This is a genomic window from Carnobacterium alterfunditum DSM 5972, from assembly GCF_000744115.1.
In the GTDB taxonomy this organism is placed as follows: Bacteria; Bacillota; Bacilli; order Lactobacillales; family Carnobacteriaceae; genus Carnobacterium_B; species Carnobacterium_B alterfunditum.
Window position 1 is genome coordinate 2,172,403 of the sequence record NZ_JQLG01000004.1, and the last position, 57,671, is coordinate 2,230,073.

Sequence of the window (57,671 nt, forward strand, 5' to 3'; positions counted from 1 at the left end):
TTGTATTTAACTAATATTAACCAACTAAAATCGAGCAATAACTAAATAAATAAAGGAATAGAAAAAATGGTGAATTTTCTATTCCTTTATTTATTTATCAGATTGTTAAAAAAATCACAAATCATAAACTTAATTATTTACATTCATTTATTTTATGGTAAAATGAATTTATCGAAAGAATCACAAACTTTTCGTTTAAGAAAAGTAAAAGGGGAGAATGTAAATGAAGAAAGAAGTTATGGCATTAAAAATAATGTTTAAAAATGGTGAAACTTGGACAATCAATAAAGGTTTTATAGGCGATTTATGGATCAAACAAATCTCAAAAAGTTTTGGACGAATTGGCGATAGTGATTTCCAAGAAATCTTCCCGTGTGAGTCTCTAAAAGTAGAAATTTTTCCAGAAGCAGATAAAACAAATTCAAGTGACATCAATCTTGGTGGTTTAGAAACAGGCATGTTTGAACGTGCAGTAAAAAATCCAGATATTGAAAAAATGGATATTTTATATAAAGACAGTGAAAAAACAAATTCTACAGATGTTATTGCTAAAGAGACTGTTTATTTCCCTTATGAAGCAATAGATTCTGATCGAATCGATAATGCTTATCAAAGTTCTTTTATTTCTAAAGAAAATAAATTATACATTGTGATTGATAAAAATAAAACAGCAGAAGAGATTTATAAAGAAAAACTTTAAGATTTTCTAATAGATATCAAACTCAAGAAAAATTGGAATCTATCTAATTTTTCTTGAGTTTTTTTGTTTTTTTTTAAGCTTCATAGTATGATGGTAAAGAGAATATTATGTCTAAAGAATTAGGTGAAGAGAGTGAAACATAAAGATACATACGCTGTGGTCGATATTGAAACGACGGGCGGTAACGTGGCCAGCGGAGATCGTATGATCCAATTTGGGTGCGTGTTGATAGAAGACGATCAAATCGTTCATCGTTTTGCTACAGATATAAACCCTTTGATCAGTATCCCAAAGCAAATAGAGCATTTAACGGGTCTTTCAAATAAATCTGTTGCACTTGCGCCGTATTTTGAAGATATTGCAGCAACAATTTATAATTTATTAGATGGGTGCATTATAATTGCACACAACATCCAGTTTGACTATGTATTTCTTTCAGGTGAACTGCAAAGATGCGGGATGCCGCCATTGAAAAACAAAGGCATAGATACGGTTGAACTAGCACAAGTTCTATTGCCTACTGAATCCAGTTACCGACTAAATGATTTAGTCAGCAAATTTAATATTGAGCACACAAATCCACATCAAGCAGATAGTGATGCAGCTGTTACAGCTGAACTTTTTCTTGTATTAAAACAGAAGTTAAAAGAATTGCCGTTAGTTACTGTAGAAAAAATGGTTGAACTATCAGAAAATCTTACAATGGAAACGGCTTATTTTTTCAAAACGACTTTAACTGAAATGAAAAATAGACCTATACCGCTTTCTAAATTGCTCATGATAAAAAATGGGTTAGCTATAAAAGTAAAACAACCAATTTTTGAGCAAAAAAATTACCGTGAGGATGCTCGTTATCCAGCGAATTTAGATCATAAAGAACAATTGTTTCAAACAAAACTGACAATCCGAAATCAACAAATCAAAATGATGGATGCTGTCTATGATTATTTTAGCAGCAATGAGCCGAATCATTTTGCGATCGAAGCAGCAACAGGAGTTGGGAAAACATTAGGGTATTTACTGCCCTTAGCTTATATCGCAACAGTAGAAGATCCAGTAGTCATCAGCACATATACTACATTGCTGCAAAAACAATTATTAGATAAAGACATGGTTCAATTAAACACGATTTTGCCTTTCACAGTACAGGCTGCTATTTTGAAAAGTAAAAACCATTACATCCACTTAACTAAGTTTGAAGAAGCATTAAAAGATCCTGCAGACCAAAAAGTAGAAGTGGTCTATAAAATGAAACTTTTAACTTGGTTGACTGAAACTGAAACAGGAGATTTAGATGAATTAAATTTAACTAATTATAACCATTTATTTTGGAATAAAATCAGGCATCGCGGTTGGTTGACTAAACCTGAAGAAGATCAATGGTATGACGAAGATTTTTATTTACATGCGCAACATAAAATCAAACATGCTAGTGTAATCATTACCAATCATTCTTTTTTATGTCATGATTTAAACCGTAAAGAAAAAGAATTACCAAGGATCGGAAAATTGATCGTTGATGAGGCACAACATTTGCCGGATGTAGCAATGGAAGCCTCAAGTGAAGTTTTTGGGTATTACCGGATGCAGCAGGTAATCAAACTGATTGGTCATGCTTCGGATGAAAAAAGCTTTTTAGGAAGAATCACTCAGTTAAGTCAGCAGCTTTCTAAAATAGAACCTTCTCATATTGAAAATATGGAAATGAATCTTTTTTCTTTAGAAGATGAATTGACGGATTTCATTTATCAATTGCTGGTCTATTGCAAAAATACAGCTGGTAGTGAGCTTTATCAACAAGAGCAGTTGGATATTCAATTTAATAGGGAAACGCAGTGGAACTTAACATTAAGGAAGTCTTCAAAAAAAGTTCTCGCATTGATGAATGAGATCAGCTATCTAGGATTTGAGTTGGTTAACCAAGGATTAGATGAAAGCCATCAGATAACGCAACGAGAGCGTTATCTATTAGAAGATTTTTTTGATATGATCAAAATCTTTGAAGGCCAGAAAGATATTTTTTATGCTGTTTTTCAAGAAAATGAAGATAATGAAGTAACTTGGTTTTCATATAAAGAAAAAAGTCCTAAAAATAGTTTTATGATCAAACGCTCAAAAGTAAATAGCAGTAAGTTTATAAAAGAAAATCTATTAGATAAAATAGCGTTGATTTTATATACAGGGGCTACATTAGAAATTAACGGTTCGTTTAGCTATTTTGAGACACAATTAGGAGAAGAAAATTTAAAGCAATTAATCATTGAATCGCCTTATGATTATAAAAAACAAGCAAGACTTTGGATTCCTAAAGAACTGAGGCCAATCAAAGACCTATCAAGGAAAGACTATGTTCATATGATTGTTGAACAAGTAGAAAATATTATTAAAAATTCAGTTGAAAATACGATGGTTTTGTTTAATTCTTATGAGATACTTCAAGAAGTGTATTTTGCATTGCAAAAAAAACCTTCAGCTTCTGGCCGAGAATTGTTGGCACAAGGATTTTCAGGAAGCCGTGAGCGGATCCTAAAACGCTTTTTCAGATCTACAGGAGGCATTCTGCTAGGAGCAGACAGTTTTTGGGAGGGTGTCGACCTACCGGGAAAATCACTGAGTATTATTGTCATAACTCGTTTGCCATTTGAATCTCCAGATAGGCCATTTGTAAAAGTAAAACACCGTTACTTGGAACAAAAGCATTTAAATCCTTTTACAATCGACTCATTGCCAAAAGCTACCTTACGCTTAAAGCAAGGTTTCGGAAGGCTCATTCGTTCTGAGAATGATAAAGGTATAATGATCGTATTAGACAATCGACTGATCCAAACGAGTTACGGAAAACAAATTATAAGGTCACTTCCAAAAGGGTTGCCAATCGAAGAAGTAACTACAGAAAATATAGGTAAAAAATTGAAAAATTTTCTAAATGCAGCAGAGAAATAATACAACTGAAAAAAAATTTATAATGAAAATTTTAGAAAAAAGAATGATTTTCTGTTATAATTAGCTATTGAAAGTAACAATAAAAAGGTCGCTAAAACAATAAATTATAAGTAGGGATACTCATGAAAAAAGGAATACTTATCACTTTAGCAGTTGTCATGTCTTTTGTGCTTGTATGTTCAATCACCCTTTTAACAATTAGCCAAGAGCCAATAAAAAAAGCCGAAAAAGAAACGATCATCATTGCGAAAGAAGCTGCGGGACTAGTAACAGTATCAGATTTTTACTGGTATAATCGTGATAAAACCTATTTTTCAGTTGTCGGATCGAATAAAGACGATGAAGAAATCATGGTAATTGTTACTAAAGACGGCGGAGCTACAACTATTCTGAATCAGGATGAATTCATTACAGAACAACAAGCCAAAGAGTTGACGCGAGAAGCTAAAGGGTCTGTCGATATTCTTGAAGCTCGTATTGGACTTGAAGGAGATATTCCTATCTGGGAGGTATCCTATAAAGAAGAGAATGGACGACTTGGTTATTATGTTTTGACCGCTAAATCAGGTAAATGGGTGAGTGATATCGAGAATATTTAAAGATTCTTGAAAAAGAACGATATATAGTCCTTTTTTCTTGTATAATAATTAAGGCAGTAAATAATGAGTGAACCATCAAAATTTATTTAAAGGAGTTTTAAACTGTGAATCATATTACAATTGTAGAATCCAAAAATCATGTTGGAGAAGAAGTAGAAATTGGAGCGTGGGTAGCTAATAAACGTTCAAGCGGAAAAATTGCATTTTTACAATTACGAGATGGTTCTGGATTTTTTCAAGGAATCGTTGTAAAAAGCGAAGTTGAGGAAGAAGTATTTCAATTAGCTAAATCATTAAATCAAGAAACGTCTATTCTTTTAACTGGTGTTATTCAAGAAGACAGCCGCTCAAAATTTGGTTATGAAATAGTTGTTAAAGCTATTAAAGTTATTGGAGAAAGTCATGATTATCCGATCACTCCAAAAGAACATGGAACAGAATTTTTAATGGATCATCGTCATTTGTGGTTGCGTTCTTCTAAACAACATGCCATTATGCATATTCGTAATGAACTTATTCTTGCTACTTATAATTTTTTCAATGAAGAAGGCTTCATTAAAATTGATCCACCAATCTTAACAGCTAATGCCGCAGAAGATTCGACAGAATTATTTCACACACAATATTTTGAACAAGAGGCTTTTCTTTCACAAAGTGGTCAATTATATATGGAAGCAGCAGCAATGGCATTTGGAAAAGTCTTTTCTTTTGGTCCTACTTTTAGAGCCGAAAAATCAAAGACCCGTCGTCATTTAATTGAATTTTGGATGATTGAACCAGAAATGGCTTTCATGGATCACGAACAAAGTTTAGAAGTACAAGAAAAGTATGTAGCTTATATCGTTCAAAGTGTCCTTGATAACTGTAGTGATGCTTTAGATGTATTAGAACGCGACAAAGAGGTACTAAAAAAATATACTGAATTACCTTACCCTAGAATCTCATATGATGATGCTGTTAAATTATTGAATGAAAATGGATTTGATGACATCACTTGGGGAGATGACTTCGGTTCACCTCATGAAACCTTTATTGCAACTCAATATGATAAACCAGTCTTTATCTTAAATTACCCTAAAGCTATAAAACCTTTTTATATGAAACCACATCCAGATCGTGATGATGTTGTACTGTGTGCGGATCTAATCGCTCCTGAAGGATACGGAGAAGTTATTGGCGGAAGCGAACGTGAAGTTGATTTTGAGGCTTTAACACAAAGGATTAAAGATTTCGGCTTAAAAGAAGAAGATTACGCATGGTATATGGATCTACGTAAATATGGTAGTGTGCCACATTCAGGTTTTGGCCTAGGATTAGAACGAGCTGTAACTTGGATTTGCGGGACTGAACATATCCGTGAATCGATTCCATTCCCACGTTTATTAAATCGTATTTATCCATAAAAAAAGTAGTGCAGCAACTTGAGCTTTTCTTAAGTTGCTGTTTTTTTAATCGTATCAGCGTCAGAGGGAAAATGCTTTTATTATGGTTGTACGATAGTTGGTGGTTGATTTATTAAAGCAATTTATATTTTTTTTAGAGGAACAGGAGTTGTTTATGACTTGAAAATCTGAAGAATTAAAAACTTCAGACGATCTGTTGGATCTCAATAAGCAGAATCATCGATTCCAAAATGATTTTTAGGTTGCTACACCAGTACGGTTCATCGAATAATCTGTACTTAAAAGCAGGCAGCAAGGAGGATAAAATCTTATGAATAATCATCTTTTACAAAAATGGCTCAAAGCTGGGGATACAACTGTATCAAATGTATTGTTGACTCATTATAGAGAAGTTGGCTTAACCAGTGAACACTTAATACTAGTTTTACAATTGAAATCATTTATTGACGTAGGAAATGATTTCCCAGACACAGAAATCATTTCAAAACGGATGCAAATTTCTTCTGCGGAGGTATTCCAACTGATCCATGATTTGATCAATAAAAAGTTGATCATAATTGAGACAGAAAAGAATGATGATGGAAAAACACGTGATAGTTACCGTCTAGATTTATTATGGGATAAATTGGGTTTAGTCATATCACAACAAGAAAATCAACAGCGTTTTGAAAAACAGCATTTATCGGAGCAAGAATTATTTCAATTGTTTGAAGCTGAGTTTGGCAGACCATTATCACCAATCGAAATGCAAACGATCGGTATGTGGTTGGATGATGATCATTATGCCATTGAATTAATTGAATTAGCTTTAAGAGAAGCTGTGTTGAACCAAGTATATAATTTAAAGTACGTTGACCGCATCTTGCTAAACTGGGAAAGAAAAAATATTCGAACGAAAGATCAAGTTGACAAAGAAGCAAATCGCCGAAGACAGGGGAATGCTAAGCCGACAACTTATTCAGTATCTAAAGAACAGACAACGAAAGTACCCTTGCATAATTGGTTGAATAATAATGATAATCCTTAATAAGGAGGAAAGTTATGCTATCTAAAAAACAAACGATACAGATGGTTGAAGCAATGGGTGAATTATTTCCTCAAGCGACCTGCGAACTGAACCATAAGAACGCTTTTGAATTATTGATCGCCGTTATGCTGAGTGCTCAAACGACAGATATTGCTGTCAATAAGCTCACTCCAACACTCTTTGCAAAATACCCTACACCTGAAGCATTTAGAGATGCACCAGTAGAAGATATTATGGAACAACTTAGGACGATTGGTTTATACCGTAATAAAGCTAAATTCATTAAAGGATGTTGTCAAAAATTAATCGTTGAATTTAATGGGAAAGTTCCTCAGGAGCGTCATGAATTAGAATCTTTACCAGGAGTAGGAAGGAAAACAGCTAATGTAGTCTTAAGTGTGGCTTTTGACGAGCCTGCTATTGCTGTAGACACCCATGTTGAACGCGTAACTAAGCGATTGGGTATCTGTCCACCAAATGCTACTGTTCGTGAGGTAGAAGAGATTTTAATGAAGCAACTGCCTAAAGATATGTGGAGCATCGCTCATCATCGGCTGATATTTTTTGGGCGCTATCAGTGCACAGCAAGAAACCATGATCATAATATATGTCTCCAACTATTAAAAGAAAATAGCCCGATAAAAGTACAGTAAAAAAAGCGGTTCTACATCAAATGGTGTGGATACTTCAAAAAAATTTCTTCTGGAATGGGCGTTATTTGCCCACAGTGCTTCATTTTAGGCTACAAGCAACCCGATTCCTCTATAAATTTTGGGTAAGTAATGCAATTAGATTAAGTCTATCAACACCAAATATTATACAGCCCAAAAAAGCAAGATGAGACGCGTCTAATGACGATATGTCTCATCTTGCTTTTTTGAATTTAAAATCTGAATTTCTAATAGGAGATGTTTTTATTCTGCTGGAGCAGAACTAGAAGCTTTTGATTCAGCAGTTGGAGCGCTGCTGTTTGGAGCAGAACTAGAACTACCGCTTGGGGCAGAGCTAGTACTTGAAGAACTTTCACTGCTTTCCTTTTCAGGTTCTTCCTTCACAGGTTCTTCCTCCACAGGTTCTTCCTCTTCAGGCTTTTCTTCTTTAGGCTTTTCTTCTTTAGGCTCTTCCTCTTCAGGCTCTTCCTCTTCAGGTTCTTCCTCTTCTTTAGGAGGGATGAGAACACTTATTGAAGTAGCGGGTCCAGTATCACCGTCAGCTTGTACAGCGAGAGTGATTGGGATTTCACCTGCAGGAGGACTTTGTATAATATATGAAAGATCATTAGTTGAATAAGACTCAGAGCCTACAGTCAAAAGGTAAGAGATGCCTTTTTGTGAATAAGCATTCCATTTGATTGATAAAGCATCTGTCTCCTCATTGTAGTTAGCTGTTAAGCCTGATGGAGCTTTTAATTCGATTGATTCTTCCTCATCTTTTTTACTTTCTTTTTCGGGAATTTTTGGTGCTACAGTAGTAGGTTCCGTTCCTTTAACAAATAATTCGTTAACAATTTTGTCTGTAGGAGTATCTGGACCTGCAAGTTTTGCAGGCATCGAGCCTTTTTCAACTGCAACTTCCACAACTGAACTTGGTTTTTTCCAGTCACTAGATTCAACAGATTCTGAAACGTACGACATCAATGCTTGATAGATTTGTTGAGGTAACAACCGTTCACTGCCCGAATTGTCGATCGAATCATAATAGTTATCTTTTCCGACCCAAACAGATAAGGCATAGTTCGTTGTATAACCAGTATACCATTTGTCAGGTACGCCATTCTCTGGAATATCATACTCTTGCTTTTTTTCATCCTCATAGTTGGTCGTACCTGTTTTTCCAGCTTGTGGAATTCCGTTTAGTCCCACTCGAGCAGAATTATTTGAAGCGACATCTTTTAACATATCCGTGATCATATATGCTGTTGAATCAGCCATAGCTTTAGTAGATTCAGGTTGAAGATCGATTTCTTCGCCATCTGCTAAAACGATTTTCGAAACGGTGTAGGGTTCAGTATACGTTCCACCGTTTGCAAAAGTAGCATAAGCACCAGATAATTCAACTGGAGTAATATTCCCAGTGAAACCATTTGACTCAACCAGAACATCTGATCCGGGGTTTAAAGTAGACGTGTTTATTCCTAGATTTGTTAAAAATTCATTGACTTGATCTTTTGGTACGTCTTTATAAATTTTTGTTGTAGGAACATTACGTGAATCAACCAATGCTCGACGTAAGCTGATTTGACCTTCGTAGTTATTATCATAGTTATTAATCGGCGTTCCATCATCAAAGGTATAAGGTTCATCTACTACTTGTTCATAAGTCGAGTACTGTAAATATTCAATTGCCGGACCATAAGCAGATAATGGTTTGATATTTGATCCAACACTTCGTTTTAATTCAGTAGCGTAATTTGTCCCTAATTGTACTTCTTGATTCCGTGCGCCGCCTAAAGCTTTTAGTTGGCCAGTATTGACATCTACTAAAGAAACGCCGGTTTGAATATCTTCATCTTCAATTGTGACGTATTCATCAGAATTTACAACATCGTATAGGCGTTGTTGTGCATCCATATCTAAATTAGTGTGGATAGTCAATCCAGATGTATAGGGATCTAAATTTGTTTTTCTTTCGACTTCAGCTAGAACTTCTTTAACGTATGGGTCAAAAACAAGTTGATTCGTTTCTTCACCAGAATGGTTGACCAATCCTTCTGAGACATCGACTGATTTAGCTTCTTCGGCTTCTGAAGCAGTAATAGCTTCAGTCTCCAACATCATATCTAAAACTAGATTGCGACGTTTTGTTGCATCTTTTGGGTTGGTGATGGGGTTGTAGGCATTTGGAGCTTGTGGCATTCCAGCAAGCAATGCAGCTTCTGGTAAAGTTAATTCAGCTATCGGTTTACCAAAATAGTATTCGCTAGCAGTACCCATTCCATATTTATTGTCGGACATATATACTTTATTAATATAAAAAGTTAAAATTTGATCTTTAGAATAGTCTCGTTCTAATTGAAGGGATAACCAAGCTTCTTGAGCCTTCCGTTTTAACGTTTGGTCTTCAGCACCTGTAGAGAAAACAGAAAGTTTAATTAATTGTTGGGTAATGGTACTTCCGCCTTCAGAAGCAAAACCATCTGTTACGTTTGCTACAACTGCTCCGGCGATACGGATAGGGTCGATACCGATGTGAGTGTAAAAACGTTGATCTTCAATGGCGGTAATGGCGTTTTTTAAGACTTTAGGAACGTCATTCTCTGTAACCAATTCACGATCTTCACCAGCAAGAGTTAAAAATTCGTTTCCTTCTGAATCAAGCAATGTTGAAGAGACCGTATCGGTCAATTCAGCTTCGGTTATTTCGGGTGCTGAGGAGACGTAATAAGCAAATAGACCCATACCTCCAATTAAAATTGCTCCAATTAAGATCAGTATTCCAATAAGTGATTTTTTCCAAATTGGAAGAGAGGATTTCTTGTTTTTGCTCCTTTTTTTTGAATGGTTTGCTTTTTGCGTTTGTTTTTTTGACACACGTGACATTTCTTTTTTTTCTGGCATAATTAAATCTACTCCTTATTTCTCTTGTTGGATAAAAATTATAAACTATTTCTTCCATAAATGAACGGAATAATTGTTTTTATGTTGATTTATCCTTATTCTTAATAATTAAACGATCCACAATTTTTAAATAGGGGACACGTGGCGAAAGTTCATAATACATTTCGTACCCTTTTTTTTCAAGCTCTTTTAATGGAATCGATTTTCTCCCATCACCTTGTTGGTTATTCCAATAAACAAGTAACTGTTCTGCTTCTAATAAAAAAAGACGCTCGCTTGTAGCAAAACGCATGATCACAAAACAAATGGCTTGTTGCTGGATACATTGCTGCATATGGACAATTTGGTGTTCATGGAAATTTTTCAATGGGAAGGAAAGTTTGTTCTGTGTTTCCTTTGCCTCAAAATCCAAATAATAACCTTGGTAAACGCCATTATAATCTGTTGTAGATGCATGTCTAAAGTAAGCTTCTTTAATAACGGCTGCACTTCTTTTAGGATAATCTACTTTGACGATCTGAACAGGGGTGGGCTTTTTATGAATAACAGCAATTTCTTTTGCTAAATAATATTGATTGCTTGCATTCAAATCTTCTTCTAAGGACATACCTCGCTTGCTGAATGAAGTCAACTGATTGTTTAGTTGCTTTTTTGGTGAAGATTTGTCATTATGGATATAGGTTTTACCATTAGGATATCGTATAGCCAATTGCAATCACACTCCTGAGTACTAGTATATCAAATAAAGTCCTTTAAAGAAAAGGAGAATCAAATAGTTTATGAGAAATTTATACATTAGCGGTTATCGAACATTTGAACTTGGTGTATTCAAGGAAGATGATCCAAAAGTAGCAGTAATAAAAAAATGTTTAAAACAAGAGATCAGTCAATTTATTGAAGAAGGAATCGAATGGATCCTAACGAGTGCTCAATTTGGTACAGAACAGTGGGCAATCGAAGTTGTCGATGACTTAAAAAAAGAGTATCCAACAATTAAAATAGCTATTATTTTTCCTTTTCTAGAATTTGGTTCAAACTGGAATGAAAAAAATCAAAGTAAGCTTAATTCATTAAAGCAAAAAGTTGATTATGTTGAAGCTACTTCCCATAAGACCTATCAAGATCCATCCCAATTAAAAAATCATCAAGCTTTTTTGTTAGAGCATTGTCAAGCGGCATTGTTAGTGTATGACCCCGAGTTTGAAGGGAAAACAAAGTTTGTTTATCAAGCACTAAAAAAGAAACAGGAAACAATGGGATTTGAGTTGAGATTGATAGATGTAGACCAATTGCAAAACAGCAGTATTGAAGAAGAAAACGATTGATCTTTTCGATTTTTCGACCTATTTATTCTCGGAGCAGCAAGATAATATAGAAATAAGTTTTTTTTTCTTATTATCTTTGGTATAATAAGAATTATTAGCAGAAACGAGAATAATGTTTTGTTAGAAGATGAAGCAAACAAAGAGGTGTGAACATGGCAAATAGATCACTAACAACAAAAGATATTCTTCAAAAAGAATTTAAACAAAGTATGCGCGGATATAATCCAGCTGAAGTAGATGAGTATTTAGATGAAGTGATTCGTGATTACGAATCATATAATAAAGAACTTACTCAAGTAAAAGCTGAAAACAATCGTTTATTGAGTAAAATTGATGAATTAGCAAAACAAGCATCAATTGCTAAACCTAATTATTCTTCTTCTCAACCTAATAGTACGGTAACCAATTTTGATATTTTAAAACGTTTATCGAATTTAGAACGTCATGTATTTGGCTCGAAATTAGATGAAACAGAAGATGAAATGGAAGATGAAATTTAAGCTTCTTTAGTTAAAGAACGATTTAAAATAGATGACCTGTAACAAAAAAAACATTTGTAAATTTCGGGTAATTGCGGTTTAGCTTGACTAAACTGAGGAAAGTCCATGCTCGCACAAGCTGCGATGCTTGTAGTGTTCGTGCCTGGCGAAATCATAAGCCAGGGCCTTCATTTAATTATGAAGAGACGGCAGAAAAAAGAGCTAAGGCTGTAAAGCTATGCTTGAGTATTCTTGAAAGTGCCACAGTGACGAAGCAATACGGGAAACGGTATTGGTGGAACGCGGTAAACCCCTCGAGCGAGCAACCCAAACTTTGGTAGGGGCACTTTTCCTAGGGAATTGAACCGATGGAAGAGGCAGTAATTGCAGACAGATAATTACCTCCGGATAAAACAGACCCTGACTTTTTATCTGAGACAGAACATGGCTTACAGAAATTTACAAATTCAGGTATAGAACCCTCCTTTTAGGAGGGTTTTATATTTATTTAAGATACTAATTAAAAAAGAAAAGAATTGGAGAAAATACATGAAAACTTTTAAACTCGTTGCAACGGCGGCCAGTGGGATAGAGGCCTTAGTAGGAAAAGAAATCAAAGATTTAGGATATGAATGCCAAGTAGAAAATGGAAAAGTCTTCTTTGAAGGAACCGAAAAAGATATTGCTAAGACAAATCTTTGGTTAAGAACGGCTGATCGGGTCAAAATCATTGTTGGTGAATTTGATGCGTATGAATTTGATGAACTATTTGAGAAAACAAAAGCCTTACCATGGGAAGACTTATTACCAATGGATGCTAACTTTCCTGTAGCAGGAAAGTCGATAAAATCAAAATTATACAGTGTATCAGATTGTCAATCAATTGTGAAAAAAGCAATCGTTGATCGATTAAGTGATGTTTATCACCGTAATACACGTTTACCAGAAACGGGCTCTTTGTACCAATTAGAAGTAGCATTATTAAAAGACAAGGTTACATTAACATTAGATACAACAGGACCAAGTTTATTTAAACGGGGATACCGGACTGCTAAAGGTGGAGCACCATTGAAAGAAAATATGGCTGCGGCTCTGGTCCAATTAACCAATTGGCGTAAAGATCGTCCTTTCTATGATCCAGTTTGTGGTTCAGGTACAATCGTTATTGAAGCAGCATTGATTGGACATAATATTGCTCCAGGATCCAATCGTTCATTTAGCTGTGAGGAATGGGAATGGTTTGATCAAAGCGTCTTTGAAGAAGTTCGTGCTGAAGCTGAAGCTGCTGTAGATCACGATATCGAACTTGATATTATGGGAACAGATATTGATGGTACTATGATCGATATTGCTAAGGTAAATGCGGATGAAGCAGGAGTAGGCAGCAGCATTACATTCAAACAAATGCAGTTAGCTGATTTTACGACTGAAAAAGAATATGGTGTTATTTTAGCTAATCCTCCTTATGGGGAAAGATTAGGCGAAGAAGAAGAGGTTCAAAAGTTGTACAAACAGATGGGCCAAGTATATCGTCCGTTAAAAACTTGGAGTAAATATATTATTACAAGTGACTTAGCTTTTGAAACATTTTATGGAGAAAAAGCTACTAAAAAACGTAAACTATATAATGGAGCCTTAAGGACTGATTTATTCCAATTTTGGGGCGAACGTCCTCCTAGAGCACCGCGTAAATAAAAATAAAAAAATAACAGTTCCAAGAAAAAAATTTCTTAGGACTGTTATTTTTTTGAAACTATTTTTTGTAAGGCTTGCTTAGCTAAATGATCTGCACCTTTATTATGTGACTCTGGAATCCATTGAATAAAAAAAAGAGGAAAATAGTTGAGTTTTTCTTGAATAAGAGTTAAATAACCTTTGAAAACATCTTTTTTTACGTAGCTTTTATTAATGGCAGAGGCTAATAGTTTACTATCTGTGTACATCATTAAAGTTTCGTCATTCAACTTGTATTCGATCAAGTAAGTGAGGCCCTTTAAAAGAGCTTCGAATTCAGCTTCGTGATTGCTTATTTTATTCTCAAGCGGAATAGATAATTGATTGTATCTATGGTCAGCGCTGATTACAATTCCTACACCACTAGGACCAGGATCATTTTTTGTTGAAGCATCGGTATACATTTTGATCATACTTGCTTGGCCCCTTTCTTTTAAATGGGTTTTTAATTTAAGGTATGTTAAAATAGCATTACTTTTGTATAGTATAAGGAGCGTAATATATTGGATGATAATTCTCGTGTAAAATTTTCGCTTTCATTAGAACCTGCTTTTCAAATCATTTATTGGTCAGTTTGCTGGCTAGTTTTTTTTTCAGTGCTTATTTTATTTTTGGAAACCCAAACGATTGATCTGATCATAATTGTTTTGCTTATTTTTTTGGGAGTTCTTTTATTTTATGGCTTTGGTTCTACTCTAAGAATGAAAAATGATAATTTGGAAAGTAGTTATTTTAGAGGTATTAAAAAAAAGAGTATCCCTTTAACAGAAATAAAAAAAATAGCATTTTCCGCTAAGAGAAAGATTGTTTTATTTACTGATCAAGGTAAATCAGTTTCTTATATTTATTTAAACACAAAGAATAAAAAGAAATTTCATGAGTATATTAAAAATAAAGCACCGTCGATTCAGTTAGAAGAACCAAATAGTTAGACAGAATTATCCAGATATGAGAACCTAAAAGACGATACCCTTAAATGAAGTGTATCGTTTTTTAAGTGTCTCTGTTAGTAATTAAGTTGAGTGAGTTACACTAGTCAAGGACAATGACGTTAGTCGCTTGAGGGCCATGGTTGCCTTCCAAGATTTCAAATGAAACATGTTGCCCACCATTCAAATATTTAAATCCTTCATCACTAACTATACCCGTGAAGTGAATAAAAATATCTTCGGTTTCGTTATATTCAATAAATCCGTACCCTTTTTCATTACTGAACCATTTGACTGTTCCATTTTCCATTTACGAAACCCTCCTTAGTGAAGTTCTCAATTGAGATCCATTCGCTTTTTTTTAAAGGATTAAAAACAAATGACCTACTTCTATTATAGAAACAATCTAGCAATCCGTCAATTTTGTGCAGCCTAAAAAGTTATTATCCGAATAATTTGTTGGTTCTTAAGGAGATAGACAAATTTTTTGGATGAATTGTTCGAAAGTTAGCTCGTAGTACAACTATTTTCTTATGTTGCCCTTACTATTATAAAGAAAAATAAGTTGTTCAATGGAACGATGATCGCTCATTAATTAAAAAAAGGGAATTAGTTAAACATATGCTTTTATTAGCCTATTAGGTGGAAACAACCTAAATGTATTCTACAAATTAACTATGGGGCTATAGATTTTTAAAAAAATAAGTGGTCCGAATGAAAAAATCAGAGCAATAAAGTCAACCTTATCATGACCTAAAGGTGAAATTTAGTCCTGTTGAATAGATTATATATGTATGAACCGAAAAGCAGCATACTTTTTTGAACTTTTCATTCGGCAGCTATCTTCTATAATTGATAATCAATCGAAACCAGCGATAGGGTATTTAAGGTAATTTAAAAAGTGACGAATAAAACTTAATTGGACCAACTTACAGATATTATCGATAAAAAATGTTAGAATGTTTAAGATGAATTAAAATGTTTGATAGAGGAAAGTGGAGATAAACGATGAAAGAATTAAAAGTACAGAATTTAACAAAAACCTATGGCGAAAAAGTATTATTCGATGAAATCAACTTCTCAATTATGGAAGGCGAAAGAATCGGTCTAATTGGTGTGAATGGTTCTGGAAAAACGAACCTTCTAAATGTGATCACTGGAAAAGATAGTGGTGAAAAAGGCAGTATCCAGAAGCCGAAAGATTACACTATCAGTTATTTGATGCAGGAACCAGATCTAAATCCGGATAAATCAGTTTTTGATGCTGTTTTTGAAGGAGACTCACCTATTTTAGCAGCCGTTAGAAACTACGAGAAAGCATTAGACCTATTGATAGCAGATCCAATGGATGAAAAATACCAAAATAGATATTCTAGAGCTGAACAAGCAATGAATGATGAAAATGCTTGGATCGCTGATACAAACGCAAAAATGATTTTGAGCAAATTGGGAATCATTGATTTAGAGCAATTGGTAGGAACGTTATCTGGTGGACAGAAAAAACGAGTTGGCATAGCACAAGTATTGATACAAGAACCCGATTTGTTGGTTTTAGATGAACCGACCAACCACTTAGACTTTGAGACGATCACTTGGTTAGAAGGCTATTTAAGTTCTTATAGAGGAGCACTATTACTTGTAACTCATGACCGTTATTTCTTGGACCGGATCGTTAACCGTATGGTCGAATTGTCCCATGGTAGTGCGACATTTTATACAGGGAACTATGAACAATACGTTATCGAAAGAGCCGAAAGACAAGAAGCCGCAGTGGTCGCTGACCATAAGAGAAAACAAATGTATACGAAAGAATTAGCATGGATGCGTACAGGTGCAAAGGCACGATCAACAAAACAACAAGCTAGGATCGGACGATTTAAAGATTTAGAAGACAATTTGAATCAATCTAATTTAGACGAATCAGTTGAAATGAATTTAGAAGGTTCTCGCTTAGGAAAAAGAGTATTCGAGTTGAAAGATGCATCGCTTAATTTAGGTGGAAAAGTAATTTTGGATCACTTCAACATGATGATCCAAACGAAGGATCGAATTGGGATCAGTGGTGAAAATGGAGCTGGTAAATCAACTTTCTTAAATACTTTAGCAGGAAGATTCCCATTAGATTCAGGGGAAATAGTTGTAGGTGAAACGGTGAAAGTTGCTTATTTCACGCAAGTCATTGAAGAGATGGATCCTACTAAACGGGTTATTTCCTACCTACAAGAAGTTGGAGAAGAAGTTGAAACATCTAATGGTGAACGAATCAGTGTGACAAACTTACTGGAACAATTCTTATTTGAACGCCAAACGCATGGTACACTTATCGGTAAATTATCTGGTGGAGAAAAAAGACGATTGTATCTATTGAAGTTATTGATGCAACAACCAAATGTATTGCTGCTAGATGAACCGACAAATGATTTAGACATCGCAACGTTGACGGTATTAGAAGATTACATCGAAACTTTCCCTGGAGCGGTGATCTCAGTTTCCCATGACCGTTACTTCTTAGATAAGACAGTGGAAAAATTACTGATATTTGATGGTAATGGAAAAATCAGACCATTTTATGGAAGTATTACAGACTATATAGAGGAAGAAAAAGAAAAAAAACAAGGCCGTTCTGTCCAAAGCAGTGAGCCAAGTGAAAAATCTAACACACAACCGGAATCACCCACTGAGGATGGAAAAGTGAAATTAACATTTGCAGAACAAAAAGAGTGGAGCACAATTGAAGAAGAAATGTTCAATCTTGAAAATAAAATAGAAGCTATAAAAAAAGAAATGTCGAAATCTGGCAGTGATTTCAGCTTACTGCAAGAACAACAAGAACGATTAGCGGCTTTAGAAAAAGAGTTGGAAGAAAAAATGAATCGTTGGGAATATTTAAGTCAATATTCAAATGATTAATTTATAGGAGGTAAAGTCGTGGAATCAGAATATTTAAATTTAGGAAAAAAAGTCTTAGAAGAAGGTCACGAAAAGACCGATCGAACAGGAACAGGAACGAAAAGTCTTTTTGGTTATCAAATGCGCTATGATCTTCAGAAAGGATTTCCTTTGCTAACAACTAAAAGAGTGCCATTTAGTTTGATCAAAAGTGAACTACTATGGTTTATTAAAGGCAATACAAATATTCAATATTTGTTGCAGCATAATAATCATATCTGGGATGAATGGGCTTTTGAACGTTTTGTAAAAAGTGACGATTACTCAGGACCAGACATGACTGATTTTGGTAGAAAAGCTTTAACTGATTCTGACTTTAACGCTGTCTATCAAGGAGAAAAAGAAACTTTTTGTAATCGTATTTTAGAAGATGAAGCATTCGCTGCTAAATACGGCGAACTTGGCAATGTGTATGGAGCTCAGTGGAGAAAATGGAAAACGACCCAAGGGGAAACAATTGATCAATTAAAAGAGGTTATCCAGCAAATCAAAACGACGCCAGACTCAAGGCGTTTGATCGTATCAGCATGGAATCCAGAAGACGTTCCTAATATGGCGTTGCCTCCTTGTCATACGTTATTTCAATTTTATGTTGCTGATGGAAAATTAAGCTGCCAATTGTATCAACGAAGTGCAGATATCTTTTTAGGTGTGCCATTTAATATTGCGAGCTATGCACTATTAACACATTTAGTAGCGCATGAGGTTGGTTTAGAAGTTGGAGAATTTGTTCATACGTTAGGTGATGCACATTTGTATTCAAATCATTTTGAACAAATGAAAAAACAACTAGCAAGAGATGCTAGGGATTTTCCGACGATCGCATTGAATGAATCAAAGACTAGTATTTTTGATTTTGAGATGGATGACATACAAATTAAAGGATATGATCCTCATCCAGGAATAAAAGCTCCAATAGCTGTTTAATCTGAAGAGAAAGTAGGAAACGAAATGATTGCTTTTTTATGGGCTCAAGATAAAAATGGAGCGATTGGATACCAAGGAACTTTGCCTTGGTATCTGCCAAATGACTTGAAGTTTTTCAAGCAAATGACATTAAATAACGCTGTCGTAATGGGCAGAAAAACATTTGAAGGAATGAATAAACGCCCTTTACCTAATCGTATCAATATCATCCTTACAACTGATCGCAGTTATCAAGCCGAAGGGGTCAAAGTCATGCACAGTCGAGAAGAAGTACTCGATTTTGCTAAAGAGTACTCAGGAGATACCTTTATCACTGGCGGAGCAAATGTATTTAGTTTCTTTATGGAAGATGTGGATGTATTACACCGCACCATGATTGAAGGCGAATTTAAAGGAGATACGTTCATTCCTGAAATAGACTGGAAAAAGTGGAAACTAGTTGAAACAGAAGAAGGTATTGTTGATGACCGCAATAAATATCCTCACGTTTTCGAAACGTATAGACTAAATGACAAGTAAGTAAATACGTTAGGCACCTCATATGAAGATATATACGAAAAATGGAGAATCTGGTATACTATTTTCATATATTAACAAGTAAAGGAGTTTTTCTCATGAAAAAAGGACGGTTAATTGTCATTGTCTTCCTTTTTTTAATCATAGGCAGCATTTTTATTGCAACCCTACTAACAAACCCATTTCAAAGTAATTTATCTAATAATGATAAAAATACGGAAATAAAAAAAGAATCACTTCACATTGTTGCAATCGGAGATTCTTTAACAGAGGGTATTGGGGATGCTACTAAGGGTGGAGGGTATGTCCCAATAGTTGCTGACTTGTTAGAAGAAACGGATGTTTATAAAGAAGTAACTACTAGCAACTATGGGAAAAATGGAGATCGAAGCGACCAAGTCTTGAAACGTTTTCATGAAAGTAAGTCCATCCAAGAAGATATCGCATCGGCCAATATAGTCGTTCTCACGGTAGGTGGAAATGATATTATAAAAACCTTTAAGCAAGTTTTTTTAACCGCTACGGAGGAAAGTTTTATCCTCCCTGAAAAAGCATACCAGGTGAATTTAAGAGCTCTTTTGGCTGACTTTAAAAAACTAAATCCTAAACTTGAAGTATATGTTTTTGGTGTTTATAATCCTTATTATGTTTACTTTCCTGAGATAACTGAAATGCAAAATATAGTAGACAAATGGAATAAAACAACTCAAGAAATAGTAAATGAAACGGATAATGCTACCTTCATTTCTACCGTGGACTTATTCAATCCGACAATAAAGCAAGATGAAGTAAAAAATATATTAATGGATGAAGAAAATTCTGATGGATCAGAAATCAATAATCCTTATTTGTATGAAAAAGATTTATTTCATCCTAATAAAGCTGGATATGAATTGATGGGAGAGGTATTGTTTCAAGCTATTGAGGCTGAGTAAAGAGGAATCTGAAGAAATTAGAAGGGCGTTTTTATGGAAATAAAAAGAGACCAAAAAAAGAGCAAATTGAATGGATGGAAGTGGGCTTTTCTTGTGCTGCTTTCGATTGTTGTTGGAATGGGTATATGGTTTTTTACTCAATTGACACCGGTTATGATAGGGGAACCAAACCTAGAAACAAGAGATAATAATGAAGAAGTAATGTTTCAAGTGTCCACAGAAAAAGAGGATATCAATCAATTGGTAGCCTCGTATCTTAAGAATGAAAAAGTAGTAAAAGGCCCGGTCAATTATCAGTTTAGATTAGAAGATCAAGCTCAATTAGTTGGAACATTTCAACTTTTTGGTCAAGATGCACAATTTCAGTTGTTTTTGGAGCCTTATGTAATGGAAAATGGTAATCTCCAATTTAAAGCCACAAGTCTTTCAATCGGGAGATTCAACATACCCATCACCTTTGCGATGAATCAAATTAAGAATCAATTAAATGTTCCAGATTGGGTAGCAATCGATAGTGAACAAGAAACAATCGTATTCAATCTGAATGAATTCACTTTAGAAAGTGGTATGCATTTTTCGGTCGATAAAATCGATCTAGCTGAAAATGATATTCGAATCAACGCCTATATGCCTACTGATTAGTTATGAATAAGAACAGGAAAGGATGAGGTTTGTGAAAGATACTGCGATATTTGCGGGAGGCTGTTTCTGGTGTATGGTTTCGCCATTTGATGAGCAGCCGGGGATAGAAAAAGTTATTTCAGGATACACAGGAGGACATATTGTTGATCCTACTTATGAAGAAGTTTTGACTAAAACAACCGGGCATACTGAAGCTGTTGAAATAACCTTTGATCCATCTGTTATTTCTTATGAAGAATTGGTAGAAATCTATTGGAATCAAACCGATCCAACCGATGCTATGGGTCAATTTCAAGATAGAGGAGATAATTACCGTCCTGTTATTTTTGTGTTAAATGAGAATCAAAGAATCAGCGCGGAGAAATCAAGACAAGAATTAAGCGAAAGCGGAAAATACAAAAATCCTATTGTTACCGTTATCGAAGAGGTCCAACCTTTTTATCCAGCTGAAGAACAGCATCAAGAGTTTTACCAAAAAAATCCAGAAAAGTATGCTCAAGAGCAAGAAGAGCGACTGCATTACCAGCAAAGTAAAGAGAGGAATTAGTTCAATGCAACGTCCATTTTATCATTATTTAATGACTGAAAGAGATCCGCATAAAAGAGATGTTGTTACCTTATTCGCAAATGCTGTTTATCTAGATGATAGTTTTCCTAAACAGTCAGAAGATTACCATGAAATCAGTCACTATTTAGAATTAAATGGCTCATACTTAGAAGAAATGACAACTTTTGACAAAGCTTGGGAAATTTATTTAGATAAAGACAACTAAAAGCAAACAACTTACAAAACAATTAGGAGGAAATAATCATGAGTGTACACATTGAAGCTAAAGAAGGACAAATCGCAGAAACGGTCTTGCTGCCAGGAGATCCATTAAGAGCAAAATACATTGCAGAAACTTTTTTAACAGATGTAGAACAATACAATCGTGTGAGAAATATGTTCGGCTATACAGGAACTTATAAAGGCCGACGTGTTTCTGTTCAAGGAACGGGTATGGGCATTCCTTCTATGATGATTTATGCTGAAGAATTGATCACGGGTTACAATGTGAAAAATTTAATACGCGTAGGGACTGCTGGTGGAATGCAAAAAGACGTCAAAGTGCGTGATGTTATCTTAGCTCAGGGTGCGACAACTGATTCTGCTATTGTAAAAAATACATTTAATAATCAAGTTCAATTCGCTCCAATTGCTGATTTTGATTTACTAAGAACAGCCTATGAAATTGCTGTTGAACAAGGAATGAAAGTTAAAGTAGGAAATATCTTATCGGCTGATCGTTTTTATAATGCTGAACTAGATAAAAAGAAATTAGCTGATTATGGCGTATTAGCTACCGAAATGGAAGCAGCTGGTCTATATACACTAGCAGCTAAATATAATCGTCGAGCTCTAGCAATCCTAACGATAAGCGACCACTTGATTACTGGAGAAGAAACTTCTTCAGATGAGCGCGAAAAAACATTTAATGATATGATGATCGTTGCGTTAGAAACGGCTTTAAAATTTTGATAGAAATCAAAATCTGATTTTTAGTTGGATGGTTGAACAATCACAAACCTTGAGTTAAATTGAAAGCAGAGAGGAACCTTACAATTGGAGAATGAACCAAAAAAAGATGAAAAACAAAAGGGAATCAAACCTTGGGCCTATGGCGCTTCTCTCATAGTAGTTGCTGCACTTTCAATTGGTGGGACCGTTGCTGTTACGAATGCAAATGATGGTAAAGATGAACAAGTTCAAAATCAACTAAATTCCTCAGAAGCTAGTGTAGAAATGAACGCGGAAGATTTTGAAAAAATTCAAGCAGTTTATGACACTTTGATGACGGATTATTATCAAGGTGTTGAAGAAGAAACCTTAATTGAAGGGGCCATCACTGGTATGACCGAAGCTGTCGGAGATCCATACACACAATATCTTGATGTAGAAGAATCCTCTTCCTTAGATGAAAGCATCTCAGCATCGTTTGAAGGAATCGGTGCAGAAGTGATGAAGCAAGGAGATAATGTTATGATTGTTTCTCCTATTGCAGGATCACCAGCCGAAAAAGCAGGCTTACAACCTAACGATATTATTTTAAAAGCTGATGATCAAGAATTAACGGGTATGACTTTAAATGAAGCTGTCTCTTATATTCGTGGTGAAAAAGGTTCCGAAGTTACATTGACTATTAGGCGTGGCGAGTCTACTTTTGAAGTGAAAGTAGTCCGCGATACGATACCAGTTGAAACAATTATTTACCAGTTAGACGAAGAAAATCCGACGATTGGGTATATTGCGATCACTAGTTTTTCTTCACCAACGTACGATGATCTGGTGGCAGCCATAAAAGACTTAAGAGAGCAAGGTGCAGAATCCTTTGTTTTCGATGTCCGACAAAATCCAGGTGGTTTATTGAATGCAGGATTGAATATTTCTAATCTATTTCTAGAAGATGGAGATATTATTTTACAAACTCAAGAAAAAGATCAAGAACCGGTTTCAATTGTCGCTGATGATGCTACAATGGGTGAGTTTAAAGTTACTGAGCCATCCGTTCTATTAGTGAATGAAGGAAGCGCCAGTGCCTCTGAAATTTTAGCAGGTGCGGTCAACGAATCTGGAAATATTAAATTAATCGGAACACAAACGTTTGGTAAAGGAACGGTCCAAAATGTCGCTGCATTTGATGACAGCAGTGAACTGAAGATAACGATTGCCAAATGGTTAACACCAAGTGGTAAATGGATCAATGAAAAAGGAATTACGCCTACTATCGAAGTGGCCTTACCGGAATATACAAATTTATTGATAATCGATGGTTCAAAATCGTATCAATTGGGCGATGTTTCTGAAGAGGTTGAAAATTTAGAGAAAGTACTAGATGCATTAGACTATTCTACAGGCGCCATTGATGGATACTTCGATGAATCGACACAGGATGCTGTCCGACAATTTCAAACTGACAAAAATCTAACTATTGATGGTAAAGTAACAGGTGAGACGGCTACTCAACTGATCGAATCATTAAGAAAGCTGATCGATGAAAATGATACCCAATATGAAGCAGCGATAAAAGAGTTGCAATCAACTAAATCTAGTAAATAAGATAATAGTGATCAATAAACTAGAACTCCTAGAACTTACTAAGGAAGAGAGGTAGGAATTTTCTATCTCTCTTTCTTAGTAAATGCGGCCTTAAATAAATAGTTATTTTTAAAAATTTCTTGTATGATAGAATAAATAGATAGTTTGGAGCGAATAACATGGAAAAAAAGTCTTGGGAGGAGTTTTCTTGGGAATGGTTTAAAGCTCTAATATTAGCCGGATTGATTACTGTTTTATTGCGAAATTTCATCTTTATTCCCATGACTATTGAAGGTTCGTCTATGATACCGACATTTCAACAGAATGATCAAATTATTGTCAATACAATATTTGATGTAGAAAGATTTGATTTAGTTGTATTTTACGATTCATCAAACCGAACTCTTGTAAAAAGGGTCGTTGGTTTGCCGGGTGAAAAAATCCGATATGAAAATGATCAGCTTTATATAAATGATGAAGAAATTGAGGAAGAATTTTTAGATAATGATTTAGTTAACAATGCTGGAGGTATTTGGACATCGGATTTTACTTTAGAAGAGTTGACCGGTACTCAGGTGATATCAGAAGGTGAATATTTTGTGTTAGGCGACAATCGTAGATCAAGTAATGATAGCCGGTACTTTGGGAGTATTCCAGTAGATTCGATTATTGGAGAAACGTCTTTTATTTATTATCCCTTTGATCGCATGAAGACTGTCCAATAAATAAAGAAAGTAGGGAGAAACAATTGAGTAAAATTAATTTTTCTGATGGTCAAAATCAGCCAGAAACATCTTTTGAACCAAGAAAGTCACGTCATACTTCTCCAAGTCAAAAACGCAAAGAAAATAAAAGTCGTGGGAGTGAATTTTTAAGTACATTACTATATTTTGTAGTAGCATTGATTATTTTTCTACTCATTCGATATTTTTTATTTGCTCCAGTAAGTGTGGATGGTGAGTCTATGGTTCCTACTTTAGAAGATCGAGATCGGTTGATTTTAAATAAAATAGACTCTATAGATCGTTTTGATGTTGTTGTTTTCCCTGCTCCTGATGATCCTGAAAAACAATATATTAAACGAATCATAGGACTTCCAGGCGACACTATTCGTTATCAAGATGATGCTTTGTATATCAATGGAGAAAAAGTAGAGGAAGAGTATTTAAAAAGTTCTGTAGAAGAAATGTCTACGGGAGGCAACTTTACAGAAGACTTTTCACTAGCCTCTAAAACAGGTGAAGAAACGGTTCCTGAAGACAGTTATTTCGTGATGGGCGATAACCGTCAAAATTCAAAGGATAGTCGTGTTTTCGGATTTGTAGATGCTACTACCGTCAGCGGAACAGCCATTCTTCGTATTTGGCCGCTTGAAGAATTTGGTACAATAGAAAATGATTAAAAAGGAAATAAGAAAAAGACTATAAGCAAGCTGTTCTTTTTTTGTGTAAATAGAAAGGTGAAAAAATATGAATATTCAATGGTTTCCAGGACATATGGCAAAAGCGAGACGCCAAGTAACAGAAAAAATAAAACTAGTAGATATTGTGTTTGAACTCGTTGATGCAAGAATTCCACTATCAAGCCGCAATCCAATATTAGATGAAATAATTGGAGAAAAACCTAGGGTCATTATTTTAAATAAAAGTGATTTAGCTGATCCTATTCAAACAAAAAAATGGGTAGCTTATTTTAATGAACAAGGAATAGCAGCAGTCCCTATTGTTGCGCAAGAAGGTAAGGGCATGAAACAACTTATGGAAAAAGCAAAAGAAATTTTGCAACCAAAATTTGATCGAAGAGCTGCTAAAGGAATTAAGCCTCGTGCAATTCGAGCAATGAGTATTGGGATCCCTAACGTTGGGAAATCGACCTTAATTAATCGCTTTATAAAGAAAAATGTTGCGATAACAGGTAATAAACCCGGAGTGACAAAAGCACAACAATGGCTAAAACTAGGCAAAGAATTGGAATTACTCGATACTCCAGGTATTCTTTGGCCAAAATTTGAAGACCCAGCAGTCGGAGAAAAATTAGCGTTGACAGGTGCAATCAAAGATACTATTTTGCAGATGGATGAAATTGCGATGTATGGAATAGGCATAATGAAAACTTATTATCCAGAAACATTTGCTAAACGATTCCTTTTAACTAAAGAAGAATTAGAATTAGGAACACCTGAACTGCTAATGCTGATCAGTGAACGAAGAGGTTTTCGAGAGGACTACAGCCGTGCAGCAGAAATGTTGATCTATGAAATTAGAAGTGGTAAAGCAGGACGATTCACGCTAGATATTGCTCCGGTTTCTTTACCTAAAGAATAGGAGAACGAGAGTGGAAAAACCAATAACTATTGCGGCAATAAAAGATCTTTTGACATCAATTACAAACCCAGCTGATGAACGATTGGTCCAGATCAAAAATGATTCACGTAAAGGTGCTATAAATGCTTATAATGCTTGGGAAAATCGGTTGAAAAAGCAGCAATCGATTCTTGAAAAACAACAAGAGATGCTTCAAATCGAGCACTATTTTTGGGGAAAAGGGACCCAGTATATTGCTGGAATCGATGAAGTAGGAAGAGGGCCATTAGCTGGACCTGTTGTGGCAGCTGCTGTTATATTGCCGATTGATTTTGCTGTGTTAGGGATCAATGATTCCAAGCAATTATCTAGTGCAAAACGAGAATCATTATTCGACCAAATCCAAGAATCAGCGATAGCTATTGGTGTTGGGATAAAAGACCATCAAGTGGTTGATGAAGTAAATATATACCAGGCAACTAAATTAGCAATGATCGAGGCTGTACAACAATTACCTAAACAGCCAGAACAACTGTTGATCGATGCCATGCATTTGCCTGTTAGTATACCCCAAGAAAGTTTTATTAAAGGAGACGCCAAAAGTTTGTCTATTGCTGCAGCCAGTATTATTGCTAAAGTAACAAGGGACAGAATGATGGCTGACTATGATGAATTATATCCTGGATACGGTTTTTCTAAAAATGCTGGTTATGGAACTAAAGTTCATTTAGAAGGTTTACAAAAACATGGCGCATGCCCAATTCATAGGAAAACATTCGCCCCTGTAAAAAATATATTGAAGTAAATAAAACTTTTAAAGTTACCAAGAATATAAAAAAAACGAATGAACAGGAGTTTGCTCCTGTCCATTCGTTTTTTATTATTGGATATGGCTACGATATAGGCCAATGACTTTGCCTAAAATAATAACCTCATTAAGTAGGATAGGGCTCATTGTGTCATTTTCAGGTTGTAGTCGATAATGATCTTCTTCTTTGTAAAATCTTTTACAAGTCGCTTCATCGTCAACAGTCATAGCTATGACAATATCGCCATTATTAGCAGTGCCCTGTTTACGAATAATAACCTCATCGCCATCAAAAATACCTGCGTTGATCATGCTTTCTCCTCGAATAGTCAACATAAACAATGATTCATTTTCAAATTGTAAGTTTGGAGGAAGAGGGAAATAATCTGTTGCTTCCTCTACCGCTAATATTGGTTCGCCAGCTGTTACAGTTCCTAATAAAGGAATTTTATCTAACGCAATGCCCAATTTAGTTAAACCTGATGCTGTTAATTCAATTGCTCGCGGTTTACTAGGATCCCGTTGGATATAACCATTTTTTTCTAAGCGGGAAAGATGGCCATGAACTGTTGAGGTAGAAGATAATGAGACAGCCGTTCCGATTTCTCTAACAGTTGGAGGATAACCTTTTAATTTAACTTGATTATATATATATTGCAAGACTTCGACTTGTCTTGATTCCGGATTTTTACCCATGATAGATACAAACACCTCGTTTCTTTTTTTATCATTTTAAGATTACCATATATGGCACAACAAATCAAACAAACGTTCGTAGCTAAAGATGATAAAAGAATGTTTTTTTTAAAGAAGTTTGTTATAGTTGAACAAGAAAATAAAAATAATGTTGGAGTGATTAAATGTTGCCAAAAGAACAAATTGAAAGAATAAATGCTTTAGCTAATAAATCGAAAACAAAAGGCTTAACTATACAAGAACAAGTGGAACAAAAGAAATTGAGAGATGCTTACATTGAAGCCTTTAGGGGTGGAATGAAAAAAACAATTGAGGGTGTAAAAATAGTCGATGAAGAAGGTACTGATGTAACTCCGGAAAAATTGAAAGAAATACAAAAAAATAAAGGCCTACATGGGAGATAAAAAAGTTGTTCGTCAGTGTGGTGAGCAACAAATTATCCCAATTAGTACCATTCGCTCCGTGAAAGCGTTGCACTTGGAGTGAAATAATAGTAAACTAATAGGGTACTATAAGATAGTTCAAATTGAAAGGATGATTTTTTTGTTTGATAACGTAGACCAATTAGCAGTAAATACAATAAGAACACTAAGTATGGATGGCATACAAAAAGCCAACTCCGGACACCCAGGTTTACCTATGGGAGCTGCTCCAATGGCTTACACATTGTGGACAAAACAATTAAAAGTGAATCCAAAAAGCTCAAAATGGTTCGATCGTGACCGTTTTGTATTATCAGCTGGACATGGTTCAATGTTATTATACAGCTTGTTACACTTAGCTGGATATGACGTTAAAATAGATGATTTAAAACAATTTCGTCAATGGAACAGTAAAACACCTGGACATCCAGAAGTTAATCATACTGATGGAGTAGAAGCGACAACTGGCCCCTTAGGACAAGGAATCGCAAATGCTGTAGGTATGGCTATGGCAGAAGCTCATTTAGCTGCTACTTATAATAAAAAGGGACACTCAATTGTTGATCACCATACATATGCTTTGTGTGGAGATGGCGATTTAATGGAAGGCGTTTCAGCTGAAGCTGCTAGTTTAGCTGCTCATTTGGGACTTGGAAAATTGGTTGTTCTGTATGATTCAAATGACATCTCTTTAGATGGACCAACATCTAAATCCTTCACTGAAAATGTAGGAAAACGTTTTGAAGCTTATGGTTGGCAACATATTCTTGTAAAAGATGGCAATGATCTAGATGAGATCAACACAGCCATTGAAGCTGCAAAAACTGAAACAGAAAAACCTACTTTGATCGAAGTTAAAACTATTATTGGATTTGGTGCTCCTAATGCGGGAACACATAAAGTTCATGGTGCACCACTTGGAGCAGAAGGAATTGAAGCTGCTAAAAAAGCATACGGATGGGAAGGCGAAGATTTCTTTGTTCCTACTGAAGTAGCTGACCGTTTTAAAGAAACAATGATCGAAAAAGGCGCTAAAGCTGAAGAAGAATGGAAAGCAGCTTTTGAAGCTTACCGTACTGATTATCCAGCACTAGCAGAACAATTTGAATTAGCTTTAAGCAATGAATTACCAGCTGATTGGGATGCTGAATTACCATCTTATGATGTTGAAGATAATGCATTAGCTTCTCGTGTTACAGGTAGCCAAGCGTTGAATGCTATCGCTAAAAAAGTTCCTTATTTCTGGGGCGGATCTGCCGATTTATCTTCATCTAATAATACAATGATAGCAGACGTTAAAGATTTTAAAGCTGGCCAATATGAGGGAAGAAATATTTGGTATGGCGTTCGCGAATTTGGTATGGCAGCTGCTATGAACGGAATCGTCTTGCATGGTGGTACTAGAACTTATGCTGGGACATTCTTCGTATTTACTGATTACCTGCGTGCTGCCGTTCGTTTAGCAGCTATTTCTAATTTGCCTGTAACCTATGTGTTCACACATGATTCAGTTGCAGTTGGGGAAGATGGTCCTACTCATGAACCAGTTGAACAATTATCTAGTTTACGTGGTATGCCTAACCTATCGATCATCCGTCCAGCAGATGGAAATGAAGTTGTCGCTGCTTGGGAATTAGCCGTAACATCAAATGATCACCCAACAATGTTAGTCTTATCTCGTCAAAACTTACCTGTACTGCCGGGAACTAAAACTGGAGCGCGTACGAATGTTGCTAAGGGAGCCTATGTTATTTCAGCTCAAGCTGGCGAAAAACCAGAAGGTATTTTATTGGCATCTGGTTCAGAAGTTGCTTTAGCTATTGAAGCTCAAAAAGCTTTGAAAGAAAGCGGACAAGATGTTTCAGTTGTTTCGGTCCCAAGTTTTGATCTATTCGAAAAACAAGATCCAGCATACAAAGAAAGTGTTTTACCAAAAGAAATTCGTAAACGTGTGTCTATTGAAATGGGAGCGACATTTGGCTGGGAGCGTTATGTTGGCCTAGATGGAGCTACAATAGGTATCGATAAATATGGTGCAAGTGCACCCGGAGCAACCGTTATTAAAAATTATGGTTTTACAGTCGAAAATGTCGTAGAAACATTTAATAACTTATAAAATAGGGCCCTGTAAGTTGAAATTTTTACTTACAGGGCTTTCTTTTGTTTATATTTGTCATGAATTATGACTTTTTAGTGTAAGAAATAGAATTTTAGTTTATTTTTTTACTATTATTTAGTACAATTAAGTCTTGAGAGGTTTGAAAGGAGTGAATAAAAAATGAATTTAGGTCTTGCTATTTTTTTAATTATTTTAGCTTTGGTTGGTGGAGCTGTCGGTGGATTCTTCATCGCTAGAAGATACATGATGGATTATTTCAAAAAAAATCCACCTGTTGACGAAAATATGTTGCGTATGTTAATGATGCAAATGGGACAAAAACCATCAGAGAAGAAAATTAAACAAATGATGTCGTCAATGAAAACACAAACGACAAAAACGAATAAAAAAAAATAAGCGTACATCAAAGCTTATGATAAAAAATTGTGAGCAGGTGATTATCTGCTCGCAATTTTTTGGTTAAATAGGAGCAATCAAAGAAGTGGGGAAAAGATAAAAAAAGATCAAAAATCAGCTTTTTTAAAACAATAGATGAAAGCGCTTGTTAATGAAGACACAGCTATAAGGACTGCAGATGTAGTGTTAGCTGGAAATTGTCCTTGATTGCTTTAATTCAATTGTTATATCTCTTGTTTTAGATTTTAAGCTGTGCCAACAGTCCAAAAGAAAATAAGTGGCAATTTTAGTATAAATGATCGAGGCCAATGGAGTATCTTAGAGTTAAAGGATTTAGTAATAAAAAAACAATCCGAAAATTGATATCCACTATGACAGGCGTGGATTATAAAATAAACGTCTCAATTAATAAAAAGAAAGCAAAAGTCGCTAACGACTTTTGCTTTCTTTTTATTTCATATTAGGGTAATCGTACTTAAATGAAGGATCTATTTCTAAATCTAATTGATCAAAGGCTTGTTGAATCTGTTTGTCGATCAAAGCTAAATTTTCTTTTGAAAGTTTAATTTTAGGATCTATATTGATTGGATCACCAAAACGAATCGTTACTTTTTTTCGTTTTAAAATTCCGCCTAACTTCGTAGGTCCTTGATAAACGGCTGGAACGATCGGAACACCGCTTAATTTAGCAATCGTGGCTGCTCCACCTTTTATTTCGTTAGAATGTCTTGTTCCAGTTGGAAAAATCATTAAACTTAAATGTCCGTTCTTCAGGATTTTAACAGGTGTTTTAATAGCACTGGGTCCTGGATTAGCACGATCTACCGGAAAGGCGTTTGCATGTCTAATGAACCAACTTAGGATAGGATTTTGGAACAGCTCTTTTTTTGCCATAAATGTAAATTGTTTAGGACTAGCAGCTATAGCTAAATACACAGGGTCGATCCAAGTTCTATGCGGTGCTACTAAGATATAAGATGTATCAGTTGGCAGCTTGTTACGATTTTCGTAATGTGCATTGCCATTTAAAATAGCTAATAAAAAGCGTAAAGTACCACGTAAAATTTTATAAAACAAATTCATTCAACCTCTCATTAGTTCGTTTTTCTGGAGCATTTTTATAATAATAGTATGATTCATATCTGGTATTTTAGCAAGTTATTTCTGATCTATCAAATACAGAAAAGAAATAAGGAGAAAACTTGCAGGAATGAAACGACATAATCGATTAGGTTTAAAAGAAAAATTTTCTTTTTTAGCTATAATGACGTACAATAGAGAGATAGAAAAAAACGTGCTTTTAAAAAAAAAAATTATAAAAAGCAAGAAAGTAGGGGAATGTTGAATGAAATGGAGTATACCAGAACGCGTTATTGAGCAAGGAAGAGAATATGTTGCAGAAAAACGCGTCCTTTCAGTCAACTCATTTTTAGATAAGAAAATATGGTCTGCCGAAGTTATGGGGAGTGATATTTTTCATGTTGAATTAGATGGTTCTACAAAAGAAGATGATTTTTGTGAATGTCTTTATTGGAAAAATCACGGATACTGTAAACATACAGTTGCTGTTGAGTTGGAGTTGAGAGATAGAAAAATTAGTCGGGTCATGACAGCTGAAAATGCTAAACAAGTTGCTGTTGATTCTCCAAATCCAGGCCAGGAACTAACGGAATCATTTACTCGTATATTTTTGAATGAAAACAGAAAAAAAACGACTGTTTCTAAACAAAAACAGTCATTGAAATTAGAATACAGAGTTGAAATCAAACCAATGACTACAGCGCTCATAAGATCTTCATTTGACGTGTTTGCTCTTAGTCTTAAAGCCGGAATAGATAAGATGTATATCGTAAAAGATTTACCTTTATTTTTAGAAAGCTTTATCAAAAAAGAAACTATTGAGTTGAAATCGGGTCAAGAAATCAATTTTAAAGATATTTCTATTGAACAAGAAGACAGTGAGATTCTGGCAGATTTGTATAAGCAACATAGATCTATCCAATTGATTTCTGGAGAGCATAAAGATGCAAAATCTCTGTTAACAAATAACCGCTATTTGGTCCTAATGACTGCTTTAGCAGAAGAAACTATCCAAAAGCTGCAAGATAGTGGAAATTTACAATTTGCTGCAAAAACAATCACTTATAAGTCAATGATGTTTGTAGAAGAAAAAATGCCTTTTTCTTTTGATATCTCACAAAAAAGCGGCACTGTCACTTTATCTATAACCAGTTTAGCAGATAGTCATTTGAAAGAATACGATTGGTTTGTTTCTGACAATATCGTTTTTAAACCTTCTCTAGAACAGATGCGTGCATATCGTCCGCTGCAACAATTTTTGCAACGGTATGATGGTGATAACATCACCATAGAATCTGCTGACATGCCTGATTTCACTGCGTATGTTATGCCATTGCTTGTGAAAATAGGGAACGTCTCTATTGATGATCAATTGAAAGAATCTTTTGTACAAGAACCCTTACTAACATCTGTTTATTTTGAGTACCATGATGAGGCAGTACACGCCACTGTTGAGTTCAATTATAAATATATGATCCTATCTACAGATCCTTCTAAAAATCAGCTGCCAGAAGAAGGCGTTCAAATTATTAGAGACAGTGAAAAAGAAATGAAAATCATTAATCAACTAACTGGATTTGATTACCACCGAACAGAAACTAATTATACTAAACGAATGGTTCGGGATGATGAATTTTATGCATTATTTACGAAAGAAATTCCAACCTTAGAGTTAGATGCTACGGTTTATGTGGATGACTTGTTAGATAGTATGTTCTTAAACCAGATAGATCCAGAAACGATCATTGATGTGCAAAAGGAAGGGTCTTTTTTAGATGTCCGTTTTGATATCAAAGGAATCACTCCTGAAGAAGTAGATGATGTATTAAAAAGCTTAATGGAAAAAAAAGCTTTTCATAAATTTGATAATGGGACTATTCTTTCATTAGAATCAGAAAGTTTTAAACAGGTTAGTGATGTATTAAACGAATTGAGAGTTACTAAAAAATTTCAAAATGGTGGGATTCAATTACCGAGCTATCGAGGACTTGAGCTAAATGAAAAATTTTCAATGGATGAAAAAACAAAAGGTACGGTTTCAAAAAAATTTAAAAATTTGATCCATGATTTGAATTTTCCAGAAGAGTTTGAAGCCGATGTTCCTAAGTCGTTGAATGCAGAGTTGAGACTTTATCAAAAAACTGGATTTCAATGGTTGAAAATGCTATCTAAATATGGATTTGGCGGCATTCTAGCAGATGATATGGGGCTTGGAAAAACGATTCAGGTGATTACTTATATGTTATCTGAAATTGAGGAAAAAGGGCAAAATGATCCTTTCCTTATCGTTGCTCCAGCTTCGTTGATTTATAATTGGCATTATGAAATTGAAAAGTTTGCACCATCTATTGAAAGTATCGTTATTTCAGGTACAGCAGAAGAAAGAATGCAATTAATTGAAAATGTTAAACCAAATCAGGTTTTGATCACATCATATCCTAGTTTTAGACAAGATGTCATCCACTATAAGCGATTTGCTTTTAGTACATTGATTTTAGATGAATCGCAAATGGTTAAAAATCATAATACCAAGACTTCCCAGGCGTTAAGAGACCTAACTATTAAAAAGCGATTTGCTTTGAGCGGAACACCTATAGAAAATAAAATAGAAGAATTATGGGCTATTTTTCAATTGATCATGCCTGGATTTTTCCCTTCAGTCAAAAAATTTAAAACACTGCCAAATGAACAAATCGCTAAAATGATTCGTCCATTTGTATTGAGACGAATCAAGAAAGATGTTTTAAAAGAATTGCCTGATAAAATTGAAACTAACTTGTACAGTCAAATGACTAAAGAACAAAAAACAGTCTATCTTGCTTACTTACAAAGGATTCAAGAAAGTGTAAACAGCATGAATGGAGCAGAATTTAAAAAGAATAGAATCGAAATTTTGGCTGGTTTAACTCGTTTAAGACAAATTTGTTGTGATCCTAAATTATTTATTGATGATTATGAAGGCGACTCTGGAAAACTTGAACAGCTAAAAGAAACGGTCCAGACTGCGAGAGAAAATGGCAGACGTATTTTGATCTTTTCTCAGTTTACTTCGATGCTTGCAATCATCGAGAAAGAATTAGCTGAACAAAAAGTTGAAACATTCTATTTGAGCGGTCAAACAAAACCAAAAGAACGCATTGAAATGGTCAATCGATTCAATGCAGGAGAAAAAGATGTCTTTCTTATCTCACTTAAGGCTGGTGGCACAGGTTTAAATCTTACAGGTGCGGATATGGTCATTCTTTACGATCTATGGTGGAATCCGGCAGTTGAAGAACAAGCAGCAGGAAGAGCTCATAGGATCGGACAGAAAAAAGTTGTCCAAGTTTTACGGTTAATTGCTGAAGGAACAATTGAAGAGAAAATCGATCAATTACAGCAAGAGAAAAAAGCATTGTTTGATCAGATCATTACTGAAGATGGCTCTATTCAAAAAGAGGCAAGTCAATTATCAGAAGATGATATTCGTGAAATATTGAATATTGGAATGTAATAAGAAATAAAAAACGAAGGTTAGGCTTGATATTTTTAAATATATGGTATACAATTATTCACAGTGCTAATAGCACTAAAAATTATTTCACACTTCAAAGGATGTAAAGGACGGTGCTTGATCAATCAAGTCTCCTTACAGTTGAATTTGAAGGAGGAAAATAAAAAACCAATGGAGGAAATATATCATGGCAGTAATTTCAATGAAACAATTGCTTGAAGCAGGAGTACATTTTGGTCACCAAACACGTCGTTGGAACCCAAAAATGAAACGTTATATCTTTACAGAAAGAAATGGTATCTATATCATCGACTTACAAAAAACAGTTAAGTTAGCTGATACAGCATACAACTACATGAAAGAAGTATCTGAAAATGGCGGAATCGCTTTATTCGTTGGTACTAAAAAACAAGCACAAGAAGCTATCAAAGATGAAGCAACTCGTGCTGGACAATACTTTGTAAACCACCGTTGGTTAGGTGGAACATTGACAAACTGGGATACTATCCAAAAACGTATCAAACGTTTGAAAGCAATCAATAAAATGGAAGAAGACGGAACTTTTGATGTCCTTCCTAAAAAAGAAGTAGGGATCTTGATCAAACAACGTGACCGTCTTGAAAAATTCTTAGGTGGTATCCAAGATATGCCAAGAATTCCAGATGTAATGTTCGTTGTTGACCCTCGCAAAGAACGTATCGCAATCCAAGAAGCACACAAATTAAACATTCCAGTAGTAGCAATGGTTGATACTAACTGTGATCCAGATGAAATCGATGTTATCATCCCATCAAACGATGACGCTATCCGCGCTGTTAAATTGATTACTTCAAAAATGGCTGATGCTATGATCGAAGGAAATCAAGGTGAAGATGAAGTTGTTGAAGAAACATTCACACCTGAAGCACCTGTAGCTTCTGAAACTGCTTCAATTGAAGAAATTGTTGAAGCTGTTGAAGGAAAAAACGCTGAATAATTAAATTAGCAACACTATACAAGGCTGTCTCGAGTAGGGAGAAGTGAAAAGCGACTTTTTGCGAAGCGGCGTCATTTCTTTCTTGACGGGTCAGTCTTTTTTTGTGAAATTTTATCTAAAAAAGAATAATGTAATTTATTAGGAGGAAATATAGAATGGCAAAAGTATCAGCTCAACTAGTTAAACAATTACGCGACATGACTGGCGTAGGAATGATGGACGCTAAAAAGGCATTAGTTGCTGTTGATGGAGACATCGACGCTGCAGTAGATCATTTAAGAGAAACAGGAGTAGCAAAAGCTGCTAAAAAAGCTGACCGTATTGCTGCTGAAGGTCTAGCTGGCGTATACGTAAACGGAAATGTTGGTTCTATTACAGAAATCAACTCAGAAACTGACTTTGTTTCTAAGAATGTACAATTCCAAAAATTAGTTAAAGATGTAACTGAAGCAGTTGCTGAAGGAAATCCAGAAACAGTTGAAGACGTTAAATCTCTTAAAGCAGGAGACGGTACGGTAGAAACTGAAATATTAGCAGCAGTAACTAAAATCGGTGAAAAAATCGAATTACGTCGTTTTTCACGTGTTGAAAAAACTGACGCAGACGCTTTTGGAGCTTACATCCACATGGGCGGACGCATTGCTGTATTAGTCGTTCTGGAAGGAACAACTGATGAAGATGCTGCTCGTGATGTTGCTATGCATATTGCAGCTAGCAATCCAAGATACGTTTCTAGTGATCAAGTTTCTCAAGAAGAAATCGACCATGAAACAAAAATCTTAACTGAACAAGCTTTAAATGAAGGTAAACCAGCTAATATTGTTGAAAAAATGATCAAAGGCCGTATGAACAAATATTTAGCAGAAATTAGTTTAGTAGATCAACCATTTGTTAAAGATCCAGATCAAACAGTTGGTCAATATATTGAATCAAAAGGCGCTGTAGTTAAATCGTTTGTACGTTTTGAAGTTGGCGAAGGAATTGAAAAACGAGAAGAAAACTTTGCTGAAGAAGTTATGAATCAAGTTAAAAAATAGAAGATTCATAGAAAAAGGAACGCAACAATTGCGTTCCTTTTTTTCTAGCGATTTTATTGGTTCTACGTTAAATGGTATGGATACTTCAAAATGAAATTTCTTCTGGGATGATCAGGTTTGTTTGCCTAGAGCACTTTCTTTAAAGTTGTAATCAACCCTATTCTTCAAAAAAATTGGGTGAGTAATTGGATCAAAACTATCAGCACTAAAAATTATAGACCCTTTTTATTAGAATCGGTCAGTTTTGAAAGCTAATTAATTGGTGAGATAGATGTGCAGTCCAGAAAGATTTCCACTTAGCAATTTCAATTAATAGAACCAGTACAAGGTCTATCTTTTAATGAAGTTTTCGTCAGAGTATGGTAAAATAATAAAAGTGAATGAGCCAATGGAGGGAAATTTAAATGATTGAACCAAAGTATAAACGTATTGTTTTAAAACTAAGTGGTGAAGCCCTAGCAGGTGACACAGGATTTGGAATAAAACCACCAACAATAAAAGAAATTTGTCGAGAAATTAAAGAAGTAAAAGAATTAGGTGTAGAAATTGCTATTGTTGTCGGAGGCGGAAATATTTGGCGCGGTCAAATTGGTTCTGAAATGGGTATGGAACGAGCACAAGCAGACTACATGGGTATGCTAGCTACAGTGATCAATGCTTTGGCATTACAAGATTGTCTTGAAAATGAAGGAGTACCAACGCGAGTACAGACATCAATCGAAATGCGTCAAATCGCTGAACCGTATATCCGTAGAAAAGCAGTGCGTCATTTAGAAAAAGGAAGAGTTGTCATTTTTGCAGGTGGAACGGGAAATCCTTATTTTTCAACAGATACAACATCTGCTTTAAGAGCAGCAGAAATTGATGCTGATGTGATATTAATGGCTAAAAATAATGTTGATGGTATTTATTCAGCAGATCCAAAATTAGATAAAACAGCTACGAAATTTGAAGAATTAACGCATTTAGAAATCATCAATAAAGGTTTGCAAGTGATGGATACGACAGCAAGTTCATTGAGCATGGATAATAATATTCCATTGGTTGTGTTCAATTTAAATGAAACAGGAAATATAAAACGTGTTGCATTAGGTGAAACTATTGGAACAACTGTTAGGGGGAAATAACGATGACAAATACAATTTTACAAACAGCAAAAGAAAAAATGGTTAAAACAGAAGCAGCTTTACAACGTGAATTGGGAATGATTCGTGCAGGCCGTGCCAACGCAGGTCTATTAGACAGAATCAGCGTGGTCTATTATGGAGCGCCTACACCCTTAAAACAATTAGCTCAAATTTCAGTTCCAGAACCTCGTGTTCTAATGATCACACCGTTTGATAAAACATCGATCCCTGATATTGAAAAATCAATTATGCAAAGTGATATCGGAATTAATCCTGCAAATGATGGAAATGTCATTCGCTTAGTAATTCCACAGTTGACTGAAGAACGCCGTAAAGAAATGGCAAAAAAAGTTGGTAAGGAATCTGAAAATGCTAAAGTTTCTGTTCGTAACATTCGTCGCGAAGCTATCGAAGAATTAAAAAAAGCTGAAAAAAATAACGAGATTACTCAAGATGATTTACGTACTCTTGAAGAAGATATACAAAAAATTACTAATGAGAGTGTTAAAAATCTTGATGTTATAGCTACTGAAAAAGAAAAAGAATTATTAGACGTATAATTAAAGGATAAGCAAGTAAAGGATCGGGGCCTATTGTTCTGATCCTTTTTTTGTATTTTTGACTGACTATGCAATAGGATAGTTTGAAAATAAATTAAATTTTTTTATTTGGATCTTTATAACATAGAAGAGCGCTAAGGAGAAAAAGGACAGTTAAAAAGGGTTACTGCCCTTAGATGAGGAGACAATAACCCTTTTCTTATAAAAATCCTTGATTAAGCTTCTTCTTTATTTTCACCCATTAATAAACTAGTTAATTTGGTTACTACAGCAGAAATAATTAAACCGACGATAAACTTTTTGATCATTCTTTTCATTTTTAGTGTCCCCCTTAAATAGCTAGCTACGCACAATTTATTATAGCATTTTTCGTTTTTCGAGCCTAATAAAAGGCTTCTTTTGATTATAAGTGCTAAACAAAGGAATAAAAAGAAATAGTATAAATAAAGTATGGAAATCAAAATTTGTTTATTTCTTAAATATTTACTAAAAAAGTTGTTTCTTAGTAAATTTGATAGGTTTTTATACCCTTTTTTGCTACAATGAATAATGTTGAATTACGAAGTGGAGGGAAATACTTGAAAGGCTTATTTAATAAAAGAAATCAAAAAATAAAAGAAATGACGACTGTTTCTTTTAACATTGATGAAACGATTCCACAACATATCGCGATTATTATGGATGGAAATGGACGCTGGGCTAAAAATAAATTTATGCCTCGAATTGCTGGTCATAAAGAGGGCATGAATACTGTTAAAAAAGTAACCAAAAGAGCAAGTCAGATTGGTGTTAAAGTATTATCACTTTACGCATTTTCGACTGAAAATTGGAAACGACCAGATGATGAAGTGAATTTTTTAATGCAATTACCCGTTGATTTTTTCGATACTTTTGTACCTGAATTGATGGAGCAGAATATTAAAGTACAAGTCATAGGATTTATAGACCAACTTCCAAAACATACGCAGGAATCAGTCGAACAGGCAATATCTGTTACCGAAAGGAATACCGGTATGGTGTTAAATTTTGCGCTCAATTATGGGGGACGCAGTGAATTGCTTGAAGCTTCAAAAGCTCTTGCAAAAAAAGTTAAAGCAGGAGAAATCGATGTAGAAGACATTACAGAATCTTTATTTGAAGAATCTTTGATGACTTGTGACTTAAAAGAATATCAAAATGTTGATTTGATGATTCGCACAAGTGGTGAAGAACGGATCAGTAATTTTATGTTATGGCAAAATGCTTATAGTGAGTTTTACTTCTCTCAAGTTCTTTGGCCAGACTTTAATGAGCAAGCTTTAGAACAAGCAATAGGGGTTTATCAAAAAAGACACCGACGTTTTGGAGGATTATAATCAAGATAGGGGGAAATAAAAGTGAAACAACGTATTATTACAGCAATTATCGGTCTTATTCTTTTTGTTCCAGTAGTTTATATGGGTTCTTGGATTTTAGAGCTTGTGGTTGCTGTACTGGGAATAATCGCATTATTTGAACTATTTAGAATGAAGGGTAATAAGATTTTTACAGTAGAAGGCATTATTTCGATCATAGCTTTATTGGGGTTATTGTTACCGCAATATGCAGCAATGATTTTACCAGAATATATGGACACTCAAATGATTTTATATCTTTTTGTATTATTATTATTAGTCTGTACCGTATTCTCAAAAAATAATTTTACATTTGATGATGTAGCGGTTTCAGTTCTAGGGATAATGTACATAGGGTTCGGGTTTAGATTCTTGTTATTAACAAGATATTCAGGGTTAGACTTATTATTATTTGTTTTATTTGTTGTCTGGGCAACAGATATTGGAGCTTACTTGATTGGCAGAAAATTGGGTAAACATAAGCTTGCTCCATCAATCAGTCCAAATAAAACTATCGAAGGAGCTGTAGGTGGCGTAGTCATGGCAATGATCGTAGCATTTATTTATTTGACATACTACCCGCAAAATTACAACATAGGATGGATGTTAGCTTTAACTTTCATTCTCTCAATAGCTGGTCAGTTAGGTGACTTAGTTGAATCTGCATTTAAGCGGTATTACGGTGTAAAAGATTCTGGTAATTTGTTGCCAGGACATGGCGGTATTCTAGACCGGTTTGACAGTTTGCTATTTGTATTGCCGGTCATCTATTATTCAGGTCTGATTTAATCTGCATATCGAATGAAAAAGTAGTTATCCTTTATTGCGATGGCTGCTTTTCTCATATAGCCAATAAATCGATAGTATGTGTAAAATAGTTCTCGAGATGATTTTATTTTTTACTAGCAAAATGAAAGAAGGCGTTCTATCATAAATGTATGCTGAGCGGCAAATACATAGATGAAAGAGGCCTTCTTATGGATAGAATTATAACAAAATTATATGAAATAATAAAGGAATCGAGCGATTTAATCGCTACAGAGGAGTCTATACAACTCTATATGTATGAAGTATTCACTGAATTAGTAGGAGATATCTTCACCCATATGAATCAAGTGATCAAAGAACAAAAACAAGGCGAAGGCTGGAAAGTGAAACGAGACGATTGGAAAACCGTTCAGTTTATTTTTGGTCCTGTTCGTTATCGCCGTACCTTAATGGTCGATCAAGAGAGTCAAAATCATTATCCGCTAGATGACTGGTTAGGCATTCGAAACTACCAACGCCATAGTCCACTCGTAGAAGTGAAAGTAGCAGAACTAGCTAGTAAGTGTACCTACCGGGACACCGCTGAATTATTGAAAGAATGGACGGCAGTCACTATTAGTCACCAAACAGTCGGCAGTCTTCTTAAACGAGTTGGAGGAGCACAAGCACGTGAAGATGAAGAAATGGTAGTAGAACTAGACGAAGCCGTCGAGTTGCCAGAAGGTAAAAAAGTGGACTATTTTTACGCCGAGGCTGATGGCATTTTTGTTCGTGGGACGGAAAAGAGAAAAAGCTTAGAAGTTCGTCATGCGCTACTTTACGAAGGCTGGGAGAAAAATGGAAAGAGAGTCTCCTTAAAGGAGCCTAAAGCGATCATGACGACTAAAAAAACGGCTGGTTTTTGGGCAGAAGTTCAAGCCTTTACTGCGAGTCATTATGCGTTACAACAAGCTCAAGTCATTACCAATAGTGACGGTGGACAAGGCTATACCGCAGACAAATTTCAAGAAGCCTTTTCTCAGTCGAACTATCCTGTAGTCAATCAGTTAGACTCTTATCACATCTTCCAAGGCTTAAATCGCGCGTTTGGTTCACAGACTAGCCTCTTTAAACAGAAGGTCAATCAAGCTTTAAAAACACATGATTTAAATGAGTTAACAATCTGGTTGGATACTTATGAAAGCACACTAGACGAGACACCAGCAGTGGAAAAACTGACTACCTTTAGAACATACGTATTACGGAATTGGGATCGAATTTTCGATTGGCGTGAAAAAGTAGAACAGGTTCCGCAGGACGCAAGAGGTTTAGGCGCAATGGAGTCGAATCAGCGGCATATTTCTTTTCGGATGAAAAAGCGTGGGATGCATTGGAGCGAAGAAGGCTGTGAAGCCATGGTAAAGGTAAAACAAGGCATCTTAAATCACACGTTACGTGACGCCTATCTTCACCAACAAAATAGGAGTACGAGACAACAACGCAAGCTGAAACAAACGGTTCGTTTATCGTCGCTATTGCATCAGAAGACACGTCAGTCGGTTGGTGCAAAGGATGGGACAATGCCGTTGTATGCTTCTCATTCATCAGCAATGGGGAAACTCATAAAAAGTTTTCGTTAATTCCCTTCTGTTTGGGGAAGGTTCCTTGTTTTAGGAACCTTCTCCAAACGGATGGGCCAGCAAACGGCGGAGCCGTGCGGTAGTAGACGAGTGTACAAAAGTAGAACGCCTAAACTAGCAGGATAATAGGACGACCGAGAAAAACTTGACACAGACAAATCGATAAGTCGATTGGTCATTACACTTAAATTATGATAGAATTAAACTTGTTTTATATACAAGATCGATCATAAAAAATTAAAAGAGATTTTTAGAATCAGTTCTTTAAAAGCAAACAAAGGAGAGAGTATATGATCACTACTATTATTACCTTTATTATAGTGTTTAGTATCTTAGTAATTTTCCATGAATTTGGACATTATTATTTTGCAAAAAAAGCAGGCATCTTAGTTAGAGAATTTGCGATTGGATTTGGTCCGAAAATATTTTCTTATCGAAAAGGGGAAACGACATTTACTATTCGTATCTTACCTATAGGCGGATACGTTCGCATGGCTGGATATGAAGAAGAAGCAGACATTAAACCGGGTACACCTATTGGTTTGCTTTTAAATGAAATGAATGAAGTGACTTTAATTAATAATTATAAGAAAAAGCAATTATTAAATGCAGTCCCAATGGAAATCAGTTCAATTGATTTAGAAAATAAATTATATGTTGAAGGCTATATAGCTGGAGATGAAACCAATCTAGTTCGCTATCCAGTATTAAGAAATGCAATGATTATTGAAGAGGATGGAACAGAAGTCCAAATTGCACCGCTTGATGTTCAATTTCAATCGGCTAGTCTGCCTAAAAGAATGATGACAAACTTTGCTGGACCAATGAACAACATTATTCTAGCGATAGTTGCCTTCATTGTACTTGCCTTCTTACAAGGTGGGGTAGTCAGCCAAGAAAATACTTTGGGTACGATCATGCCAGATAGTGTTGCAGAAGAAGCTGGTTTAAAAGCAGGCGATCGAGTGGTTCAAATTGATGATGAAAAAGTTACCAGCTGGTTTGAAATGGTAGAAATCGTTCGAGTCAATCCAGAGACTGAATTGACTTTTCACATTGAATCAACTGAGGGTACTGAAAAATTAGTGCCGATAACCCCTGTCGCTAATGAAGCAGCTGATGGAACAGAAGTCGGTCAGATCGGTGTCCAAGCTGCATTGAAAACTTCATTATGGGATAAAATCAGTTTTGGTTTTTCTCAAACTTGGTTTTTAATGATCCAATTATTTACAATACTCGGTTCGATGTTTACAAAAGGCTTTTCAATTGATATGTTTGGCGGTCCAGTTGCTATCTATGCAGCAACAGAATCAGTTGTTCAAGTGGGTCTAATAGCAATAGTCAATTGGTTAGCAGTATTAAGTGTTAATTTAGGAATCGTAAACATGCTGCCTATTCCAGGTCTTGATGGTGGAAAACTGCTGTTAAATATCGTAGAAGGCATCCGGAGAAAGCCTTTAAGCGAAGAAAAAGAAGGCATCATCACTTTGATCGGTATCGGTTTACTATTATTGTTGATGGTATTAGTTACATGGAATGATATCCAAACATATTTTTTTAATTAAGCATAAAAACTATTAGGTAAAGATGAATTTAACGTATCAAAAAGGAGATAGCAAATAATGAAACAATCAAAAGTATTTATCCCAACTCTAAGAGATGTACCTAATGAGGCAGAGGTTTTAAGCCATAAAATGTTATTAAGAGCTGGATATATCAGACAAATTTCAAGTGGTGTATACAGCTATTTGCCATTAGCAACTCGCGTGATAGAAAAAATAAAAACTATTATGCGTGAAGAATTCGAAAAAATCGACGCTGTTGAGATGTTGATGCCTTCTCTTTTACCTCGTGAATTATGGGAAGAGTCAGGACGTTACGAAACATATGGCGAAGACTTGATGAAATTACAAGATCGTCATGGTCGCGACTATCTCTTAGGACCTACTCATGAAGAAGCCTTCACAACTTTGATACGTGATGAAATCACATCATACAAACGTTTGCCGCTCTCTTTGTATCAAATCCAAACAAAGTTTCGTGATGAAAAACGTCCTCGTTCTGGATTGCTAAGAGGCAGAGAATTTATTATGAAAGATGCGTATTCTTTTCATGATAGTTTCGAAAGTCTAGATGAAACCTACCAAGAATTCGAAAAAGCTTATACGAGAATATTTGAACGTTGTGGTCTGGATTTCAGAAATATTATTGGAGATGCAGGCGCAATGGGCGGAAGCAATTCTAAAGAATTTATGGCACTATCAGACATTGGAGAAGACACTATCGTCTACTCAGATTCAAGTGACTATTCAGCTAACTTAGAAATGGCTACCAGTCTCCATATGCGTAAAAAATCACTCGAAAATGAAAAAGGATTGGAAAAAGTTGAAACACCGAATAGTAAAACAATTTCTGAAGTTTCAGCATTCCTAGAAGTTGAGCCAGAAAAAGTGCTGAAGAGCTTATTATTTATTGCAGATGAAAAACCTGTTTTAGTTATTGTTCGAGGTGATCATGAAGTAAATGAGGTCAAGTTAAAAAATCATCTTGATACAACCTTTTTAGAATTGGCAACGGAAGAAGAAACGGTAAACTATTTAGGCGTAAATACTGGTTCGATAGGACCGGTTGGGATCAGTGAAGAGTTCAGGGTCATTGCAGATGTTTTTGTCCAAGATATGGTGAATGCTGTTGCTGGAGCTAACGAAAATGGCCAACACTACTTAAATGTAAACTTAGAACGTGATTCACATGTTGAAGCATATGTTGATTTACGATTTGTTCAAGAGGGCGAACTATCTCCTGATGGACAAGGGGTATTGAAATTTGCAAAAGGGATCGAAATTGGTCATATTTTTAAATTAGGAACACGTTATTCTGAAGCGATGAACGCTACAGTTTTAAACAATAACGGACGTTCTATTCCAGTAGTTATGGGTTGTTATGGAATTGGTGTCAGCCGTTTACTGTCAGCTATCACAGAGCAGCAGTCTAATGAGGAAGGTCTGAATTGGCCAAGACATCTCTCACCATATGAACTTCATTTGATCCCTATCAATATGAAAGCAGAAGATCAAGTTAGTTTATCAAATGAATTATATGATTCTTTACAAAATGCTGGGTTTTCTGTTTTACTTGACGACCGTAATGAACGAGCAGGTGTGAAATTCAAAGATTCAGATCTAATTGGATTGCCTATCCGTATAACAGTAGGTAAAAAAGCTCAAGAAAATATCGTTGAATTAAAGCTCAAAAAAACCGGAGAAGCTTTAGAGGTACGTACAGACGAATTAATCGATACGTTAAATATCCTGCTAAGTTCTATCTAATAGCATAAAAATATTACTGTGAAAGGAGTTCAAACAAGTACGTTTATACACTTGTCTGCACTCCTTTTGCAATTGTTTATTCTATTGATGATTGTGTTTCTTTAATTGTACCTTAGCAAGTGAAAGGAGTTTCTCATGAGTTTAAACCAAGAAGAATTATTTCAAAAATTATTAGAACAAGTAGGCTTACAGCATGAAGAACGCTATAAATCTTATTTTTCTCAAGCAAAAATCTTAAAAGTTACCGTTCATAAATTGTCAAAATCTTGGAATTTCCATTTGCAATTTCAAGATATTTTACCTTTTGAAATATATCAAAACCTTTCAGAAAAAATGCAATTGGCTTTTCATTCAATTGCAAGTGTCCAAGTAACTATTGATACGTTACAGCCAGTGCTGACGATTGAAAAATTGGAACATTACTGGTCAGCTGCAGTAAAGTTAAGCGAAGTTTCTTCACCAATCTGCGACAGACCGTTCAGAGAGCAGTTTCCGCTTTTAAACGGGAAAAAAATTCAATTCCATGTTGAAAATGAAGTTGTAAAAAGTCATTTGATGAATCAATATCTTCCCCCTGTTGAAGAAGCTTATGCTTCTTTAGGATTTCCAAAATTTAAAATCGAACCGGTTATTGATGAAGAAGCACATTTGAAAAAGATAGCAGAATTCCAAGCGAAAAAAGAAGAATCTGAAACACTTTTGGCGATTCGCGCGAATGAAAATATCCAAAAAGCCGAACAAGAAAAAAAACAAAATAAAAATCAAGTTCAAGCTCATAAAGGACAAGTCGTTTTAGGGCGGAAAATCACAGCAAAAGAAGAAATCAAATTGATGGATCAAATTATCGAAGAAGAACGCCGCGTAACCATAGAAGGCTATGTATTTGATGTCGAAGTGCGTGTATTAAGATCTGAAAGACAGTTGCTGATCCTGAAAATGACTGACTATACGTCTTCTTTTTCAGTGAAGAAATTCTCGAATACTCCTGAAGACGAAGCCGCATTTGCAGCAATCAAGAAGGGGATGTGGATCCGAGCAAGAGGAAGCGTCCAAGAAGATAACTTTATGCGGGATTTAGTGTTGAATGCTCAAGATATTACTGAATGGGAGCATGAAACGCGTAAAGATACAGCCCCAGAAGACAATAAACGTGTAGAGCTGCATTTGCACAGCAACATGAGCCAAATGGATGCAATCGATACTGTTACAGATTTGGTTGATCAAGCAGCTAAATGGGGACATAAGGCTGTTGCGATAACCGATCATTTTGGTGCTCAATCTTTTCCAGATGCTTTTCATGCAGGCCAAAAAAACGGAGTGAAAATTCTTTATGGAATAGAAGCCAATATTGTTGATGACGGCGTGCCTATTGCATATAATGCTGAGCATATTGAATTGACTGACGCTACATACGTTATTTTTGACGTAGAAACGACCGGTCTTTCAGCTGTATACAACACCATTATTGAGTTATCTGCGGTTAAAATGCATAAAGGGAATGTCATTGAATCATTCGAGCAATTTATTGATCCTGGACATCCATTATCACAAACTACGATCAATTTAACCGGTATTACCGATGAAATGGTCCATGGTTCAAAATCTGAAGAAGAAGTTTTGAACTTGTTTAAGGCCTTTGCTGGAGATTTAATTTTAGTTGCTCATAATGCTAGTTTTGATATGGGATTTCTAAATACGAGTAATGCTAAATACGATATACCTGATGCTGTAAATCCAGTAATCGATACGTTAGAGCTGTCACGTTTTTTACATCCGCAATTTAAAGGTCATCGTTTGAACACATTAGCAAAAAAATATGGTATTACTTTAGAACAACACCATCGCGCTATTTATGATGCTGAAACGACTGGACAATTATGCTGGCTTTTTCTAAAAGAGGCTAGAGAAGAGCATGACATGTTTTATCATGATCAATTAAATGATCATATTGGAGAAGGCGATACCTATAAACGGGCTCGGCCATTTCATGCAACTATTATTGCAACCTCTCAAGCAGGGTTGAAAAATCTTTTTAAATTGATTTCTTCATCCATGGTCGACTACTTCTTTCGAACGGCACGATTGCCGCGTTCTGAATTGAACAAACTACGAGAAGGCTTAATTATCGGTACAGCTTGTAGTCAAGGAGAAGTTTTTGAAGCCATGATGCAAAAAGGATACGATGAAGCAAAAAATAAAGCAAAATTTTATGATTACATTGAAGTTATGCCAAAAGAAGTTTATGCTCCTTTGATCGAAAAAGAATTGGTGAAAGATGAATCAGATTTGGAAGAAATTATTCGTAATCTCGTTAAAATTGGTGAGGAACTAAATATTCCAGTAGTTGCAACGGGAAATGTACATTATTTGAATCCTGAAGACCGTATTTATCGTAAAATATTGATCAATTCTCAAGGTGGAGCCAATCCTCTGAACCGTTCTGAACTGCCTGAAGTCCATTTTAGAACAACAACGGAGATGTTAGAGACTTTCTCATTTTTAGGAGAAGAAACAGCACAGCAAATCGTTGTCAAAAATACACATAAAATTGCAGATATGGTGGATGAGTCTATCACACCAATAAAAACGGATCTTTACACTCCAAAAATTGAGGGCTCAGAAGATGAAATACGTCAATTGAGTTATGATGAAGCGCATCGATTATATGGCAATCCATTACCGGAAATCATTGAAAAAAGAATCGAAAAAGAACTGAATAGTATCATCGGAAATGGCTTCTCGGTTATTTACTTGATTTCGCAAAAATTGGTTCATAAAAGTATGTCAGATGGCTATTTGGTGGGTTCTCGGGGTTCTGTAGGATCTAGTTTTGTTGCAACAATGACTGGTATCACAGAAGTAAATCCAATGCCGCCGCACTATAGTTGTCCTAATTGTCAGTATTCCGAGTTTTTTACAGACGGTTCAGTAGGTTCGGGATATGATCTTCCAGATAAAAATTGCCCAGCATGTGAAGCTCGTCTGCACAAAGATGGACATGATATCCCATTTGAAACATTCTTAGGATTTTATGGAGATAAAGTACCAGATATTGATTTAAATTTTTCAGGCGATTATCAATCGAAAGCACATAATTACACGAAGGAACTGTTTGGTGAAGAATATGTATTTCGTGCTGGAACAATTGGTACTGTGGCTGACAGAACGGCATTCGGTTATGTAAAAGGATATGAACGAGATAACAATTTAACCTTACGCGCTGCAGAAATCGACCGTTTAGCAAAAGGATTTACAGGAGTTAAAAGAACTACTGGCCAGCATCCCGGAGGTATTATCGTTATCCCAGATTATATGGATGTATATGACTTTACACCAATTCAATTTCCAGCTGATGCACAAGATTCAGAATGGAAAACAACGCATTTTGATTTCCATTCTATTCACGATAATGTCTTGAAATTAGATATACTTGGTCATGATGATCCAACGGTTATCCGAATGTTGCAAGATTTATCTGGGATCGATCCTAAAACTATTCCTACTGATGATCCGGAAGTAATGAAAATTTTTGGTGGGACTGAAGTTCTTGGAGTAACTCCGGAACAAATCCAATCGAAAACAGGTACGCTAGGTATTCCAGAATTTGGTACACGTTTTGTTAGAGGAATGTTAGAAGAAACGTTGCCGACAACATTTGCTGAATTGCTGCAAATATCTGGATTATCACATGGAACGGATGTATGGTTAGGAAATGCGGAAGAGTTGATCCGAATGAATGATATCCCTTTGTCAGAAGTTATCGGTTGTCGTGATGATATTATGGTTTATCTGATCCATAATGGGTTAGAAGATGGTTTAGCTTTCAAAATAATGGAATCCGTTCGTAAAGGAAAAGGAATTCCTGATGATTGGCAAAAAGCTATGCGAGATGAAAATATTCCCGAGTGGTATATCGAATCTTGTTTGAAAATCAAGTATATGTTTCCTAAAGCCCATGCTGCAGCTTATGTTCTAATGGCTTTACGTGTAGCTTATTACAAAGTCCATTTTCCAATACTTTATTATGCTGCCTATTTCTCTGTACGTGCAGATGATTTTGATTTAGTGGCTATGGCAAAAGGGAAAGATAGCATAAAAGAAAAAATGAAAGAAATCACTGATAAAGGGCTAGATGCTTCAACTAAAGAAAAGAATCTTTTAACTGTTTTGGAATTAAGTAATGAAATGGTTGAACGGGGATTTAATTTTAAAATGGTAGATTTAACAAAATCAGATGCATCTGATTTTGTTATTGAAGGCAATTCGCTGATTGCACCGTTAAGGGCCGTACCAAGTTTAGGAGCCAACGTTGCTAAACAAATTATTGAAGCAAGAAAAGATAAACCGTTCCTTTCAAAAGAAGATTTAGCTAAAAGAGGCAAAGTTTCTAAAACAGTTATTGAGTATTTAAATGAGAACGGAGTATTAAAGGGATTGCCTGATGAAAATCAATTGTCATTATTTGATCTCTTCTAATGATCCACTCTCGATCCATCTGGATCAGAATATTTTTCTAGTTGAAAATCAACTAGAAAGACTTACTTGATAGTGTTTTGTTGCTTATTACTTGATTTTATGGTATCATTTATTTGGATTTAGATATTCTGTTGAGAGTGAGCGGTAACGCTCACTCTTTTTCGGCAGTAAGTTAGAAAACTAACTATAAGGAGGCGAAAAAGTTGAGTAATGTTGTAGAAGCAATAACTGAAATCGTGCAACCTATTGTTGAAAGAAATCAGTTTGAATTAGCAGATATAGAGTTCATAAAAGAAGGCAAAAATTGGTTCTTAAGGGTTTATATTGATAAGCCAGAAGGAATTGATTTAGAGGATTGCGCACTAGTTAGTGAACAAATAAGCGAACATATGGATAAAATCAATCCAGATCCTATCCCACAAGCATACTTCTTGGAGGTTTCATCTCCTGGAGCTGAAAGACCATTAAAAAAAGAAGAAGATTATATAAATGCAGTTGGAGAATACATCCATATTTCTTTATATGAACCTGTAGATGGTGAAAAAACATATGAAGGTACATTAAAAGAAATTAATGATGAAACGTTAATATTGACTATTCGCATTAAAACAAGAGTAAAAGATATTGAGTTCAACCGAAAAATAATTGCGAAAGCTAGAAGAGCCATTCAATTTTAATTAAATGATTGTTAGAGATAGGAGAGAAGTGAAAAATGAGCAAAGAAATGTTAAATGCTCTTGATGCTTTAGAACAAGAAAAAGGAATTTCTAAAGAATTCGTTGTTGAAGCGTTAGAGATTGCTTTAATTTCAGCTTACAAAAAAAATTATGGCCAAGCACAAAATGTTGAGGTCGAATTTGATTTAAAAAAAGGAAATATTCATGTTTATTCTGTGAAAGAAGTTGCAGATGTCGTTTATGACTCTCGTCTTGAAGTAGGCATTGAAGAAGCTTTAGAATTAAATAAAGCTTATGAATTAGGTGATAAAATTCGTTTTGAAGTGACACCAAAAGATTTTGGAAGAATTGCCGCTCAAACCGCTAAACAAGTTATCATGCAACGCGTAAGAGAAGCAGAAAGAAATATTATCTACAATGAATTTATTACTTATGAAAATGATATCATGCAAGGTATTGTTGAGCGACAAGATCATCGCTATATCTATGTTAATTTAGGGAAGATCGAAGCTGTTTTATCTAAACAAGAACAAATCCCTAATGAAGTATATAAACCTCATGATCGGATAAAAGTTTACGTGACAAAAGTTGAGAATACGTCAAAAGGACCGCAAATATTTGTTAGCCGTAGTCATCCCGATTTATTGAAACGACTATTTGAACAAGAAGTTCCTGAAATCTATGATGGAGTTGTTGAAATCGTTTCTATTGCTAGAGAAGCTGGAGACCGTGCTAAAGTAGCTGTTCGTTCTAGAGATGAACACATTGATCCAGTTGGAACATGTGTTGGGCCTAAAGGACAACGTGTGCAAGCTATCGTGAATGAGCTGAAAGGTGAAAACATGGATATAGTAGAATGGAATTCTGATCCTGCAACTTATATCGGAAATGCTTTGAATCCTGCTCAAGTTGTCAATGTCACTTTCAACGAAGCTGCTGGCAGCTGTTTGGTAGTTGTTCCAGATTACCAATTATCTCTTGCTATTGGTAAGCGAGGACAAAATGCTCGACTAGCGGCTAAGCTGACCGGATACAAGATCGATATCAAATCTGAAACAGACATGAATGCTATAAATATGGCTAAAGAAGAAGTTGGATTAGAAAAAGATGTTGAGTATTCTAAAGTCATTGAAGCTATTGAAAGTCAAGAGCAAGAAATGGACGAAGAAAAAATCATCGAATCTGTTGAAGATCTAGACACTCAATTTGACGAAATCCTGATTGATGCTGATGTTGAAGAAGGCAATTTAGATCCTGAAGCAACTGAAGAATTGATTGAATTAGCTGAAGAACGAGATAACAAGGAAGACTAACAAGAGGTGAAGATAATGCCGAAACGTAAAATTCCTATGCGGAAATGCGTCATTTCCAATGAAATGAAACCTAAAAAAGACATGATTCGAATTGTTATAAATAAAGAAAATCAAGTAGCTATCGATCCAAGCGGGAAACTGCCAGGACGAGGAGCATATGTTTCAATAGAACCTGAAATCGTGCAATCTGCATGGGACAGGCATGTGCTAGATAAGGTATTAGGGACAACTTTGGATGATATTTTTTATCAAGAACTATTAGATTATGTTACACATCAAAAAGCTAGGATGAGTTTATGATAGAGGAACAAAAGGTATTGAATCTTTTAGGCATGGCAACAAGAGCGGGAAAGCTTACAACTGGAGAAGATTTAAGTATCAAAGAAATCAGAAACCAATCTGCTAAAATCGTGATTGTAGCTACTGATGCAAGTGAAAATACTAAGAAAAAAGTCTCGGATAAGTGCAATTATTATCATATTCCTTTTATAATTCACTTTACGAGAAGTGAATTAAGCCAAGCAATAGGAAAAGAACGAACAATTTGTACCATCACGGATAATGGCTTTGGAAAAAAATTCCGAGAATTATTATCAATTTAATTGGAGGGGAATAACATGGCTAAAAAACGTGTATATGAGTATGCCAAAGAATTAGATGTACCAACTAAAAGTGTTATTAGTAAAGCGAAAGAACTTGGAATTGACTACAACAGCCATATGTCTTCAATGGAAGACAAGCAAGTTGAACAGCTAAATCAAATTTTTGTTTCGAATAAAGAAAGTAACGCAACCTCTAGTAAAAGTATCCAAAAAGAAACAACAGGTACTTCAAGTATAAAAAATCAAAAAGGTGGTAATCCTATAACGAATCCGAAGAATCAATCCAATCAACCAAACCGTCCAGCGGCGAAAGAAAATCAAACTGCAACAAATAAACCGGCTGCAACAAATAAACCAGCAGCAACAAGCAAACCAGCAGCAAGTAAACCAGCAGCAAGTAAACCAGCAGCAAATAAACCAGCAGCAAATAAACCAGCAGCAACAAGCAAACCAGCAGCAAGTAAACCAGCAACAAGTACTCCAGCAGCTCAAACAGGTGCAACAAGCCAGGCGCCACAACGCGCTGCACAAGGGGGCAATAAGAACAAACGCTCAGGTAACAGACCTTTTAACCGTGGAAGTGTAGGAACGCATGGTGGATTTAATAAACGTAAGAGAAAAGGTAAAAAAGGTGAAACTAAACCGGTTGCACCTCCAGTAGCGCGTAAATTCAAAGAATTACCAGAAGTACTTTCTTATACGGATGGTATGACTGTAGCGGATATTTCTAAAAAGATTTACCGTGAACCAGCTGAAATTATCAAAAAACTATTCATGCTAGGTGTCGTAGCAACGTTAAACCAAAGTTTAGGCAAAGAAGCTATTGAATTATTAGCTGAAGAGTATGGAATTAAAGCAGAAGAAAAAATTCAAGTAGACGTTTCTGATTTAGATGTTTATTTTGATCAAGAAGTTGTTGAAGAAAATCTTACAGCTCGTCCACCAGTAGTAACGATCATGGGTCACGTTGACCATGGTAAAACAACACTGTTAGACTCACTTAGAAACACAAAAGTAAGTTTAGGCGAAGCCGGCGGGATCACACAACATATTGGTGCTTATCAAGTTGATGTTGATGGAAAAATCATCACTTTCTTAGATACACCAGGACATGCTGCGTTTACAACAATGCGTGCTCGTGGAGCAGACGTAACAGATATCACGATTATTGTTGTAGCTGCAGATGATGGCGTTATGCCGCAAACAGTTGAAGCTATTAATCATGCTAAGGCTGCAGAAGTTCCAATTATCGTAGCTGTCAACAAAGTTGATAAACCGGATGCAAATCCTGAACGTGTAATGCAAGAATTAACTGAATATGGTTTAGTTCCAGAAAAATGGGGCGGAGATACTATATTCGTTGAAATTTCAGCTTTATTAGGACAAAACTTAGAAGAATTATTAGAAATGATCCTGCTTGTTGCTGAAGTTGAAGATTTAAAAGCAGATCCTAAACGCTTGGCACTTGGTACGGTTATTGAAGCACGTTTAGATAAATCAAAAGGTCCAATTGCAACCTTGCTTGTTCAAGAAGGTACGCTGAATGTAGGAGATCCAATCGTAGTTGGAAATACCTACGGACGTGTCCGTGTAATGGTCAACGAAAATGGTCGTCGTGTAAAACATGCTGGACCTTCTGCTCCAGTTGAAATTACTGGATTGAACACTGCTCCTCAAGCTGGAGATCAGTTTGTTGTCTTTGAAGATGAAAAGACAGCTCGTGCAGCAGGAGAAACACGTGAGAAGAAAGCAATGGCTGAACAACGTTCGGTAACGAATCGTGTAACGATCGATAACTTATTCTCTAGTTTGCAAGAAGGAGAATTAAAAGAAGTAAATGTTATCATAAAAGCAGATGTACAAGGTTCTGCAGAAGCATTATCTTCAAGTTTGCAAAAAATTGATGTAGAAGGCGTACGTGTGAAAATGATTCATACTGCAGTTGGAGCAATTAACGAAAGTGATGTTACTTTAGCAGCAGCAAGTAATGCGATCATTATTGGTTTTAACGTTCGTCCGACTCCACAAGCTAAAGTTCAAGCTGATCAAGAACAAGTTGATATTCGTTTGCACCGTATCATATACAATGCGATCGATGAAATTGAAACAGCTATGAAAGGTCTATTAGACCCTGAATACGAAGAAAAAATAACAGGACAAGCTGTTGTTCGTGAGACATTTACAGTATCTAAAGTAGGTACGATTGCTGGTGGATTCGTTACAGATGGTACTATCAAGCGTAGCAGCGGTATCCGATTGATTCGCGACAATATCGTAATTTTTGAAGGCGAATTGGCAAGTTTGAAACGCTTTAAAGATGACGCTAAAGAAGTGAAAAAAGGTTTTGAATGTGGCTTTATGATCAAAGATTACAACGAAGTTAAAGTGGATGACGTTATTGAAGCTTATGAAATGGTTGAAATTAAACGTAAGTAATACGTAAGAAAGAAGGGTTAAATATGGCAAATCATAGAATTGGCCGTGTTTCACAAGAAATTCAAAAAGAAGTAAATGATATCTTGCAGAAACGCGTGAAAGATCCCCGAGTTGCTAATGTAAATATAACCGATGTACGTGTAACCGGTGATCTTCAACAAGCAACTATTTTCTATAGTATTTTATCTGACAAAGCTAGTGATCGTGAAAGAACACAATTAGGCTTAGATAAGGCTTCTGGATTAGTTAGAAGTGAATTAGGCAAACGTTTGACACTCTACAAAACACCAGAAATAAGTTTTGAGCGAGATGCATCTGTTGAATATGGAAGTCATATCGATGAATTATTGCGTAATTTAAATAAAGACTAATAAAAAATCTCATTTTAAAGGCTCTACGTCAAATGGTGTGGATGAGCTAAATTTAGTTGGAAATAACGTCTTGTTTAAGCAGCGTGAGAGAATCTTCTCGCGCTGCTTTTTTTTGCTTTAAAACTAATCAAAATACGACATCTAAAGTTCTGAAAATTCCGATAACCATAAGCAACCCGTTTGATGACTTTTATTTTATTGATTGACCCTTCTAAAGCACCGTTAGAATAGGGATACATAAAAGTATGTTTTATCCTAGGCAAGTGTTTACGCAGGGTTTTAAGGGCAGTCTGCATAAAAGGAGATAACTCTTTAGGAGAAGCCTTAAGTACAAGGTTTTTAAACCCTTTATAGTCATTTTTTTTAGAATAATAAAGAAGATTTTGATACAAATCATACGTCGCTTTAAGAGTCTCGTCGAGCGTAAGTAGGTAGTCGATGATTTCTGTATTCGGTAAAGGTTTTTTAAAGAGTCGTTGATAGCGGTAATCCTTAAAATTTAAGTCGTCTGAATCCTTTAACAGGAGTTGCCAGTACCTTTTAAATTTTCTGTAATTCTTTAAATCTTCTGAATTAGAGGTATGGAATTGTTTCATTGTTTGAACTCTGGTTTGATTCAACGAGCGTGATATCAACTGAACGATATGGAAACGGTCAATGATCACTTTAGCATTAGGAAAGAGATCTTTAACTAATGTAAAGTAGGCCGCGTTCATGTCTACGACAATCGTTTTTACGTTCATCCTCGTCTTATAGGGATAGCGAAGAAAGTGACGGCGTAAAGCTAGTAGCAGCCGAGTTGGCAAGATATCGATTGGTTCATGTGTGTCTGCATTCGAATAAATAAAGCTCATTTTTCCTTCGACGTTTTTAACGGATTGAAATTCATCGAAAGAGAGGTGTTGCGGCAAGGATTTGAAGGTATTTTTAACAGACTGATTGAGTTGTTTCAAGACTCTGTCTACAGTGGTAGGAGAAACAAAATGCCGTTTAGACAGGTCTTTTATAGAAATAGTGTCGGCTAATTCAACCGCGATAGACTGTTTGACCCGTTTAGCGATGAAGCAACCTTCTTCAATTTCAGGAGAACGTGCAACAAAGGTAACACCGCATGCTCTACAAAGAAACCGCTGCTTCTTTAATCGAATAGACGTTGCATAATGAGTCGAACTGACCCATTTAACCCTAGAGGTTAAATACCCATTCTTTACAATAGAGTAGGCGTGGTTCTTCATCCCACAACACTCACAGTGAGTGGGTTTGTACGTTAAAGTGGCATAGAAAACTTTTGATCTGAACCCTTTGATTCGTTTCTCCTCGCAAAATTTTTCATCAAAAAAGATATTTTTATCTTTTAAATCAAGTGCAGTTCGGATACAATTATTATGAGACATATGAATTTTCCTTTCTAGTGGGTTGTCGTGACTTTATTCTAACTGGAAAATTCATTTGTTTCTATTTTTTTATAAAAAAATAGGTGCGAATGAATTTCTTCATCCACACCAAAAATTATACAGCCATTTTAAACCTCCAAAGGGCAACCCTTTGGAGGTTTTTTTAATTGAAAAATCAAAATACAACAGGGAGAAAAGTCTTTTAAAAATCAAATAGTTATCTGAGGTGGTATAATAAAAGTGAAAGGAGAGCTGAGAACCTAGAGGGAAAAATGCATTGGAAAAACTTACTTAAAAAAATAAAGGGGTGAGTAACATGCGTTTAAAAATTGGATTGGCTAGTCTTCTACTGACACTAATGCTCTTATTCAGTTTAACTTTCGCTTTACCGGTCACTGCTGCCAGCTCTCAATATATAACTAAAGGGAATACAACATCTAAAATGGTCGCTTTTACGTTTGATGATGGTTCAGATGGCAAAAATACTACTAAAATTTTACAGATTTTAAGCGCAAATAAAATCAAAGCTACTTTTTTCATTACTGGTAAAGCAGC

51 protein-coding genes, 1 other RNA gene and 1 pseudogene (2 of these 53 only partly in view) are annotated in these 57,671 nt (G+C 35.4%); 46 read left to right on the forward strand and 7 right to left on the reverse strand.

Annotation, left to right across the window (positions count from 1 at the left end; all coding sequences use genetic code 11):
- The 7 genes from BR50_RS10690 to nth form a co-directional block, all read left to right on the forward strand.
- Positions 1–14, forward strand: the 3' portion of a protein-coding gene (locus BR50_RS10690) for a nitroreductase family protein (protein WP_034548543.1). It extends 589 nt beyond the left edge of the window; 14 of the gene's 603 nt are visible here — the last part of the coding sequence; its start codon lies off the left edge, out of view; the stop codon is at positions 12–14.
- Between the two features lie 209 nt (positions 15–223).
- Positions 224–700: a hypothetical protein gene (locus BR50_RS10700; protein ID WP_034548547.1), complete on the forward strand. Its 477-nt coding sequence runs from the start codon at positions 224–226 to the stop codon at positions 698–700.
- Positions 701–832: 132 nt separating this feature from the next.
- On the forward strand, positions 833–3,643 hold the full coding sequence (gene dinG / locus BR50_RS10705) for an ATP-dependent DNA helicase DinG (protein ID WP_034548548.1): 2,811 nt from the start codon (positions 833–835) through the stop codon (positions 3,641–3,643).
- Between the two features lie 122 nt (positions 3,644–3,765).
- Positions 3,766–4,242 carry a cell wall elongation regulator TseB-like domain-containing protein gene (locus tag BR50_RS10710; protein ID WP_034548550.1) on the forward strand — a complete coding sequence of 159 codons (477 nt, stop codon included), beginning with the start codon at positions 3,766–3,768 and terminating at the stop codon, positions 4,240–4,242.
- A 104-nt stretch (positions 4,243–4,346) separates the two neighbouring features.
- Complete coding sequence (gene asnS, locus BR50_RS10715) at positions 4,347–5,645, forward strand: asparagine--tRNA ligase (RefSeq protein WP_034548551.1); 1,299 nt, start codon at positions 4,347–4,349, stop codon at positions 5,643–5,645.
- 310 nt (positions 5,646–5,955) lie between these two features.
- A complete protein-coding gene (locus tag BR50_RS10720) occupies positions 5,956–6,672 on the forward strand; it encodes a DnaD domain-containing protein (RefSeq protein WP_034548553.1) in 717 nt (238 codons plus the stop codon).
- Positions 6,673–6,686: 14 nt separating this feature from the next.
- Positions 6,687–7,325: an endonuclease III gene (gene nth, locus BR50_RS10725; protein ID WP_034548554.1), complete on the forward strand. Its 639-nt coding sequence runs from the start codon at positions 6,687–6,689 to the stop codon at positions 7,323–7,325.
- A 261-nt stretch (positions 7,326–7,586) separates the two neighbouring features.
- Here nth and BR50_RS10730 read toward each other — a convergent pair whose 3' ends face one another.
- Positions 7,587–10,229: a transglycosylase domain-containing protein gene (locus BR50_RS10730; protein ID WP_034548556.1), complete on the reverse strand. Its 2,643-nt coding sequence runs from the start codon at positions 10,227–10,229 to the stop codon at positions 7,587–7,589.
- Positions 10,230–10,308: 79 nt separating this feature from the next.
- The gene (gene recU / locus BR50_RS10735; protein ID WP_034548557.1) at positions 10,309–10,938 is read right to left on the reverse strand and encodes a Holliday junction resolvase RecU; all 630 of its coding nucleotides are present in this window, start codon (positions 10,936–10,938) and stop codon (positions 10,309–10,311) included.
- A gap of 70 nt (positions 10,939–11,008) precedes the next feature.
- Here recU and BR50_RS10740 point away from each other — a divergent pair, with 70 nt between their 5' ends.
- The 4 genes from BR50_RS10740 to BR50_RS10750 all read left to right on the forward strand — a co-directional run bounded on the left by BR50_RS10740 (position 11,009) and on the right by BR50_RS10750 (position 13,728).
- Positions 11,009–11,554 (forward strand): SLOG family protein, encoded by a 546-nt coding sequence (locus BR50_RS10740; protein WP_034548559.1) that lies wholly within the window; start codon positions 11,009–11,011, stop codon positions 11,552–11,554.
- 152 nt (positions 11,555–11,706) lie between these two features.
- Positions 11,707–12,054 (forward strand): cell division regulator GpsB, encoded by a 348-nt coding sequence (gene gpsB, locus BR50_RS10745; RefSeq protein ID WP_034548561.1) that lies wholly within the window; start codon positions 11,707–11,709, stop codon positions 12,052–12,054.
- A 59-nt stretch (positions 12,055–12,113) separates the two neighbouring features.
- An RNA gene (gene rnpB, locus BR50_RS12660) (RNase P RNA component class B) lies at positions 12,114–12,490 on the forward strand.
- A 92-nt stretch (positions 12,491–12,582) separates the two neighbouring features.
- Positions 12,583–13,728, forward strand: a complete 1,146-nt coding sequence (locus tag BR50_RS10750) for a THUMP domain-containing class I SAM-dependent RNA methyltransferase (protein ID WP_034548563.1) — start codon at positions 12,583–12,585, stop codon at positions 13,726–13,728.
- Between the two features lie 44 nt (positions 13,729–13,772).
- Here BR50_RS10750 and BR50_RS10755 read toward each other — a convergent pair whose 3' ends face one another.
- Positions 13,773–14,180, reverse strand: a complete 408-nt coding sequence (locus BR50_RS10755) for a ribonuclease HI family protein (RefSeq protein WP_034548564.1) — start codon at positions 14,178–14,180, stop codon at positions 13,773–13,775.
- Positions 14,181–14,270: 90 nt separating this feature from the next.
- Between BR50_RS10755 and BR50_RS10760 the strand changes: the two genes are divergently transcribed.
- The gene (locus tag BR50_RS10760) at positions 14,271–14,699 is read left to right on the forward strand and encodes an EbsA family protein (RefSeq protein WP_034548565.1); all 429 of its coding nucleotides are present in this window, start codon (positions 14,271–14,273) and stop codon (positions 14,697–14,699) included.
- 100 nt (positions 14,700–14,799) lie between these two features.
- On the opposite strand, the gene BR50_RS10765 is transcribed toward BR50_RS10760, so the two are convergent.
- Entirely contained in the window at positions 14,800–15,006 is a 207-nt protein-coding gene (locus BR50_RS10765; protein WP_034548566.1) for a cold-shock protein, read from the reverse strand.
- Between the two features lie 698 nt (positions 15,007–15,704).
- On the opposite strand from BR50_RS10765, the gene BR50_RS10770 reads away from it, so the two are divergent.
- The 13 genes from BR50_RS10770 (at position 15,705) to BR50_RS10830 (ending at position 26,849) form a co-directional block, all read left to right on the forward strand.
- Positions 15,705–17,606, forward strand: coding sequence for an ABC-F family ATP-binding cassette domain-containing protein (locus tag BR50_RS10770; protein ID WP_034548567.1), 1,902 nt, complete (start codon positions 15,705–15,707; stop codon positions 17,604–17,606).
- Between the two features lie 18 nt (positions 17,607–17,624).
- Entirely contained in the window at positions 17,625–18,572 is a 948-nt protein-coding gene (locus BR50_RS10775; RefSeq protein ID WP_034548568.1) for a thymidylate synthase, read from the forward strand.
- 24 nt (positions 18,573–18,596) lie between these two features.
- Positions 18,597–19,091 carry a dihydrofolate reductase gene (locus BR50_RS10780; protein WP_034548570.1) on the forward strand — a complete coding sequence of 165 codons (495 nt, stop codon included), beginning with the start codon at positions 18,597–18,599 and terminating at the stop codon, positions 19,089–19,091.
- A gap of 95 nt (positions 19,092–19,186) precedes the next feature.
- Complete coding sequence (locus tag BR50_RS10785) at positions 19,187–20,023, forward strand: SGNH/GDSL hydrolase family protein (RefSeq protein ID WP_034548571.1); 837 nt, start codon at positions 19,187–19,189, stop codon at positions 20,021–20,023.
- 33 nt (positions 20,024–20,056) lie between these two features.
- Complete coding sequence (locus tag BR50_RS10790) at positions 20,057–20,665, forward strand: YpmS family protein (protein ID WP_034548572.1); 609 nt, start codon at positions 20,057–20,059, stop codon at positions 20,663–20,665.
- Between the two features lie 31 nt (positions 20,666–20,696).
- The gene (gene msrA / locus BR50_RS10795; protein ID WP_281247042.1) at positions 20,697–21,212 is read left to right on the forward strand and encodes a peptide-methionine (S)-S-oxide reductase MsrA; all 516 of its coding nucleotides are present in this window, start codon (positions 20,697–20,699) and stop codon (positions 21,210–21,212) included.
- Positions 21,213–21,216: 4 nt separating this feature from the next.
- Positions 21,217–21,438, forward strand: coding sequence for a YozE family protein (locus tag BR50_RS10800; protein WP_034548576.1), 222 nt, complete (start codon positions 21,217–21,219; stop codon positions 21,436–21,438).
- 38 nt (positions 21,439–21,476) lie between these two features.
- Entirely contained in the window at positions 21,477–22,184 is a 708-nt protein-coding gene (gene deoD / locus BR50_RS10805) for a purine-nucleoside phosphorylase (protein WP_034548578.1), read from the forward strand.
- Between the two features lie 84 nt (positions 22,185–22,268).
- Positions 22,269–23,762: a S41 family peptidase gene (locus BR50_RS10810; RefSeq protein WP_034548579.1), complete on the forward strand. Its 1,494-nt coding sequence runs from the start codon at positions 22,269–22,271 to the stop codon at positions 23,760–23,762.
- 158 nt (positions 23,763–23,920) lie between these two features.
- Entirely contained in the window at positions 23,921–24,466 is a 546-nt protein-coding gene (gene lepB / locus BR50_RS10815) for a signal peptidase I (RefSeq protein ID WP_034548581.1), read from the forward strand.
- A 23-nt stretch (positions 24,467–24,489) separates the two neighbouring features.
- Positions 24,490–25,143: a signal peptidase I gene (gene lepB, locus BR50_RS10820; protein ID WP_034548583.1), complete on the forward strand. Its 654-nt coding sequence runs from the start codon at positions 24,490–24,492 to the stop codon at positions 25,141–25,143.
- 67 nt (positions 25,144–25,210) lie between these two features.
- The gene (ylqF, locus tag BR50_RS10825; protein WP_034548584.1) at positions 25,211–26,065 is read left to right on the forward strand and encodes a ribosome biogenesis GTPase YlqF; all 855 of its coding nucleotides are present in this window, start codon (positions 25,211–25,213) and stop codon (positions 26,063–26,065) included.
- Positions 26,066–26,075: 10 nt separating this feature from the next.
- Complete coding sequence (locus BR50_RS10830; protein ID WP_034548585.1) at positions 26,076–26,849, forward strand: ribonuclease HII; 774 nt, start codon at positions 26,076–26,078, stop codon at positions 26,847–26,849.
- A gap of 75 nt (positions 26,850–26,924) precedes the next feature.
- Here BR50_RS10830 and lexA read toward each other — a convergent pair whose 3' ends face one another.
- Positions 26,925–27,548 carry a transcriptional repressor LexA gene (lexA, locus tag BR50_RS10835; RefSeq protein WP_034548586.1) on the reverse strand — a complete coding sequence of 208 codons (624 nt, stop codon included), beginning with the start codon at positions 27,546–27,548 and terminating at the stop codon, positions 26,925–26,927.
- A 164-nt stretch (positions 27,549–27,712) separates the two neighbouring features.
- On the opposite strand from lexA, the gene BR50_RS10840 reads away from it, so the two are divergent.
- The 3 genes from BR50_RS10840 to BR50_RS10850 all read left to right on the forward strand — a co-directional run bounded on the left by BR50_RS10840 (position 27,713) and on the right by BR50_RS10850 (position 30,485).
- On the forward strand, positions 27,713–27,952 hold the full coding sequence (locus tag BR50_RS10840) for a DUF896 family protein (RefSeq protein WP_034548588.1): 240 nt from the start codon (positions 27,713–27,715) through the stop codon (positions 27,950–27,952).
- Between the two features lie 130 nt (positions 27,953–28,082).
- The gene (gene tkt / locus BR50_RS10845; protein WP_178377447.1) at positions 28,083–30,086 is read left to right on the forward strand and encodes a transketolase; all 2,004 of its coding nucleotides are present in this window, start codon (positions 28,083–28,085) and stop codon (positions 30,084–30,086) included.
- Between the two features lie 162 nt (positions 30,087–30,248).
- Complete coding sequence (locus BR50_RS10850) at positions 30,249–30,485, forward strand: YneF family protein (RefSeq protein ID WP_034548590.1); 237 nt, start codon at positions 30,249–30,251, stop codon at positions 30,483–30,485.
- A 450-nt stretch (positions 30,486–30,935) separates the two neighbouring features.
- On the opposite strand, the gene BR50_RS10855 is transcribed toward BR50_RS10850, so the two are convergent.
- Complete coding sequence (locus BR50_RS10855) at positions 30,936–31,562, reverse strand: lysophospholipid acyltransferase family protein (protein ID WP_034549169.1); 627 nt, start codon at positions 31,560–31,562, stop codon at positions 30,936–30,938.
- A gap of 268 nt (positions 31,563–31,830) precedes the next feature.
- On the opposite strand from BR50_RS10855, the gene BR50_RS10860 reads away from it, so the two are divergent.
- The 17 genes and pseudogenes from BR50_RS10860 to rbfA all read left to right on the forward strand — a co-directional run bounded on the left by BR50_RS10860 (position 31,831) and on the right by rbfA (position 55,722).
- The gene (locus BR50_RS10860) at positions 31,831–35,058 is read left to right on the forward strand and encodes a DEAD/DEAH box helicase (RefSeq protein ID WP_034548591.1); all 3,228 of its coding nucleotides are present in this window, start codon (positions 31,831–31,833) and stop codon (positions 35,056–35,058) included.
- Positions 35,059–35,245: 187 nt separating this feature from the next.
- Positions 35,246–36,034 (forward strand): 30S ribosomal protein S2, encoded by a 789-nt coding sequence (gene rpsB / locus BR50_RS10865; protein WP_034548592.1) that lies wholly within the window; start codon positions 35,246–35,248, stop codon positions 36,032–36,034.
- Positions 36,035–36,189: 155 nt separating this feature from the next.
- Positions 36,190–37,071 carry a translation elongation factor Ts gene (gene tsf, locus BR50_RS10870; protein WP_034548593.1) on the forward strand — a complete coding sequence of 294 codons (882 nt, stop codon included), beginning with the start codon at positions 36,190–36,192 and terminating at the stop codon, positions 37,069–37,071.
- A 404-nt stretch (positions 37,072–37,475) separates the two neighbouring features.
- Positions 37,476–38,198 (forward strand): UMP kinase, encoded by a 723-nt coding sequence (gene pyrH / locus BR50_RS10875; RefSeq protein ID WP_034548595.1) that lies wholly within the window; start codon positions 37,476–37,478, stop codon positions 38,196–38,198.
- Positions 38,199–38,200: 2 nt separating this feature from the next.
- The gene (gene frr / locus BR50_RS10880; protein WP_034548596.1) at positions 38,201–38,758 is read left to right on the forward strand and encodes a ribosome recycling factor; all 558 of its coding nucleotides are present in this window, start codon (positions 38,201–38,203) and stop codon (positions 38,756–38,758) included.
- Between the two features lie 578 nt (positions 38,759–39,336).
- Positions 39,337–40,113 carry an undecaprenyl pyrophosphate synthase gene (gene uppS, locus BR50_RS10885; protein ID WP_034548597.1) on the forward strand — a complete coding sequence of 259 codons (777 nt, stop codon included), beginning with the start codon at positions 39,337–39,339 and terminating at the stop codon, positions 40,111–40,113.
- A 21-nt stretch (positions 40,114–40,134) separates the two neighbouring features.
- On the forward strand, positions 40,135–40,920 hold the full coding sequence (locus tag BR50_RS10890; protein WP_034548598.1) for a phosphatidate cytidylyltransferase: 786 nt from the start codon (positions 40,135–40,137) through the stop codon (positions 40,918–40,920).
- A 188-nt stretch (positions 40,921–41,108) separates the two neighbouring features.
- Positions 41,109–42,518 carry an ISLre2 family transposase gene (locus BR50_RS10895; RefSeq protein ID WP_034545297.1) on the forward strand — a complete coding sequence of 470 codons (1,410 nt, stop codon included), beginning with the start codon at positions 41,109–41,111 and terminating at the stop codon, positions 42,516–42,518.
- A 293-nt stretch (positions 42,519–42,811) separates the two neighbouring features.
- The gene (gene rseP, locus BR50_RS10900) at positions 42,812–44,083 is read left to right on the forward strand and encodes an RIP metalloprotease RseP (RefSeq protein ID WP_281247049.1); all 1,272 of its coding nucleotides are present in this window, start codon (positions 42,812–42,814) and stop codon (positions 44,081–44,083) included.
- Positions 44,084–44,140: 57 nt separating this feature from the next.
- A complete protein-coding gene (locus tag BR50_RS10905; protein ID WP_034548601.1) occupies positions 44,141–45,847 on the forward strand; it encodes a proline--tRNA ligase in 1,707 nt (568 codons plus the stop codon).
- Between the two features lie 135 nt (positions 45,848–45,982).
- Positions 45,983–50,323, forward strand: a complete 4,341-nt coding sequence (locus BR50_RS10910; RefSeq protein ID WP_034548602.1) for a PolC-type DNA polymerase III — start codon at positions 45,983–45,985, stop codon at positions 50,321–50,323.
- Positions 50,324–50,526: 203 nt separating this feature from the next.
- Positions 50,527–51,000, forward strand: coding sequence for a ribosome maturation factor RimP (rimP, locus tag BR50_RS10915; RefSeq protein WP_034548604.1), 474 nt, complete (start codon positions 50,527–50,529; stop codon positions 50,998–51,000).
- A gap of 35 nt (positions 51,001–51,035) precedes the next feature.
- Positions 51,036–52,065: pseudogene (nusA, locus tag BR50_RS10920) on the forward strand (transcription termination factor NusA); the annotation flags it as partial.
- 263 nt (positions 52,066–52,328) lie between these two features.
- Positions 52,329–52,613, forward strand: coding sequence for an RNase P modulator RnpM (rnpM, locus tag BR50_RS10925; protein WP_034548606.1), 285 nt, complete (start codon positions 52,329–52,331; stop codon positions 52,611–52,613).
- Positions 52,610–52,915, forward strand: a complete 306-nt coding sequence (locus BR50_RS10930; protein ID WP_081884500.1) for a YlxQ-related RNA-binding protein — start codon at positions 52,610–52,612, stop codon at positions 52,913–52,915. The genes rnpM and BR50_RS10930 overlap by 4 nt, the downstream gene beginning before the upstream one ends.
- Positions 52,916–52,930: 15 nt before the next feature.
- Positions 52,931–55,351, forward strand: coding sequence for a translation initiation factor IF-2 (gene infB / locus BR50_RS10935; protein WP_034548607.1), 2,421 nt, complete (start codon positions 52,931–52,933; stop codon positions 55,349–55,351).
- A 23-nt stretch (positions 55,352–55,374) separates the two neighbouring features.
- Complete coding sequence (rbfA, locus tag BR50_RS10940; RefSeq protein ID WP_034548609.1) at positions 55,375–55,722, forward strand: 30S ribosome-binding factor RbfA; 348 nt, start codon at positions 55,375–55,377, stop codon at positions 55,720–55,722.
- Positions 55,723–55,796: 74 nt separating this feature from the next.
- Here the strand turns inward: rbfA and BR50_RS10945 are convergent, their stop codons facing one another.
- Positions 55,797–57,116 (reverse strand): ISL3 family transposase, encoded by a 1,320-nt coding sequence (locus BR50_RS10945; RefSeq protein ID WP_034546213.1) that lies wholly within the window; start codon positions 57,114–57,116, stop codon positions 55,797–55,799.
- A 316-nt stretch (positions 57,117–57,432) separates the two neighbouring features.
- On the opposite strand from BR50_RS10945, the gene BR50_RS10950 reads away from it, so the two are divergent.
- Positions 57,433–57,671, forward strand: the start of a protein-coding gene (locus BR50_RS10950; RefSeq protein ID WP_170206181.1) for a LysM peptidoglycan-binding domain-containing protein. The gene runs 1,123 nt beyond the window's last position; only the first 239 of its 1,362 coding nucleotides appear in the window; the start codon lies at positions 57,433–57,435; its stop codon lies beyond the right edge, outside the window.

Bases quoted from the DNA above. Each gene is read 5' to 3' on its own strand.
- BR50_RS10785 (WP_034548571.1), top strand. From the start codon at position 19,187: ATGAAAAAAGGACGGTTAATTGTCATTGTCTTCCTTTTTTTAATCATA.
- BR50_RS10930 (WP_081884500.1), top strand. From the start codon at position 52,610: ATGATAGAGGAACAAAAGGTATTGAATCTTTTAGGCATGGCAACAAGA.
- BR50_RS10765 (WP_034548566.1), bottom strand. From the start codon at position 15,006: ATGGAAAATGGAACAGTCAAATGGTTCAGTAATGAAAAAGGGTACGGA.
- deoD (WP_034548578.1), top strand. From the start codon at position 21,477: ATGAGTGTACACATTGAAGCTAAAGAAGGACAAATCGCAGAAACGGTC.
- BR50_RS10720 (WP_034548553.1), top strand. From the start codon at position 5,956: ATGAATAATCATCTTTTACAAAAATGGCTCAAAGCTGGGGATACAACT.
- BR50_RS10730 (WP_034548556.1), bottom strand. From the start codon at position 10,229: ATGCCAGAAAAAAAAGAAATGTCACGTGTGTCAAAAAAACAAACGCAA.
- BR50_RS10780 (WP_034548570.1), top strand. From the start codon at position 18,597: ATGATTGCTTTTTTATGGGCTCAAGATAAAAATGGAGCGATTGGATAC.
- BR50_RS10945 (WP_034546213.1), bottom strand. From the start codon at position 57,116: ATGTCTCATAATAATTGTATCCGAACTGCACTTGATTTAAAAGATAAA.
- lexA (WP_034548586.1), bottom strand. From the start codon at position 27,548: ATGGGTAAAAATCCGGAATCAAGACAAGTCGAAGTCTTGCAATATATA.
- BR50_RS10750 (WP_034548563.1), top strand. From the start codon at position 12,583: ATGAAAACTTTTAAACTCGTTGCAACGGCGGCCAGTGGGATAGAGGCC.
- BR50_RS10840 (WP_034548588.1), top strand. From the start codon at position 27,713: ATGTTGCCAAAAGAACAAATTGAAAGAATAAATGCTTTAGCTAATAAA.
- BR50_RS10700 (WP_034548547.1), top strand. From the start codon at position 224: ATGAAGAAAGAAGTTATGGCATTAAAAATAATGTTTAAAAATGGTGAA.
- BR50_RS10770 (WP_034548567.1), top strand. From the start codon at position 15,705: ATGAAAGAATTAAAAGTACAGAATTTAACAAAAACCTATGGCGAAAAA.
- pyrH (WP_034548595.1), top strand. From the start codon at position 37,476: ATGATTGAACCAAAGTATAAACGTATTGTTTTAAAACTAAGTGGTGAA.
- infB (WP_034548607.1), top strand. From the start codon at position 52,931: ATGGCTAAAAAACGTGTATATGAGTATGCCAAAGAATTAGATGTACCA.
- rnpM (WP_034548606.1), top strand. From the start codon at position 52,329: ATGCCGAAACGTAAAATTCCTATGCGGAAATGCGTCATTTCCAATGAA.
- BR50_RS10710 (WP_034548550.1), top strand. From the start codon at position 3,766: ATGAAAAAAGGAATACTTATCACTTTAGCAGTTGTCATGTCTTTTGTG.
- gpsB (WP_034548561.1), top strand. From the start codon at position 11,707: ATGGCAAATAGATCACTAACAACAAAAGATATTCTTCAAAAAGAATTT.
- lepB (WP_034548581.1), top strand. From the start codon at position 23,921: ATGGAAAAAAAGTCTTGGGAGGAGTTTTCTTGGGAATGGTTTAAAGCT.
- BR50_RS10850 (WP_034548590.1), top strand. From the start codon at position 30,249: ATGAATTTAGGTCTTGCTATTTTTTTAATTATTTTAGCTTTGGTTGGT.
- rbfA (WP_034548609.1), top strand. From the start codon at position 55,375: ATGGCAAATCATAGAATTGGCCGTGTTTCACAAGAAATTCAAAAAGAA.
- BR50_RS10740 (WP_034548559.1), top strand. From the start codon at position 11,009: ATGAGAAATTTATACATTAGCGGTTATCGAACATTTGAACTTGGTGTA.
- BR50_RS10860 (WP_034548591.1), top strand. From the start codon at position 31,831: ATGAAATGGAGTATACCAGAACGCGTTATTGAGCAAGGAAGAGAATAT.
- BR50_RS10800 (WP_034548576.1), top strand. From the start codon at position 21,217: ATGCAACGTCCATTTTATCATTATTTAATGACTGAAAGAGATCCGCAT.
- nth (WP_034548554.1), top strand. From the start codon at position 6,687: ATGCTATCTAAAAAACAAACGATACAGATGGTTGAAGCAATGGGTGAA.
- BR50_RS10910 (WP_034548602.1), top strand. From the start codon at position 45,983: ATGAGTTTAAACCAAGAAGAATTATTTCAAAAATTATTAGAACAAGTA.
- frr (WP_034548596.1), top strand. From the start codon at position 38,201: ATGACAAATACAATTTTACAAACAGCAAAAGAAAAAATGGTTAAAACA.
- BR50_RS10755 (WP_034548564.1), bottom strand. From the start codon at position 14,180: ATGATCAAAATGTATACCGATGCTTCAACAAAAAATGATCCTGGTCCT.
- tkt (WP_178377447.1), top strand. From the start codon at position 28,083: ATGATTTTTTTGTTTGATAACGTAGACCAATTAGCAGTAAATACAATA.
- BR50_RS10895 (WP_034545297.1), top strand. From the start codon at position 41,109: ATGGATAGAATTATAACAAAATTATATGAAATAATAAAGGAATCGAGC.
- BR50_RS10905 (WP_034548601.1), top strand. From the start codon at position 44,141: ATGAAACAATCAAAAGTATTTATCCCAACTCTAAGAGATGTACCTAAT.
- rpsB (WP_034548592.1), top strand. From the start codon at position 35,246: ATGGCAGTAATTTCAATGAAACAATTGCTTGAAGCAGGAGTACATTTT.
- ylqF (WP_034548584.1), top strand. From the start codon at position 25,211: ATGAATATTCAATGGTTTCCAGGACATATGGCAAAAGCGAGACGCCAA.
- BR50_RS10790 (WP_034548572.1), top strand. From the start codon at position 20,057: ATGGAAATAAAAAGAGACCAAAAAAAGAGCAAATTGAATGGATGGAAG.
- tsf (WP_034548593.1), top strand. From the start codon at position 36,190: ATGGCAAAAGTATCAGCTCAACTAGTTAAACAATTACGCGACATGACT.